General features: G+C 71.4%; 41 protein-coding genes (1 of these 41 cut by a window edge). 18 read left to right on the top strand and 23 right to left on the bottom strand.

The window, feature by feature from the left end; all coding sequences use genetic code 11:
• Positions 1-439 precede the first annotated feature (439 nt).
• Entirely contained in the window at positions 440-1,081 is a 642-nt protein-coding gene (locus ACWCQK_RS14010; protein WP_451155344.1) for a DNA-3-methyladenine glycosylase, read from the bottom strand.
• Between the two features lie 138 nt (positions 1,082-1,219).
• On the opposite strand from ACWCQK_RS14010, the gene ACWCQK_RS14005 reads away from it, so the two are divergent.
• The 3 genes from ACWCQK_RS14005 (at position 1,220) to ACWCQK_RS13995 (ending at position 3,235) form a co-directional block, all read left to right on the top strand.
• On the top strand, positions 1,220-2,002 hold the full coding sequence (locus ACWCQK_RS14005; RefSeq protein ID WP_451155343.1) for a sporulation protein: 783 nt from the start codon (positions 1,220-1,222) through the stop codon (positions 2,000-2,002).
• Positions 2,003-2,043: 41 nt separating this feature from the next.
• Positions 2,044-2,583 (top strand): YbhB/YbcL family Raf kinase inhibitor-like protein, encoded by a 540-nt coding sequence (locus tag ACWCQK_RS14000; RefSeq protein ID WP_451155342.1) that lies wholly within the window; start codon positions 2,044-2,046, stop codon positions 2,581-2,583.
• Between the two features lie 145 nt (positions 2,584-2,728).
• Positions 2,729-3,235 (top strand): HNH endonuclease, encoded by a 507-nt coding sequence (locus tag ACWCQK_RS13995; RefSeq protein WP_451155341.1) that lies wholly within the window; start codon positions 2,729-2,731, stop codon positions 3,233-3,235.
• 80 nt (positions 3,236-3,315) lie between these two features.
• Here the strand turns inward: ACWCQK_RS13995 and ACWCQK_RS13990 are convergent, their stop codons facing one another.
• The 3 genes from ACWCQK_RS13990 to ACWCQK_RS13980 all read right to left on the bottom strand — a co-directional run bounded on the left by ACWCQK_RS13990 (position 3,316) and on the right by ACWCQK_RS13980 (position 5,719).
• The gene (locus ACWCQK_RS13990; RefSeq protein ID WP_451155340.1) at positions 3,316-4,266 is read right to left on the bottom strand and encodes an SPFH domain-containing protein; all 951 of its coding nucleotides are present in this window, start codon (positions 4,264-4,266) and stop codon (positions 3,316-3,318) included.
• Positions 4,267-4,396: 130 nt separating this feature from the next.
• Positions 4,397-4,828 carry an NfeD family protein gene (locus ACWCQK_RS13985; RefSeq protein WP_451155339.1) on the bottom strand — a complete coding sequence of 144 codons (432 nt, stop codon included), beginning with the start codon at positions 4,826-4,828 and terminating at the stop codon, positions 4,397-4,399.
• A 93-nt stretch (positions 4,829-4,921) separates the two neighbouring features.
• On the bottom strand, positions 4,922-5,719 hold the full coding sequence (locus ACWCQK_RS13980) for an ABC transporter ATP-binding protein (protein ID WP_451155338.1): 798 nt from the start codon (positions 5,717-5,719) through the stop codon (positions 4,922-4,924).
• Between the two features lie 138 nt (positions 5,720-5,857).
• Between ACWCQK_RS13980 and ACWCQK_RS13975 the strand changes: the two genes are divergently transcribed.
• A complete protein-coding gene (locus ACWCQK_RS13975) occupies positions 5,858-6,646 on the top strand; it encodes a hypothetical protein (protein ID WP_451155337.1) in 789 nt (262 codons plus the stop codon).
• Positions 6,647-6,847: 201 nt separating this feature from the next.
• Here ACWCQK_RS13975 and ACWCQK_RS13970 read toward each other — a convergent pair whose 3' ends face one another.
• The 3 genes from ACWCQK_RS13970 to ACWCQK_RS13960 all read right to left on the bottom strand — a co-directional run bounded on the left by ACWCQK_RS13970 (position 6,848) and on the right by ACWCQK_RS13960 (position 9,071).
• A complete protein-coding gene (locus ACWCQK_RS13970; protein ID WP_451155336.1) occupies positions 6,848-7,096 on the bottom strand; it encodes a chaplin in 249 nt (82 codons plus the stop codon).
• Between the two features lie 171 nt (positions 7,097-7,267).
• The gene (locus ACWCQK_RS13965) at positions 7,268-7,909 is read right to left on the bottom strand and encodes a response regulator (RefSeq protein WP_451155335.1); all 642 of its coding nucleotides are present in this window, start codon (positions 7,907-7,909) and stop codon (positions 7,268-7,270) included.
• Positions 7,902-9,071: a GAF domain-containing sensor histidine kinase gene (locus tag ACWCQK_RS13960; protein WP_451155334.1), complete on the bottom strand. Its 1,170-nt coding sequence runs from the start codon at positions 9,069-9,071 to the stop codon at positions 7,902-7,904. Before ACWCQK_RS13960 ends, ACWCQK_RS13965 begins: the two co-directional genes overlap by 8 nt.
• 850 nt (positions 9,072-9,921) lie before the next feature.
• Between ACWCQK_RS13960 and ACWCQK_RS13955 the strand changes: the two genes are divergently transcribed.
• Positions 9,922-10,689: a transglycosylase SLT domain-containing protein gene (locus ACWCQK_RS13955; RefSeq protein WP_451155333.1), complete on the top strand. Its 768-nt coding sequence runs from the start codon at positions 9,922-9,924 to the stop codon at positions 10,687-10,689.
• 82 nt (positions 10,690-10,771) lie between these two features.
• On the opposite strand, the gene ACWCQK_RS13950 is transcribed toward ACWCQK_RS13955, so the two are convergent.
• Positions 10,772-13,258, bottom strand: coding sequence for an FHA domain-containing protein (locus ACWCQK_RS13950; protein WP_451155332.1), 2,487 nt, complete (start codon positions 13,256-13,258; stop codon positions 10,772-10,774).
• 238 nt (positions 13,259-13,496) lie between these two features.
• On the opposite strand from ACWCQK_RS13950, the gene ACWCQK_RS13945 reads away from it, so the two are divergent.
• On the top strand, positions 13,497-15,605 hold the full coding sequence (locus ACWCQK_RS13945; RefSeq protein ID WP_451155331.1) for a streptophobe family protein: 2,109 nt from the start codon (positions 13,497-13,499) through the stop codon (positions 15,603-15,605).
• A 245-nt stretch (positions 15,606-15,850) separates the two neighbouring features.
• Positions 15,851-17,065, top strand: coding sequence for a phosphoserine phosphatase SerB (gene serB / locus ACWCQK_RS13940; RefSeq protein WP_451155330.1), 1,215 nt, complete (start codon positions 15,851-15,853; stop codon positions 17,063-17,065).
• Between the two features lie 170 nt (positions 17,066-17,235).
• Here the strand turns inward: serB and ACWCQK_RS13935 are convergent, their stop codons facing one another.
• The 4 genes from ACWCQK_RS13935 to ACWCQK_RS13920 all read right to left on the bottom strand — a co-directional run bounded on the left by ACWCQK_RS13935 (position 17,236) and on the right by ACWCQK_RS13920 (position 19,872).
• Positions 17,236-17,754 carry a SixA phosphatase family protein gene (locus ACWCQK_RS13935; RefSeq protein ID WP_451155329.1) on the bottom strand — a complete coding sequence of 173 codons (519 nt, stop codon included), beginning with the start codon at positions 17,752-17,754 and terminating at the stop codon, positions 17,236-17,238.
• Positions 17,755-17,866: 112 nt separating this feature from the next.
• The gene (locus tag ACWCQK_RS13930) at positions 17,867-18,073 is read right to left on the bottom strand and encodes a hypothetical protein (protein WP_451155328.1); all 207 of its coding nucleotides are present in this window, start codon (positions 18,071-18,073) and stop codon (positions 17,867-17,869) included.
• Between the two features lie 272 nt (positions 18,074-18,345).
• Positions 18,346-18,462 (bottom strand): SGM_5486 family transporter-associated protein, encoded by a 117-nt coding sequence (locus ACWCQK_RS13925; RefSeq protein ID WP_451155327.1) that lies wholly within the window; start codon positions 18,460-18,462, stop codon positions 18,346-18,348.
• Positions 18,463-18,510: 48 nt separating this feature from the next.
• Positions 18,511-19,872: a CynX/NimT family MFS transporter gene (locus ACWCQK_RS13920; RefSeq protein WP_451155326.1), complete on the bottom strand. Its 1,362-nt coding sequence runs from the start codon at positions 19,870-19,872 to the stop codon at positions 18,511-18,513.
• Positions 19,873-19,942: 70 nt separating this feature from the next.
• On the opposite strand from ACWCQK_RS13920, the gene ACWCQK_RS13915 reads away from it, so the two are divergent.
• Positions 19,943-20,632 carry a FadR/GntR family transcriptional regulator gene (locus ACWCQK_RS13915; RefSeq protein WP_451155325.1) on the top strand — a complete coding sequence of 230 codons (690 nt, stop codon included), beginning with the start codon at positions 19,943-19,945 and terminating at the stop codon, positions 20,630-20,632.
• On the opposite strand, the gene ACWCQK_RS13910 is transcribed toward ACWCQK_RS13915, so the two are convergent.
• From ACWCQK_RS13910 to fabG, 3 genes are all read right to left on the bottom strand, one after another.
• Positions 20,613-20,960, bottom strand: coding sequence for a hypothetical protein (locus ACWCQK_RS13910; RefSeq protein WP_451155324.1), 348 nt, complete (start codon positions 20,958-20,960; stop codon positions 20,613-20,615). The two genes, ACWCQK_RS13915 and ACWCQK_RS13910, sit on opposite strands and share 20 nt — an antisense overlap.
• 174 nt (positions 20,961-21,134) lie before the next feature.
• Positions 21,135-21,902: an enoyl-ACP reductase FabI gene (fabI, locus tag ACWCQK_RS13905; protein ID WP_451155323.1), complete on the bottom strand. Its 768-nt coding sequence runs from the start codon at positions 21,900-21,902 to the stop codon at positions 21,135-21,137.
• Between the two features lie 5 nt (positions 21,903-21,907).
• Positions 21,908-22,612, bottom strand: a complete 705-nt coding sequence (gene fabG, locus ACWCQK_RS13900; RefSeq protein WP_451155322.1) for a 3-oxoacyl-[acyl-carrier-protein] reductase — start codon at positions 22,610-22,612, stop codon at positions 21,908-21,910.
• A 267-nt stretch (positions 22,613-22,879) separates the two neighbouring features.
• Here fabG and ACWCQK_RS13895 point away from each other — a divergent pair, with 267 nt between their 5' ends.
• Genes ACWCQK_RS13895 through tyrS form a run of 3 tightly spaced genes read left to right on the top strand, consistent with a single transcriptional unit; the run spans position 22,880 to position 27,129 of the window.
• Positions 22,880-24,403, top strand: a complete 1,524-nt coding sequence (locus tag ACWCQK_RS13895; RefSeq protein WP_451155321.1) for a TldD/PmbA family protein — start codon at positions 22,880-22,882, stop codon at positions 24,401-24,403.
• Positions 24,400-25,803 carry a metallopeptidase TldD-related protein gene (locus ACWCQK_RS13890; protein WP_451155320.1) on the top strand — a complete coding sequence of 468 codons (1,404 nt, stop codon included), beginning with the start codon at positions 24,400-24,402 and terminating at the stop codon, positions 25,801-25,803. Before ACWCQK_RS13895 ends, ACWCQK_RS13890 begins: the two co-directional genes overlap by 4 nt.
• Before the next feature lie 57 nt (positions 25,804-25,860).
• A complete protein-coding gene (gene tyrS, locus ACWCQK_RS13885) occupies positions 25,861-27,129 on the top strand; it encodes a tyrosine--tRNA ligase (RefSeq protein WP_451155319.1) in 1,269 nt (422 codons plus the stop codon).
• 106 nt (positions 27,130-27,235) lie between these two features.
• Here the strand turns inward: tyrS and ACWCQK_RS13880 are convergent, their stop codons facing one another.
• Positions 27,236-27,514 carry a GlsB/YeaQ/YmgE family stress response membrane protein gene (locus ACWCQK_RS13880; protein ID WP_451155318.1) on the bottom strand — a complete coding sequence of 93 codons (279 nt, stop codon included), beginning with the start codon at positions 27,512-27,514 and terminating at the stop codon, positions 27,236-27,238.
• A gap of 234 nt (positions 27,515-27,748) precedes the next feature.
• Between ACWCQK_RS13880 and ACWCQK_RS13875 the strand changes: the two genes are divergently transcribed.
• Complete coding sequence (locus ACWCQK_RS13875) at positions 27,749-28,174, top strand: DUF3099 domain-containing protein (RefSeq protein WP_451155317.1); 426 nt, start codon at positions 27,749-27,751, stop codon at positions 28,172-28,174.
• Between the two features lie 187 nt (positions 28,175-28,361).
• On the top strand, positions 28,362-28,580 hold the full coding sequence (locus tag ACWCQK_RS13870; RefSeq protein WP_451155316.1) for a hypothetical protein: 219 nt from the start codon (positions 28,362-28,364) through the stop codon (positions 28,578-28,580).
• A gap of 25 nt (positions 28,581-28,605) precedes the next feature.
• Here ACWCQK_RS13870 and moaA read toward each other — a convergent pair whose 3' ends face one another.
• The 3 genes from moaA to ACWCQK_RS13855 all read right to left on the bottom strand — a co-directional run bounded on the left by moaA (position 28,606) and on the right by ACWCQK_RS13855 (position 31,730).
• Positions 28,606-29,595, bottom strand: coding sequence for a GTP 3',8-cyclase MoaA (moaA, locus tag ACWCQK_RS13865; protein WP_451155315.1), 990 nt, complete (start codon positions 29,593-29,595; stop codon positions 28,606-28,608).
• Positions 29,596-29,748: 153 nt separating this feature from the next.
• Positions 29,749-31,377: a solute symporter family protein gene (locus ACWCQK_RS13860; protein WP_451155314.1), complete on the bottom strand. Its 1,629-nt coding sequence runs from the start codon at positions 31,375-31,377 to the stop codon at positions 29,749-29,751.
• Positions 31,374-31,730, bottom strand: coding sequence for a DUF485 domain-containing protein (locus ACWCQK_RS13855; protein WP_451155313.1), 357 nt, complete (start codon positions 31,728-31,730; stop codon positions 31,374-31,376). The genes ACWCQK_RS13860 and ACWCQK_RS13855 overlap by 4 nt, the downstream gene beginning before the upstream one ends.
• Positions 31,731-31,993: 263 nt before the next feature.
• Here ACWCQK_RS13855 and ACWCQK_RS13850 point away from each other — a divergent pair, with 263 nt between their 5' ends.
• The 3 genes from ACWCQK_RS13850 (at position 31,994) to ACWCQK_RS13840 (ending at position 36,192) form a co-directional block, all read left to right on the top strand.
• Entirely contained in the window at positions 31,994-33,523 is a 1,530-nt protein-coding gene (locus tag ACWCQK_RS13850) for a S8 family peptidase (RefSeq protein ID WP_451155312.1), read from the top strand.
• 99 nt (positions 33,524-33,622) lie between these two features.
• Entirely contained in the window at positions 33,623-35,005 is a 1,383-nt protein-coding gene (locus ACWCQK_RS13845) for a CoA transferase (protein ID WP_451155311.1), read from the top strand.
• Positions 35,006-35,178: 173 nt separating this feature from the next.
• Positions 35,179-36,192: a CopD family protein gene (locus ACWCQK_RS13840; protein WP_451155310.1), complete on the top strand. Its 1,014-nt coding sequence runs from the start codon at positions 35,179-35,181 to the stop codon at positions 36,190-36,192.
• Positions 36,193-36,351: 159 nt separating this feature from the next.
• Here ACWCQK_RS13840 and ACWCQK_RS13835 read toward each other — a convergent pair whose 3' ends face one another.
• The 4 genes from ACWCQK_RS13835 to ACWCQK_RS13820 form a co-directional block, all read right to left on the bottom strand.
• Positions 36,352-37,398, bottom strand: a complete 1,047-nt coding sequence (locus ACWCQK_RS13835; protein ID WP_451155309.1) for a zinc-dependent alcohol dehydrogenase family protein — start codon at positions 37,396-37,398, stop codon at positions 36,352-36,354.
• A 42-nt stretch (positions 37,399-37,440) separates the two neighbouring features.
• Entirely contained in the window at positions 37,441-38,106 is a 666-nt protein-coding gene (locus ACWCQK_RS13830) for a lysoplasmalogenase (RefSeq protein WP_451155308.1), read from the bottom strand.
• The gene (locus ACWCQK_RS13825; RefSeq protein WP_451155307.1) at positions 38,103-38,975 is read right to left on the bottom strand and encodes a sterol desaturase family protein; all 873 of its coding nucleotides are present in this window, start codon (positions 38,973-38,975) and stop codon (positions 38,103-38,105) included. Before ACWCQK_RS13825 ends, ACWCQK_RS13830 begins: the two co-directional genes overlap by 4 nt.
• 200 nt (positions 38,976-39,175) lie before the next feature.
• Positions 39,176-39,886 carry a VIT1/CCC1 transporter family protein gene (locus ACWCQK_RS13820; RefSeq protein ID WP_451155306.1) on the bottom strand — a complete coding sequence of 237 codons (711 nt, stop codon included), beginning with the start codon at positions 39,884-39,886 and terminating at the stop codon, positions 39,176-39,178.
• A 183-nt stretch (positions 39,887-40,069) separates the two neighbouring features.
• On the opposite strand from ACWCQK_RS13820, the gene ACWCQK_RS13815 reads away from it, so the two are divergent.
• Together ACWCQK_RS13815 and ACWCQK_RS13810 are read left to right on the top strand one after the other, a co-directional pair.
• Positions 40,070-41,062 (top strand): DEDDh family exonuclease, encoded by a 993-nt coding sequence (locus tag ACWCQK_RS13815; RefSeq protein ID WP_451155304.1) that lies wholly within the window; start codon positions 40,070-40,072, stop codon positions 41,060-41,062.
• A 112-nt stretch (positions 41,063-41,174) separates the two neighbouring features.
• Positions 41,175-41,230, top strand: the beginning of a protein-coding gene (locus ACWCQK_RS13810; protein WP_385782605.1) for a hypothetical protein. The gene runs 178 nt beyond the window's last position; 56 of the gene's 234 nt are visible here — the first part of the coding sequence; the start codon lies at positions 41,175-41,177; its stop codon lies beyond the right edge, outside the window.

Here is a 41,230-nt window from a genome sequence, read left to right as displayed (position 1 = left end):
TTCTCAAGGAACGGACGCTTCCTTTGTACTCACCCTCTCGGGCTTTCCTCCGGGCGCTTCCCTTCGGTCTTGCGTTTCCGACTCTATCAGATCTTCTCGACCCGATTTCTTCGGTGCTTTCCAGGTTTCCGCTTCCGCGTTTCCCTTTCCGGCGGTTCCGACTTTATCAGATCATTTTCGTGATCCGATTCCCTGTCGGTGGGTATCGTCTCGGGCCTCTGCGCTTTCGCTCGTCGGCCTTTCGACATTCACTACGTTAACCGATTCCCCCTGGCGACTCATAATCGAGTCCGCGGGTCCCGATTTCGAACATGCGGGCACGTCGAAATCGACCCCGTCAGGGGCTGTCGTAGGTAGTGGGTTGGCCGCTTCCGGCTCCAGGCGATTGCCCTGCCCGGTTCAGCGGCTTGGGCTACATTACGCACCCCGCGGGGGCGAGTCAACTTGAGCGGCGCCGAGGTGTGTGGGCCCGATACGGGCTCACCGTCGGGTCGTTGGCTACCCAGAACCGCCAGGGGTGGACGCCGCCGTCGCCGGACACTCCGGTGCGCGGGCCGTTCCGTACCTGGTCGGGGGGTGCGGGGGTGCCCGTGTGCACGGTCAGGGGTGAGCCCTCGGGGGCACAGGCGTCCGTGCCGTCCAGGGCCCGGTCCACACCCAGAGCGGTGGCCAGGCGCGCGGGGCCTTTGGCCAGTTCCTTGTCATTACGGGCCGAGAGTCGACGTTTGCGGGCGAGCTCCGCGCCCTCGACGATCTCGCCCCCGCGCAGCAGGACTCCGCTCGGCCGGCCCACGGGACCGCAGACGAAGTTCATGCAGAACCACATGCCATAGGTGAAGTAGACGTACACGTGTCCGGGCGGACCGAACATCACTTCGTTGCGGGCCGTGCGTCCGCGATAGGCGTGGGAGCCGGGATCGTTCGGGCCGTCGTAGGCCTCGACCTCTGTCAGGCGCAGGGCGATCGGACCGTCCGGGGTGGTGCGCACGAGGACACGGCCGAGCAGATCGGGGGCGACCTCCAGTACAGGCCGGTCGAAGAAGTCCCTGGGCAGGGGCGTACGGTCGGGGGTCGCGATCATGTCCTCCGAGCGTAGTGCAGACGGGTCGGTACCACGGGGTGGTCAGGCAGCGTCCGCCTTGCCAGGGTGTGGGGCGCGGAACCGGTCACGGTCGGATCGCGTTTGTAGGGATCAAGGGTCACTCGTAGAAGGAGAGTCATGGCGTTCAAGAAGCTGCTCGCGAGTCTCGGGGCCGGCGGAGCTTCGGTCGAGACGGTGCTGACCGAGGTCAACGTCGTTCCGGGCGGCGTCGTCCAGGGTGAGGTGCGGATCCAGGGCGGCTCCGTCAACCAGCAGATCGAAGGGCTGTCCGTCGGACTCCAGGCCAAGGTCGAGGTCGAGAGCGGCGACCAGGAGTACAAGCAGGACATCGAATTCACCAAGGCGCGGCTCGGCGGTGCCTTCGAGCTCCAGGCGGGCGCCGTGCACGCGGTGCCGTTCGGGCTCGAGATCCCGTGGGAGACGCCGATCACGATGATCGACGGTCAGCCGCTGCGTGGGATGAACATCGGTGTGACGACCGAGCTGGAGATCGCGCGCGCCGTGGACTCCGGTGACCTGGACCCGATCAACGTGCACCCGATCCCGGCGCAGAAGGCGATCCTGGACGCGTTCATCCAGCTGGGCTTCCGCTTCAAGCACGCGGACATGGAGCGCGGTCACATCCGGGGTACCCGGCAGCGGCTCCCCTTCTACCAGGAGATCGAGTTCTTCCCGCCGTCGCAGTACCGCGGCCTGAACCAGGTCGAGCTGAGCTTCGTGGCCGACGAGCACGCGATGGACGTCATCCTGGAGATGGACAAGAAGCCGGGGCTCTTCAGTGAGGGCAGTGACACCTTCCGGTCGTTCCAGGTGGGTGTGCACGACTACCAGGGGACCGACTGGGCGGCTTACCTCAACCAGTGGCTGGCCGAGGTCGGCAGCAAGCGCAACTGGTTCTAGGCTCGGAGCGCACTGAAGGAAACCGATCAGGAGGTACCGAGGTGACCGAGCTCAAGCGGCGGCCGCTCCCCCATGACTTCCATCCGCCCGTGCCGTCGTTCACGGTCACGAGCGAGGACGTCCAGGAGGGCGCGACGCTCAAGGACGCTCAGGTCTACGCGGCCGGCAACACCTCGCCGCAGCTGCGGTGGGAGGGCTTCCCGCCCGAGACCAAGAGCTTCGCCGTGACCTGCTACGACCCGGACGCCCCGACGGGCAGCGGGTTCTGGCACTGGAGCCTGTTCGACATCCCGGCTTCGGTGACGGAGCTGCCCGCCGGCGCCGGCAGCGGCAAGTTCGAAGGGCTGCCGGACGGCGCCGTCCAGGTGCGCAACGACTACGGCAGCAAGGACTTCGGCGGTGCCGCGCCGCCGGCCGGGGACGGACCGCACCGGTACGTGTTCACCGTGTACGCGGTGGACGAGGAGAAGCTCGGTCCGGACGCGGACGTGTCGCCCGCGGTCGTGGGTTTCAACCTGCGGTTCCACGCGCTCGCGCGTGCGCAACTGGTCGGTGAGTACGAGGTGCCCGCCAAAGACTGACGTTCATTGAACGTTTGCCCGCCTCTGGTCTTGGAAGTGATCAGGGGCGGGCATTTTTTATTGCGTTGTCCATCTCGGCGTGCCCGGCCAGAGTTGATCCACGCCCGCCAGGAGGTGGGCCCGTGCGCACGGGAGGTGGACTGGAATGCGGGACACGCTGGTACTGAACGCCAGTTTCGAGCCGCTGTCGACGGTGACGTTGAACCGAGCCGTCGTTCTGGTACTCCAGGACAAGGCCGTGGTCGAGCAGGCCCACCCCGAACTGCGCATGCGCGGAGCCGCGGTCGACATACCCGCGCCCCGGGTCATCAGGTTGTGCAGGTATGTTCGGGTGCCCTTCCGAAGACAAGCGCCCTGGTCGAGGCGGGGTGTTCTGGTCCGGGACAGGCACCGGTGCGCGTACTGCGGCAGGCGGGCGACGACCGTCGACCACGTGGTGCCGAGGGCGCAGGGTGGTAGGGACGCCTGGCTCAACACGGTCGCCTCGTGCGCGGAGGACAATCACCGCAAGGCGGACCGGACGCCCGAGCAGGCGGGTATGCCGCTGTTGCGGCAGCCGTTCGAGCCGACGCCCGCGGACGCGATGCTGCTGTCCCTGGGGCACGAGGACTTCGAGGCGCTGCCGGAGTGGCTGGCACAGCCCGCCGCCTAGAGACCGTATGAGACCGGGGCCCACCTCCGTCGGAGGTGGGCCCCGGTCTCATATGCGTGTGCCGGCCGTCGGCCAGTCGGTCAGTCGAGGGACGGCTTCTCGCGGCGTTCTGAGCCGCCCGAGCCGGAGGAGTTGCCGCCGCCCGAACCTCCGCCCAGGCCACCGAAGTTGCCCATGGCTCCGGACAGGCCCTTGAGGGCGTCGCCGATCTCGCTGGGCACGATCCAGAGCTTGTTGGCGTCGCCCTCGGCGATCTTCGGGAGCATCTGGAGGTACTGGTACGAGAGGAGCTTCTGGTCCGGGTCTCCGGCGTGGATGGCCTCGAAGACCGTACGCACGGCCTGGGCCTCACCCTCGGCGCGCAGGGCCGCGGCCTTGGCCTCACCCTCGGCCCGCAGGATCTGGGACTGCTTCTCGCCCTCCGCGGTGAGGATGGCGGCCTGGCGCGTACCTTCGGCGGTGAGGATCGCGGCGCGCTTGTCACGGTCGGCGCGCATCTGCTTCTCCATCGAGTCCTGGATGGAGGTCGGCGGCTCGATCGCCTTGAGCTCGACGCGGTTGACGCGGATGCCCCACTTGCCGGTGGCCTCGTCGAGGACACCGCGCAGGGCCGCGTTGATCTCCTCGCGGGAGGTCAGGGTCCGCTCCAGGTCCATGCCGCCGATGATGTTGCGCAGTGTGGTGACGGTGAGCTGCTCGATGGCCTGGATGTAGCTGGCGACCTCGTAGGTGGCGGCCCGCGCGTCGGTCACCTGGTAGTAGATGACGGTGTCGATGTTGACGACCAGGTTGTCCTGGGTGATCACCGGCTGCGGCGGGAACGGCACGACCTGTTCCCGCAGGTCGATGCGGTTGCGGATGGTGTCGATGAACGGAACGACGATGTTGAGCCCCGCGTTGAGCGTGCGCGTGTAGCGGCCGAACCGCTCCACGATGGCCGCGCTCGCCTGTGGGATGACCTGGATCGTCTTGATCAGGGCGATGAAGACCAACACCACCAGAATGATCAAGACGATGATGACCGGTTCCATCGTGCTCCCCGTGCCCTTCTCCGCCTCGGCGCTTTCGGAAGATCTTATGGTTGTTGAAGATCTTGCTGGTCGAGTCTGACAGACCGTCGTGTGCCCCGTGGTGTGTTCCGGTCACTTGCGTCACGCGAGGTCAGATGACGATCGCCGTGGCTCCCTCGATGTCGACGACATCCACCTCCTGGCCGACTTCGTAGGCGCGGCCGCCGTCGAGCGAGCGGGCCGACCAGACCTCGCCGGCGAGTTTGATGCGGCCGCCCGAGCCGTCGACGCGCTCCAGGACGAGGGCCTGCTTGCCCTTCAAGGCGTCGATGCCCGTGGCGAGTTGGGGCCGCTGGGCGCGGTGCCGGGTCGCGATGGGGCGTACGACGGCGATGAGGGCGACCGAGACCGCGACGAAGACGAGTACCTGGACGACGACGTCGAAGCCGAGGCCGGCCATCACGGCGGCGGCGACGGCACCCACCGCGAGCATGCCGAACTCCGGCATCGCGGTCACCACGAGCGGGATTCCGAGCGCTGCCGCGCCGACGAGCCACCACACCCACGCATCGATGTCGTCCACACGGCCATGGTAGGTCCGCACGTCCTGTCGCCGACAGGGTGCCCGCAGGTTGGAAGGGCGCCTACCGGTGTGTTCGCGGGGACTTCACGGCTCTCAGGCCATCGGCAGGCCCTGCGCGGTCCAGCGCTCGCCGACCTGTTCGACGACGAGCGGGAGGCCGAAGCAGAGGGAGAGGTTGCGGGAGGTGAGTTCGAGCTCCAGCGGGCCCGCGGCGAGGACCTTGCCCTGCCGGATCATGAGGACGTGGGTGAAGCCCGGGGCGATCTCCTCGACGTGGTGCGTGACCATGATCATGGAGGGGGCGATCGGGTCGCGGGCCAGCCGGCCGAGGCGGCGGACCAGGTCCTCGCGACCGCCTAGGTCGAGGCCGGCCGCGGGCTCGTCGAGCAGGAGCAGCTCGGGGTCGGTCATCAGGGCGCGGGCGATGAGGGTGCGCTTACGCTCGCCCTCGGAGAGGGTGCCGAACTTCCGGTCGAGGTACTCGCTCATGCCGAGGCGGTCGAGGAAGGCGAGGGCGCGCTGCTCGTCGACCTCCTCGTACTCCTCCTGCCAGCCGGCCGTCATGCCGTACGCGGCGGTCAGCACGGTCTGCAGGACGGTCTGGCGCTTGGGGAGCTTGTCGGCCAGGGCGATGCCGGCCATGCCGACGCGCGGGCGCAGCTCGAAGACGTCGGTGCCCGGCTTGCCGAGGGGTTCGCCGAGCACGGAGACGGTGCCTGAGCTGGGGAAGAGGTAGGTGGAGGCGATGTTCAGGAGGGTCGTCTTGCCGGCGCCGTTCGGGCCGAGGATGACCCAGCGCTCGCCCTCCTTCACCGACCAGGAGACCTGGTCCACGAGAGCCCGGCCCTCGCGGACCACGGATACGTCCTGAAGCTCCAGAACATCGCTCATGAGCGCGTTGTCTCCCCTTGCAGTGTGGCCGGTCTCGGCGTCTCGGCTGTCGCGTGCGCCGGTGGGCGCAGCCCTCAAGGAAATCTACGCCACGAGTCCCCCGGTCCATTCCATCGGTCCGGTCCTTAGGCTGGTCGCATGCTCTCGGAACCGCGCTCTGGACGCCTTGCCGCTTGGGGAAATGCCCTTTTGGCCGGACTTGTCTCCCCTGATGACGCCGTGCTCGCCATCGTCGGCGAGGACGCCGTGCACCGGGTGGAGGGGCTGCCCGGCGAGACGGCTCCCGTCGGGCTCACGCTCGCCCTGGGGCGGCTGCGGAGGCTGGGCGCGACCGGGCTGCGGATCGCTTTGCCCGCCCCGGGGCATCCGCTGGGGCTGAGCGGGCCGCCGGAGTTCAACGCGCGGGCGCTGGCGGCCGAGGAGGCGGTGGTCTGCCACGGGGCCGCGCTGGGGCTGGTGCCCGAGGTGTACGAGGCCGGGCCCGCTGGTGATGTGCATGTCGAGGTGGTCTGGCACTGCCTGCCGGTGCGGGAGGCTCCGCCCGCGGACGTGCCGTCGCTGGGCGAGGCCGAGCGGGAGCTCGCGGAGGCTCTGCGGGAGGCGACGGAGGTGCTGTCCCGGCTGGACGTGGCCGGTTCGGGGCCGGTCGCCGCGGCGGCGCTGGACGCGTACCGGGCGCGGGCCGAGCGGGGGCGGGAGGTGCTGGCACCCGGGTACCCGCCGCGGGCGGTGCGGGTGCTGGAGCTGGCGCAGCGGGTGGGGCTGCTGGTCTCCCTGGCGTACGAGAACGGGCACGGGGGCGCGGTGAGCGCGTCCGAGATGGGGGCGCGGGCTCAGGCGCTGCGGCCGGTGGAGCGGACGGGGCGGCGGGCGCAGGTCGCCGCGTACAACTCCGTTGTGGAGGAGCGGGAGCGGGGGGTGCGGTGAGCGTCTCCCTGGGGGCTCTGCCCCCAGACCCCCTGTCGGCCTGGACGGCCTCGTCCTCAAACGCCGGACGGGCTGAGATTGAGCGGACGTCTCCCTGAACGCTCAGCCCTCCAGACCCCTGACTGCCACGACACGACGGCGACCCCCTCCGCTGTCCCCGGTGGGCCGGGAGGGCGGAGGGGGGCGCCGGGTGGGGCGAGGTCAGTGGTTGAGGCCGAGGTTGCCGAACGCCGGGTTCAGCAGACCGATGACGTTCACGCTGTTGCCCACCGCGTTCACGGGGACGTGCACCGGGACCTGGATGACGTTGCCCGAGACGACGCCGGGCGAGTGCTTGGCCTCGCCGCTGGCCCACGCCCCACCGTCGGTGGCGGAGGCCATCCCGGCTCCGGCGGCGATCAGCCCGCCGGCCACCATCGTCACGGCCGCTGCCTTCTTCAGGTTCTTCACTTCTTCAACCCCTCCTAGCGATCGCCGCGGCAGTCGCCGCAGCACGCACTGGAGAACGGCGGAGATCCACGAAGGATGCGCCATCCGGGGGACATTCCCACGACGGTATGAATCTCAGACTGGAGTGGAACCTTCCGCGACACCGCGGTGAGCGTCGCGCCGCGGCTCGTTTCAGGTGGTCACGCCATGGCGTACGGCCCACAGCGCGGCCTGCGTGCGGTCGGAGAGGTCGAGTTTCATCAGGATGTTCGAGACGTGTGTCTTGACCGTCTTCTCCGAGAGGACCAGCGCCCGGGCGATCTCGCGGTTGGACCGGCCGTCCGCTATCAGCCCCAGTACCTCGCGCTCCCGGTCGGTCAGCGACCCGCCCCTCCCCTGGGACGTGTGGGTCTCCTCCTGCGACAGCAGAACGAGCGCAACCTCGGGCTGGAGCAGGACGTGGCCGGCGTGCACGGAGCGGATGGCGGCGGCGAGGGCGTCGGGATCCACGTCCTTGTAGACGTACCCGGCGGCGCCCGCGCGCAGGGCCGGGACCACCGTGCGCTGTTCGGTGAAGCTGGTGACGATCAGCACACGCGCGGGGTTGTCCAGTTCGCGGAGCCTGCGCAGCGCCTCCACGCCGTCCATGCCGGGCATCTTGACGTCCATCAGGACGATGTCGGGCTTCAGCTCCTCGGCGCGGGCGACCCCTTCGGCGCCGTCCGCGGCCTCGCCCACGACCTCGATGTCGTCCTGGACCTCCAGGAAGGTGCGCAGGCCCCGCCGCACGACCTGGTGGTCGTCGACGAGCAGCACTCTGATTGCGTCAGCCACCGGGGACCTCCAGCTCGATCGTGGTGCCCTTGCCGGGCGCCGACTCCACCGCCAGCGTGCCGCCGACCCCGCCGGCCCGGTCCCGCATGGAGACCAAGCCCAGGTGGCGTCCCGCCCGCCGTACCGTGTGCGGTTCAAAACCGCTGCCGTCGTCCGTGACCCGCAGGACCGCGCCGCGGCCCTGCCGGTGCACGGTCACCTCCACGTGCTGCGCCCCTGAGTGCCGCAGGGCGTTGTGCAGGGCCTCCTGGGCGACCCGCAGCACCGCCTCCTCCTGGGCGGCCGGCAGCGCGCGGAACTTGTGGGCCGAGAAGGTCACGCGCGCGCTGTGGGCGCGGTCCAGGACCTGGATCTGGGTGCCGAGCGTGGCGATCAGCCCGTCCTCGTCCAGTGCCGCGGGACGCAGCTCGACCACCGCCGCGCGCAGTTCGTCGGCGGCCTCCGCCGCGAGGACGGCCACCTGCTGCAGCTCGCCCTTGGCGCGGGCGGGGTCGCGGTCGACGAGGGCGGCCGCGGCCTGCGCCGTCAGACGCAGCGAGAACAGCTTCTGGCTGACCGCGTCGTGCAGCTCGTGCGCGAGGCGGGAGCGCTCCTCGGCGATGGTGAGTTCGCGGCTGCGTTCGTAGAGGCGGGCGTTGGTGAGGGCGATGGCCGCGTGCTGGGCGAGGAGGGCGAGCAGTTCCTCGTCCTCCCGCGTGAAGCCGCAGCCGCCTTCGGACGCGGGGCTCTCGGGGTGTCCCCCCGCGGGGCGCACCTTGTTGGCGAGGAAGAGCGCGCCGATGACCTCGTCGCCGTCACGGATCGGCAGGCCCAGGAAGTCCGACATGTCGGGGTGCGCGGAGGGCCAGCCCTCGAAGCGGGGGTCCTCGCGCACGTCGGCGAGACGCTCGGGGCGGGCCTCGTGGAGCATCGCGGCGAGGATGCCGTGCTGGCGCGGGAGCGGGCCGATGGCCTTCCACTGTTCGTCGCTGACGCCGTCGACGACGAACTGGGCGAAGCCCCCGTGGTCGTCCGGGACGCCCAGCGCCGCGTACTGCGCGTCGAGCAGCTCGCGGGCCGAGGCGACGATCGTCTTGAGGACGTCGCGCACCTCCAGGTGCCTGCTCATGGCCAGCAGCGCGGTGCTCACCGCGGCGAGGCCGGACCGGGGGCCTTGACTCATGACCTCACGGTACCGGCGGGGTACGACAGCGCGGATCGGTCCTGTGGCGTGGCCGCCTGGGCCTGTGGACCTAGGTCACGGGTCCTGGGAACGACGGCCCAGGGCGAAGGACCCCTCTGCCGCCCGCCCCGCGTACGGACGGGGGCGGTGATCGCGGTCGGCACGAAGGGAGGCCGGGCCGTGGAGCGGCCGCCAGGCCATACGCGGTGGTGTGAGCGCCGGGCCCGACGCGGTGATGCGGGCGGCGGAGGGCCGGACGGATCCGGTGGCAGCACGCCCGGGCGCCGGGTACGGGCGGGCTGCCCGCCGGGCCGCACGAGCCGGGGCTGCCGTGTCGGCCACCGTGCCGGCGGGTGGGCTCTGGTCCGGCGCTCCCTGGCGCCCCACCTCGCCTCTGCCGACGCCGGCGGCCGTCGCGGGGCGGACGGCGGTCGCCCCGGGGTACGAGGAGGCGCCGCGCGGGCTCCGTCCCGGCGGGGGATCGGGGATGTGCGCCTCGGTCTTCCGACCGAGGCCGCTCACGTAGAGCGTTGCTTCAGCAACTGCCGGTGAGACGGGGGTGGTGGCGGTGTGAGCCCGCGCATAGGGCCCGCATCACGTACGAAGGTACATAGGAGACATAGGTATCCCCCATGAACGGGACAGACGGCCCAGTCTGTCCCGTTTTGCCCTTCCTGCGTCCACTATCGGGGATCGTACGTCACACCTTTGCCACAGGATTTTGCGGCCGCTAAGAATTGCTCTCGTCGCTCAGCGCCGCGGATTCTTCCCAAGGCGTTCGTAACCGAAACACCGGTGTCCCCCGTCGGACGGAAGAGCGACCTCCGCGCTATCCGAAGAGGTCATCTGCATGCCCAAGATCAACCGCACTCCTGGTCACAGTCGCACCCTGGCCAAGTCTCACAAGATCGCCATCGCCGGTGTCGCCACTCTCGGCGCCGCCGCCGTCGCCTTCTCCGCGGTTCCGAGCAACGCACAGACGACCACGACCACGGTCGACGCCGCCACCGCGGCGAACGTGGCCTACAGCACCGCGCCGATCAAGGACGTCAAGGCCGACGTCACCGATCAGCTCGCCGGTGCCAGCGTGAAGGTCGAGACCATCTCGGCGCAGAAGAAGGCCGCGGCCCAGGCCGTCGCCAAGCAGCAGGCCGTCAAGACCGCCGCCAAGGCCGCCGCCAAGCAGCAGGCCCACAAGGCCGCCGCGCAGCAGGCCTCCAAGGCGCGCCAGGCGAAGGCCGCCGCGAGCCGGTCCGCGGAGCGTCCTGAGATGGAGCTCGTCGCCGCCAAGACGTACGCCAACAACCTGGACGGCTGGATCCGGCAGTCCCTGGACATCATGAAGAGCCGCGGCATCCCGGGCAGCTACAACGGTCTGCACCGCAACATCATGCGGGAGTCCTCCGGCAACCCGATGGCCATGAACGGCTGGGACGTCAACGCCGTCAACGGTGTCCCGTCCAAGGGACTGCTCCAGGTCATCCAGCCGACCTTCAACGCCTACCACGTGCCCGGCACCTCGTGGAACATCTACGACCCGGTCGCCAACATCACCGCCGCCGCCAACTACGCGGCGCACCGGTACGGCTCGATGGACAACGTCAACAGCGCCTACTGAGGCCGACGCGCGCCTCTGCTCGCATACGCCGAAGGGCGGCACCCGACCGGGTGCCGCCCTTCGGCGTCGTACGGGCGCGCCGCTACTTGCGCATGACCTCGGGCTCGTGGCGGCGCAGGAAGCGGGACACGAAGAAGCCGCAGATCACGCCGAGGGCGATCAGGGCGGCCATGTCCAGGCCCCAGGCGCCGGCCGTGTGGTCCCACAGCGGGTCCGTGCTCCCGCCGTCCGTCGGCGGGCTGATCTTGTTGAAGTCCAGCGTGGCGCCGGCCGCGGCCACCGCCCAGCGCGACGGCATCAGGTACGAGAACTCGTTCACGCCGATCGAGCCGTGCAGGGTGAACAGACAGCCGGTGAAGACGACCTGGATGATCGCGAACATCACCAGCAGCGGCATGGTCTTCTCGGCGGTCTTCACCAGTGCCGAGATGATCAGGCCGAACATCATCGAGGTGAAGCCCAGCGCCATGATCGGCACCGAGAGTTCGAGGATGATCGCGCCGCCGAGGACCAGGCCCTTGTCCGGGATCTCGCGGCTGAAGAAGCCGATGGTCCCGACCAGGGCGCCCTGGAACACGGTGATCGCGCCGAGCACGAACACCTTGGACATCAGGTACGCCGAGCGGGACAGGCCGGTGGCGCGCTCCCGCTCGTAGATGACCCGTTCCTTGATCAGCTCGCGGACGGAGTTGGCGGCGCCGGCGAAGCAGGCGCCGACCGCGAGGATCAGCAGGACCGTGGTGGCCGTGCCGTTGGGGATGATCCGCCCCTGGGCGTTGGCCGGGTTGGGCAGCAGGCCCTTGTCCGCGTCGATGAGCAGGCTGACCGCGCCGAGCACGGCCGGCAGGATCACCATCAGCGCCAGGAAGCCCTTGTCCGAGACGATGACCGTGCTGTAGCGGCGCACCAGCGTGACGAACTGGGACATCCAGCCCTGCGGCTTGGGCGGCTTCATCGCCTGCATCGGCGCCATCTGCACGGACTGCGGCGCGACCGCGTCGATGTCCGCGGCGTACATCTGGTAGTGCTGCGAGCCCTTCCAGCGGCCCGCCCAGTCGTAGTCGCGGTAGTTCTCGAAGGCGGAGAAGACGTCGGCCCAGGTCTCGTAGCCGAAGAAGTTCAGCGCCTCCTCCGGCGGACCGAAGTAGGCGACGCTGCCGCCCGGCGCCATGACCAGGAGCTTGTCGCAGATCGCGAGCTCGGCGACGGAGTGGGTGACGACGAGGACCGTACGGCCGTCGTCGGCGAGGCCGCGCAGCAACTGCATGACGTCACGGTCCATGCCCGGGTCGAGGCCGGAGGTCGGCTCGTCCAGGAAGATCAGCGACGGCTTGGTGAGCAGTTCCAGGGCCACGGAGACACGCTTGCGCTGGCCGCCGGAGAGGGAGGTGACCTTCTTCTCCTTGTGGATGTCCAGCTTCAGCTCGCGCAGCACCTCGTCGATGCGGGCGTCGCGCTCGGCGCCCGTGGTGTCGGCCGGGAACCGCAGCTTGGCCGCGTACTTGAGGGCCTTCTTGACGGTCAGCTCCTTGTGCAGGATGTCGTCCTGCGGGACCAGACCGATGCGCTGGCGCAGCTCGGCGAACTGCTTGTAGAGATTGCGGTTGTCGTAGAGGACCTCGCCCTGGTCGGCGGGCCGGTAACCGGTGAGCGCCTTCAGGAGCGTCGACTTGCCGGAGCCCGACGGCCCGATGACCGCGATCAGCGACTTCTCCGGGACGCCGAAGGAGACGTCCTTGAGGATCTGCTTGCCGCCCTCGACGGTGACGGTCAGGTGGCGCGCGGAGAAGGACACCTCACCGGTGTCGACGAACTCCTCGAGCCGGTCGCCGACGATCCGGAACGTCGAGTGGCCCACGCCGACGATGTCGGTGGGGCCGAGCAGTTGTGTGCCGCCCTTGCCGATCGGCTGACCGTTGACGTACGTGCCGTTGTGCGAGCCCAGGTCGCGGATCTCCATGCGGCCGTCGGGCGTCGAGTGGAACTCCGCGTGGTTGCGGGAGACCTGGAGGTCCGAGACGACCAGGTCGTTCTCCAGGGCGCGGCCGATGCGCATCACACGGCCCAGGGCGAACTGGTGGAACGTGGTCGGACTGCGGTCGCCGTAGACCGGCGGTGCCCCCGCGCCGCCACCGGGCCCCTGCTGCTGCGGGATCGACGGCCCCTGGTGCGCGGCCTGTTGGTTCCAGCCCGCCTCCGGCTGGCCGGCCTGCGGAGCCCAGCCGGGGTTCGCGCCCTGCGCCGCGTACGGCTGCTGCTGGGGCTGTGCGACCGCCGCGGTGCCCGAGAGGGTCACGCGCGGTCCGTCGGTGGCGTTGCCCAGATGCAGCGCCGAGCCGGGGCCGATCTCCAGCTGGTGGATCCGCTGTCCCTGTACGAACGTGCCGTTGGTGCTGCCGTGGTCCTCGATCACCCAACTCCGGCCGTTGTGGCTGACCGTGGCGTGGCGCCAGGAGACCCTGGCGTCGTCGAGCACGATGTCCCCCTGCGGATCGCGTCCGAGGGTGTATGGCCTGGACGGGTCGAGCGTCCAGGTGCGTCCGTTCAATTCCAGTACGAGTTCCGGCACTCCAGCCCCACTGAGTTGTCCCCCGAGTTACCCCCATCACAGGGAGTCTAGGGATGTCGAACATCGGGGGGAACTATTTCAGGAGCGGCCCCCCGACCGAAAGCCTGGCCCTGTGAAGACGGTGTACGCGCGCTTCGGCAGTTCCCGTTGACGGGGTTGAAACCGGACCGGAGAGTGGTAATCCCCCGCGAGGGGGACACGCGTGGCGGCCGCCGCGCAGCGGATCGGGGGGTCTGCCATGAGTGCTGGCACGGGCGTCGGGACCGTCGAGGGCGTCACACGGGGCAGGAACGTGCCCTGGGGAGACGTCCTGTTGTCCGCGATCGCCTCGGTGAGCTGGGCGTTGATCGGAATGGCGGGTACGGCGGCGCTCGGGCTGCATCTGCTGGCGGCCGACACGGCGGGTTCGCTGGGCCCGATGACCGCGGCGGTCGTGGCACTGGGGGCCGGTGGTTCCGTCTCGCCGTCCGGAGACGTGTCCGCCTTCGGCCTGAGCGACGCCGAGGCCACCACGGCCATCGAGATCACGCCGCTGGGTGTGGGCCTGGTCGGAGCACTGCTGATGTCGTGGTTCTTCCTACGGTCCCTGCGCACGGCCGGAGTTGTGGTCTCGCCCGCCGAACTCCTCGCCCGCGCCGGGTCGGTGGCCGCCGTGTTCGTGGCGATGCTGGGCGGACTGGCCTGGGCGGGGCACGACGTCATCACCATCGACGGGGGTTCGCTGGGCCTCGACGACCTGACCGGCGGGGGCGGCGGCGGGGGCGGCGGCGGGATCGGCATCCCGGGGCTGGGCGACATCGGGGACATCGGGGGGCTGCTGCCGGACCGGCTCGGCGATCTGGTCGACGCGAAGGCGGCGGTCGGGTTCACCGTCGACACGGCGCCCACCCTGCTGGGCGGTCTGGTCTGGGTGGCCGGTGTCCTGCTGATCGCCCTGCTGGCCTCGCGCCGCACTCCCCTGCCGCCCGGCTGGGCGGCCGTGCACCGGGTGGTGCGGCCGGCCGTGTCCGCGCTCGTCGCGGTGCTGCTGGTGGCGGTGGCGGCGGGTCTCGCGGCGGCCGGCTACGCGGCGATCGGTGACGACCACCCCGGGCGGATCGCGGGAGCGGCGCTGCTCGGCGCGCCGAACGGGGTGTGGCTGGGCATCCCGGTCGGCCTGTTCGTGCCGTGGGACGGCCGGGCGACCGGCGCGCTGGCGACCCTGCTGCCCGACCCGCTGGACGACCTCCTCAGCGTGTCGTCCGACCAGCCCGTGACGCTGGGGCGGCTCGCGGACCTGGACGGGCGGGTGTGGCTGCTGGGCGTCGCGGCGGCGCTGATGATGCTGTTCGCCGGAGTGCTGACGGCGGTACGGACCCCGGTGGGAACGGTGGTGGAGGGGCCCGCGGCAGGCGGCGTAGGCGGTACGGGGGCCGGTGCGGTAGGAGGGTGGCCGGCCGGTGGCGTAGGTGGTGCTGGGACCGGAGCTGTAGGGGCCGTCGGCGCCGGTGCCGTACGGGACCCGGGCGCGCTCGCGTTCGCCGGGCGGTGTGCGCTGCGGCTGGGCATCGTGACCGCGCTGGCGCTGCCGCTGCTGACGTGGCTGACCGAGGTGTCCGTGGACGCCTCGCTGTCGGTGCTGGGCTTCGACGCGTTCGGCGCCGGGATCCAGCTCCACGGCCGGCCGGGCATGGCGCTGCTGCTCGGCGCGGTGTGGGGCGCGGGGGCGGGAGCCGTGGGCGCACTGCTGGCGTACGCGTGCGGGGCGGCGGGACGACGGGCGGCACCGCTGGCACTGGGTGACGCGGTGGGGGGTGGGACCGCGGGGAGCCCGGGGCCGGCGGGAGCCGCGTGGCCGACGGGGGCTCCGGGTGCCGGTACGGCGGCGGGACCCGGGGGGCCGGGCCGGCATGGGGCGCCGTCGGGGCCGTACGCGCCCGGTGCGCCCTATCGGCCGCCCAACCCCGTCACCAACCCCTACCTCCGGGTGCCGGACGAGCTGCGGGAACCGCAGGACAGGCGGCCGGAACAGGCCGGACCTGCGGGCCGGGGCCCGGACGGCGGGACCCGGTCGCCCGGTGGGCCGTCGGGCCGACGGCCCACCGGGGACGCGTCCGGAGGACAGGCTGCCGAGGAGTCGCCCGGGGACCGGCCGCGATCGCCGGGAGAGTCCTCCGGTGGGGGGGCGCCCGGTGAGCCGTCGGCGCGCGACGACGTGTACGGCGCTCCCACCATGGCCCGGCCGATCGATCCGCCCCCGCGACGGCCGCCCGGCGCACGTCCCGGCACGCGGCCGCCGACGCCACGGGAGGACGGGCCGCCTCCGCCGCCTCCCCCGCCGTCGGCACCGCCCAGGCGCCCCCGGTGAGCCGCCCGGCCCAGGCCTGACGGCGGGCGGTGACCTGTGATCGGGTCGTGCGGCGGACCCGCTCCCGGCGGGTGGCGGGCCTGTCGCGGCCGTGCCGTCACGGGTCCGCCCGGCTCGCCGCCCGGGTCCTGGCGTCGTAGCCTGCCCGTAAGATCCACGCTGTCTGTAGGACACACAGTGTTCCGTGTCCGTCAGGCGGACCTCAGGCGCGGAAGGCACTGGGTGCCGGATACGGTGGGAACACCATGAGCGCTTCGCAGACCTCGGCCCCTGACGTGCCCACTCTCCTCGTCAAGATCTTCGGCAAGGACAGGCCGGGCATCACGGCCGGCCTCTTCGACACCCTCGCCGCCTTCTCCGTCGACGTGGTCGACATCGAGCAGGTCGTCACGCGTGGCCGGATGGTGCTGTGCGCGCTCGTGACCGAGCCCTCGCAGGGGCTGGAGGGAGATCTGCGCTCCACCGTCCACAGCTGGGCGGAGTCGATGAGGATGCAGGCGGAGATCATCTCCGGCCTCGGTGACAACCGGCCGCGCGGCCTCGGCCGCTCCCTCGTCACCGTGCTCGGCCACCCGCTCACCGCGGAGTCGACCGCCGCCGTCGCCGCCCGGATCACCAAGACCGGCGGGAACATCGACCGTATCTTCCGGCTCGCCAAGTACCCGGTGACCGCGGTCGAGTTCGCGGTGTCCGGGGTGGAGACCGCGCCCCTGCGCACCGCGCTGGTGACGGACGCGGCCGCGCTCGGCGTGGACATCGCGGTCGTGGCGGCGGGCCTGCACCGGCGCGCCCAGCGGCTGGTCGTCATGGACGTGGACTCCACGCTCATCCAGGACGAGGTGATCGAGCTCTTCGCCGCGCACGCCGGCTGCGAGGACAAGGTCGCCGAGGTGACGGCGGCCGCGATGCGCGGCGAACTGGACTTCGAACAGTCGCTGCACGCGCGGGTCGCCCTGCTGGAGGGGCTGGACGCGTCCGTGGTGGAGAAGGTGCGCAGCGAGGTACGGCTCACGCCGGGCGCGCGCACCCTGATCCGCACGCTGAAGCGGCTCGGTTACCAAGTCGGCGTCGTCTCCGGCGGGTTCACCCAGGTCACCGACGACCTCAAGGAGCGGCTCGGGCTGGACTTCGCCCAGGCCAACACCCTGGAGATCGTCGACGGGAAGCTGACCGGCAAGGTCACGGGCGAGATCGTGGACCGGGCGGGCAAGGCGCGGCTGCTGCGCAGGTTCGCCGCCGAGGCGGGCGTACCGCTCGTCCAGACCGTGGCGATCGGCGACGGCGCCAATGACCTGGACATGCTCAACGCGGCGGGGCTCGGGGTCGCCTTCAACGCCAAGCCGGTGGTGCGCCAGGCGGCACACACCGCGGTGAACGTGCCGTTCCTGGACACGGTCCTGTACCTGCTGGGTGTCACCCGCGAAGAGGTCGAGGCGGCGGACACCCACGTCGACCACTGAGCGACGGCTGCGCGACCGCCGAGAAGGCGACTGAGCGGGCCGCCGAGAAGGCCACCGGTGCGTACGACGGCTGGACGGTCGTTCGAAGGGCGTCCGGCGTCCGTGCGCCACGACGAGGGGTCCGGCACCGATGCGCGGTGCCGGACCCCTCGTGCACGGTGGGTGTGCGGTCAGTCGCTCGGCGCCCAGTAGTCGACCAGCGTGGCCACGCCGGGCTCCAGAGCCTTCCAGGTGCCGTCGAAGGACAGTACGACGAAGGCGGCGGCCGGGAAACCGCGGGCGCTCTTGCGCTCCCCAGCGTCCCCCTCGGCCGCACCGGCCAGGACGTCGGCGAGGCCCTGCACTCCCGGGTTGTGGCCGATCAGGACGAGGTTGCGCACGTCGTCCGGGGTCTCGTTGAGCAGCGCGACCAGCTCTCCGGGCGAGGCATCGTAGATCCGCTCCTCGTAGACTGTTTTCGGCCGATGCGGGAACTCCGAGACCGCGATCTTCCAGGTCTCGCGGGTCCGGACCGCGGTGGAGCACAGGGCCAGGTCGAAGGAGATCGCGGAGTCGGCGAGCTTGAGTCCGGCGACTGCGGCGTCCTTGCGGCCCCGGTCAGCGAGCGGTCGCTCATGATCGGTCACCTGTGGCCAGTCGGCTTTCGCATGCCGGAAGAGGACAATCCTACGGAGTTCTGCGACGCTCATGGAACCCAGCTTCGCATGAAACACGCCATGGGGCGCAGGGAGTTGACATGCGGTTTCACCGGTGGCTTCGGGGGGCAGGGGGGCGTCCGGGGCGGGTCCGGCCGGACCCTGCCTAACGTGCGAACAACTCCTGTACGCGTTCCAGGAGATGGGTGATCGCCGGGTCTCCGGTGGCCGCCTGGGCGTCGGACGGGTTCCCTATCAGCGCCAGCAGGGCGACGAAGGCGAGTGCCGGGAGGGCGAGGGCCCACCAGGGCAGCCGGATGTCGGCACGGCCCGTGGTCGCCGGGTGCGGGCGGGGGTGCGTAGGGGCCGACATGGATGCCTCCGCTGGTCTGCGAGTGGTCCGTGGCCGGCGCCTCGCGGCCACATCTCGAAACTACGGAGTCCGGGGCCCCCAACCCATCCGGTGACCCACCCACTTGACCCTGACCCTCACCCCCTAGGGGATAGGGGGGCTAGCACCACCATCGGGTCCGGCCGAGGGGCGGCCCTGGACGGCAGGGGTGACGGCGGACCTGACGGCAGCCGTGACCGCGGCCATGTCGGCGGAGGTGACAGCGGAGACGTCGGCGGGGAGTGACGCGGCCGTCACGGAGAGGCGATCGTCGCGATGACGGCGATGATCACGAAGATGGCGAGGAACGAGCCGAAGATGATCAGCATCCTCTTCTGGCCGTTCGGCGGGTTCGGGTCGAGCACTGGCATACCGCAAGTTTCGCACCTCCCGCCCTCGCCGGGGCCGCCGGGGTGCGGTCAGCGAGCCGCCTCGTCCTCGACCGTGCGGTCGCGCCCGGCCAGCACGCCCACGACCATCTGCGGCACCATCAGGGCGGCCATGAGGGCGATCGGCAGCCCCCAGCCGCCGCTGTGCTGGTAGAGCACGCCCACCAGCAGCGGGCCGGGGATCGAGATCAGATAGCCGGTGCTCTGCGCGAACGCCGACAGCTGGGCCACGCCCGCGCCGGTCCTGGCCCGCATCCCGACCATCGTCAGGGCCAGCGGGAAGGCGCAGTTGGAGACACCGAGCAGGACGGCCCAGGCCCAGGCGCCGCCGGCCGGCGCGACGTACAGACCCGCGTATCCGGCGAGGCCGCAGACGCCGAGGGCGAGCACGATCGGGCCCTGCCGGGGCAGCCGGGTGGCCAGGCGCGGGATGACGAAGGCGAGCGGCACGCCCATCACCATGGTGACGGCCAGCAGCAGCCCGGCGGTGCCCGCGGGCACTCCGGCGTCGCGGAAGATCTGCGCCATCCAGCCCATGGTGATGTAGGCGGCGGTGGCCTGGAGTCCGAAGAACACGGCCAGCGCCCAGGCGGTACGGCTGCGGGTGATCCGCAGCGCGGGCCGGTGCCGCTCCCCGCGCGCGGGCTCCTGCGGGGCCGCCGCTCCCCGGCCCCGCACCAGTGGGATCCACGGCAGTACGGCCACCGCGGCCAGGCCCGCCCAGACCGCGAGCCCGGTCTGCCAACTGCCGCCCAGCGACTTGGTCATGGGCACGGTCACCGCGGCCGCGGCGGAGGTGCCCAGGGCGAGGGCCATGGAGTACAGGCCGGTCATGGAGCCGACCCGGTCGGGGAACCAGCGCTTGACGATGACCGGCATCAGGACGTTGCTGACCGCGATACCCATGAGCGCGAGCGCGCTGGCCGCGACGAAGCCGGCCGTGCTCCCCGCGTACGGCCGTATGAGCAGGCCCGCGGCGATGGCGGCCATGCCCGCGCAGACCACCGCGCCCGGCCCGAAGCGGCGGGCGAGCCGGGGGGCCATGACGCCGAAGACGGCGAAACAGAGCGGCGGCACCGAGGTCAGCACGCCGGCCAGGGTGCCGCTCATGCCGAGCCCGTCACGGACCTCTTCGAGGAGGGCGCCGAGGCTGGTGATGGCGGGCCGGAGGTTGAGCGCGGACAGCACGATGGCGACGACGACCAGGCGCGTCGCCCACGCGCGCGGGGCGCCGGGCACGGCCCCGGCCGGGGCCGCCGCCGCGGACGCCTCACGTGTCGCCGCCGGCGCCGTCGTCGCTCGTGCCGTCGTGGTCGTGGTCGTGGTCATCCTGGTGGGTGATTTCGCGGATGTCGTCGTCCGGGTTTCCTCGCTCGCCATGAGGTCCATCATAGAATCATGGGATGATTGGTTGTCCATCCCCGGGCGCCTCACTCCCGCCCGCCGCGTGCGAAGGTGTGCCATGCCCCTGAGCCATCCCCGCCGCTCGGCGCTGTCCGAGCAGGTCATCGCCGAGCTGCGCAACCAGATCACCTCGGGCGAATGGCCGGTCGGCTCCCGCATCCCGACCGAGCCCGAGCTCGTGGAACAGCTGGGGGTCGCCCGCAACACGGTCCGCGAGGCCGTCAGGGCGCTGGCGCACAACGGTCTGCTCGACATCCGCCAGGGGTCCGGCACGTACGTCGTGGCGACCAGTGAGCTGGCGGGCGTGATGCACCGCCGCTTCTCCGGCGCCGACCCCCGGCACATCGCAGAACTGCGTTCCGCGCTGGAGTCGGCGGCGGCGCGGCTGGCGGCCGAGCGGCGCACCGAGAAGGACCTCAAGCAACTCGACACGCTGCTGCTGCGCCGCCACGAGGCCTGGGCCTCGGGTGACGCGGAGACGTTCGTGACGGCCGACGCGACCTTCCATCTGGCGGTGGTCTCCGCCTCGCACAACGACGTCATGATCTCGATGTACGCGGACCTGGGCGAAGTGCTGCGGGACTGGCTGCGCGACGACGTCGGCGAGGATCTGGCGCGGGAGACGCCCATGGACCACACCCGGCTGGTCGACGCGATCCGCACGGGCGACGCGGAGGCGGCGGGCGCGGAGGCGGCCGGCTATCCGTTCCTGTGCCGTCCGGGCCTGTTCAGACCTTCTGGTGGCTGATCCAGACCGAGCGCACTTCCTTCCAGCACCGGCCGGTCAGCCGTACGGTCACCGCGGGGCCGGTGTCGACAGGGGCGCCGTCGGTGTCCAGGTCCCACCAACGGTCGCACTCGACGTGCAGAGTGACCCGGTCGGCGTCGGCATAGGGGTTGTGGCAGTAGGCGACGACATGCGAGCCGCTGACGGTCGTCCGGCAGTCGGCTCCGAACTGCTGCGCCGGGGCCGGTTCCCCCGTCTTCACGCGCGTGTGCGGCATCGCCTCGTACGGCAGGGACAGCACGAGAGCGACGGCCACGGTCACTGAGGCCAGGCTCCGGGACAGGCGCACAAGGGGGACCTCCTCGGCCGTGCTGGGGAGGATCTCGCGTGGGTACGCGCTCTTCCAGCGTGCGCAGTCACGGCCCTCCCCCGCCCGGCCGGATAGGCCGAACGGGTGACGCCCCGCTCTCCGCGCGCTGCGGGGAACGGGGCGCCCACGCCGTACGGGACGGCGTACGGAAGATCACGCACCGATGGCGTGCAGACCGCCGTCCACGTGGACGATCTCGCCCGTGGTCTTCGGGAACCAGTCGCTCAGCAGCGCGACGACGCCCTTGCCGGCCGGCTCCGGGTCCTTGAGGTCCCACTCCAGCGGCGAGCGGTTGTCCCACACCGCGGCCAGCTCGCCGAAGCCCGGGATGGACTTGGCGGCCATGGAGGCGAGCGGGCCCGCCGAGACGAGGTTGCAGCGGATGTTCTGCTTGCCCAGGTCACGGGCGAGGTAGCGGCTGGTGGCCTCCAGGGCGGCCTTGGCCGGGCCCATCCAGTCGTACTGCGGCCAGGCGAACGAGGCGTCGAAGGTGAGACCGACGACCGAGCCGCCGTTCTGCATCAGCGGCAGGCAGGCCATGGTCAGCGACTTCAGGGAGAACGCCGAGACGTGCATGGCGGTGGCGACCGACTCGAACGGCGTGTTCAGGAAGTTGCCGCCGAGCGCGTCCTGCGGGGCGAAGCCGATGGAGTGCACGACGCCGTCCAGGCCGCCGAGCTCCTCGCCGACGATGTCCGCCAGCCGGCCGAGGTGCTCCTCGTTCGTGACGTCGAGCTCGATGACCTTGGTGGGCTTCGGCAGCTTCTTGGCGATGCGCTCGGTCAGCGTCGGCCGCGGGAACGCGGTCAGGATGATCTCGGCGCCCTGCTCCTGCGCCAGCTTGGCGGTGTGGAAGGCGATGGAGGACTCCATCAGCACACCGGTGATCAGGACGCGCTTGCCCTCGAGGATTCCACTCATGGTGATCAGTGACCCATTCCCAGTCCGCCGTCAACAGGGATGACGGCTCCAGTGATGTACGAGGCGTCGTCCGAGGCGAGGAACCGCACCGTCGCGGCGATCTCCTCCGGCTGCGCGTACCGGCCCAGCGGCACCTGCGACACGATGCCCGCACGCTGCTCGTCGTTGAGCGCCTGGGTCATGTCGGTGTCGACGAAGCCGGGCGCGACGACGTTGAAGGTGATGTTGCGCGAGCCCAGCTCACGAGCCAGGGAGCGCGCGAAGCCGATCAGGCCGGCCTTGGAGGCGGCGTAGTTCGCCTGCCCCGCGGAGCCCAGCAGCCCGACGACCGAGGAGACGAGGACGACGCGGCCCTTCTTGGCGCGCAGCATGCCGCGGTTGGCCCGCTTGACGACGCGGAAGGCACCGGTGAGGTTGGTGTCGACGACCGAGGTGAAGTCCTCCTCGGACATGCGCATCAGGAGCTGGTCCTTGGTGACGCCTGCGTTGGCGACCAGGACCTCGACGGTTCCGTGCTCCGCCTCGATCTCCTTGTAGGCCTGCTCCACCTGCTCGGTGTCGGTGATGTCGCACTTGACGGCCAGGAAGCCGGCCGGCGGCTCACCCGAGCGGTACGTGATGGCGACCTTGTCGCCGGCGTCGGCGAACGCGCGGGCGATGGCGAGGCCGATGCCCCGGTTGCCTCCGGTGACGAGAACCGAGCGGCTCAACGGATCACCCTTTCCGTAGGGGTCTGACACACCCGCCCGATCTTCTGGATGGCAGGCGGCTTCCCCGAAAACCTATCGGTCCGGCCACGTCGGAGGACATTCGGGCACCGACAGTGGGAGACGGCCGGTCCTGTGGGATCCCTACAGGCCGACACCGCGAAACGGCTGGGGCCGCGCGTCGCGGTGAAGCATCATTGCACCTCGGTACCCCTGCCCAGCGTGGCCGGAGTGCCTGTCGCATCGGGGTCGAAGAGGAGGAGGGCCATCGTGCCCCACGAGATCGACGAGTCATTCCTCGCACTGCCACTGCGCGCCCTCGCCGACGCCGCGCTGGCACGCGCGCGTGCGCTCGGCGCGGAGCACGCGGACTTCCGGTTCGAGCGGGTGCGCAGCGCCTCCTGGCGGCTGCGGGACGCCAAGCCGTCCGGGTCGTCGGACACCACCGACCTCGGGTACGCGGTGCGCGTGGTGCACGGCGGTACCTGGGGGTTCGCGTCGGGGGTGGACCTGACGATGGACGCCGCCGCCAAGGTCGCCTCCCAGGCGGTGGCGATGGCCAAGCTCTCCGCCCGGGTGATCGAGGCGGCCGGTTCGCAGGAGCGGGTGGAGCTCGTCCACGAGCCCGTGCACGCGGACAGGACGTGGGTCTCGTCGTACGAGATCGATCCGTTCACCGTGCCCGACGAGGAGAAGGCCGGGCTGCTGGCGCAGTGGAGCACGCGGCTGCTGGCCGCCCCCGGCGTCAACCACGTCGATGCCTCGCTGCTCACGGTGCACGAGAACAAGTTCTACGCCGACACCGCCGGGACCGTCACCACGCAGCAGCGGGTGCGGCTGCATCCGCAGCTGACCGCGGTGTCGGTGGACGAGTCGAGCGGTGAGTTCGACTCGATGCGGACGATCGCGCCGCCGGCCGGGCGCGGCTGGGAGTACCTCACCGGCACCGGCTGGGACTGGGAGGGCGAGCTGGCGCGGATGCCGGAGCTGCTCGCCGAGAAGATGCGGGCGCCGAGCGTCGAGCCGGGGCTGTACGACCTGGTGGTCGACCCGTCCAACCTGTGGCTGACCATCCACGAGTCCATCGGGCACGCGACCGAGCTGGACCGCGCGCTCGGTTACGAGGCCGCCTACGCCGGTACGTCGTTCGCGACCTTCGACCAGCTCGGCACACTGCGCTACGGCTCGCGGCAGATGAACGTCACCGGCGACCGCACCGCCGAACACGGACTGGCGACCGTCGGGTACGACGACGAGGGCGTGCAGGCGCAGTCCTGGGACCTGGTGAAGGACGGCACACTGGTCGGTTACCAGCTGGACCGGCGCATCGCGCGGCTGACCGGGTTCGAGCGCTCCAACGGGTGCGCGTTCGCCGACTCCCCCGGGCACGTGCCCGTGCAGCGCATGGCCAACGTCTCGCTCCGGCCCGATCCGGCGGGGATGTCGACGGAGGACCTCATCGGGGGTGTCGACCGGGGCATCTACGTCGTCGGCGACCGGTCCTGGTCCATCGACATGCAGCGCTACAACTTCCAGTTCACCGGGCAGCGGTTCTTCAGGATCGAGAACGGGCGGATCACCGGTCAGCTGCGGGACGTCGCCTACCAGGCCACGACCACCGACTTCTGGGGGTCCATGGCGGCCGTCGGCGGCCCGCAGACCTATGTCCTCGGCGGTGCCTTCAACTGCGGCAAGGCCCAGCCCGGTCAGGTCGCGGCCGTCTCCCACGGCTGCCCCTCCGCCCTCTTCCAGGGCGTCAACATCCTCAACACGACGCAGGAGGCCGGTCGATGAGCGCGCGTACCGACAAGCCGGGCAAGCCGCACGAGGTGGTCGAGCGGGCCCTCGCGCTGTCCCGGGCGGACGGGTGTGTCGTCATCGCCGACGAGCACTCCACCGCCAACCTGCGCTGGGCGGGCAACGCGCTCACCACGAACGGTGTCACGCGCGGGCGCACGCTGACCGTGATCGCGACCGTGGATGGCAAGGAGGGCACCGCCTCCGGAGTCGTGTCGCGGTCCGCCGTGACCGCGGCGGAGCTGGAGCCGCTGGTGCGGGCCGCGGAGGCCGCCGCGCGGGGCGCCGCCTCGGCCGAGGACGCGCAGCCGCTGGTCACGGGCGTGGCTCCGTCGGCGGACTTCACGGAGGCGCCCGTGGAGACCTCCTCCGCGGTGTTCGCCGACTTCGCGCCGGCGCTCGGGGAGTCGTTCGCACGCGCGCGTGCGGGCGGCCGCGAGCTGTACGGCTTCGCCAACCACGAGCTGGTGTCGACGTACCTCGGCACGTCGACGGGGCTGCGGCTGCGGCACGACCAGCCCAACGGGACGCTGGAGCTCAACGCCAAGTCGCCGGACCGTACGCGCTCGGCCTGGGCCGGGCGCTCGACGCGGGACTTCAAGGACGTCGACCCGGCGGCGCTGGACGCGGAGCTGGCCGTCCGGCTGGGCTGGGCGCAGCGCCGGGTGGAGCTGCCCGCGGGCCGCTACGAGACGCTGCTGCCGCCGACCGCCGTCGCCGACCTGCTGATCTACCAGATGTGGTCGGCGTCGGGCCGGGACGCGACCGAGGGCCGGACGGTGTTCTCCGAGCCGGGCGGCGGCACCCGCCTCGGGGAGCGGCTGACCGAGCTGCCGCTGACCCTGCGCAGCGACCCGGACGAGCCGGGCCTGGAGTCCGCCCCCTTCGTGATCGCCCACTCCTCGGGCGGCGACCGGTCGGTGTTCGACAACGGGCTGCCGATCCGGGCCACCGAGTGGGTCGGGGCGGGCGAGCTCAAGCACCTCACCACCACCCGCCACAGCGCCGGTCTGACCGGGCTGCCGGTGGCCCCCGGAATCGACAACCTGATCCTGGACGGGGGCGAGGACCGCTCCCTGGCGGAGATGGTCGCCGCCACCGAGCGGGGGCTGTTGCTGACCTGCCTGTGGTACATCCGCGAGGTCGATCCGGCGACCCTGCTGCTCACCGGCCTGACCCGGGACGGCGTCTACCTCGTCGAGAACGGCGAGGTGACCGGCGAGGTCAACAACTTCCGGTTCAACGAGTCGCCGGTCGGTCTGCTGGGGCGGGCCACCGAGGCCGGGCGCACGGAAAAGACGCTGCCGCGGGAGTGGAGCGACTGGTTCACTAGGGCCGCGATGCCCACCCTGCGGGTGCCGGACTTCAATATGAGCTCTGTCAGCCAGGGCGTATAACCTCGTAGCCAGTGGTCGCTCGACCGCCCGAAGATCATTCAAGGAGATACGAGAACCGTGACGGACATCGTCGACGAACTGAAGTGGCGGGGCCTCGTCGCCCTCTCCACTGACGAGGACGCATTGCGCAAGGCGTTCGCGGACGGTCCCGTCACGTTCTATTGCGGTTTCGACCCGACCGCGCCCAGCCTGCACCTGGGCAACCTCGTGCAGATCCTGACGATGCGCCGGATCCAGCGGGCGGGCAACCGTCCGCTGGGTCTGGTCGGCGGTGCAACAGGCCTGATCGGCGACCCGAAGCCGAACTCGGAGCGCACGCTCAACGCCCCCGAGGTCGTCGCCCAGTGGGTCGAGCGGCTGCGCGCCCAGATCGCCCCGCTGCTGGACTTCGAGGGGCCGAACGCGGCGGTCATGGTCAACAACCTGGACTGGACCCAGGGCATGTCGGCCATCGAGTTCCTGCGCGACATGGGCAAGCACTTCCGGGTCAACAAGATGATCGCGAAGGAGGCCGTCGCCCGGCGGCTCAACTCCGACGCGGGCATCAGCTACACCGAGTTCAGCTACCAGATCCTCCAGGGCATGGACTTCCTGGAGCTGTACCGGAGGTACGGCTGCACGCTCCAGACCGGCGGCAGCGACCAGTGGGGCAACCTCACCTCCGGTACGGACCTGATCCACCGGGTCGAGCCGGACGCCGTGGTGCACGCGCTGGGCACACCGCTGATCACCAAGGCCGACGGCACCAAGTTCGGCAAGACGGAGTCCGGCACCATCTGGCTCGACCCCGAGATGACCACGCCGTACGCCTTCTACCAGTTCTGGCTGAACGCGGACGACCGGGACGTCTCCAAGTTCCTGCGCATCTTCAGCTTCCGGTCCCATGACGAGATCGAGGAGCTGGAGAAGCAGACCGAGGAGCGTCCGCAGGCGCGCGCCGCGCAGCGGGCGCTGGCCGAGGAGCTGACGACGATGGTGCACGGCGCCGGCCAGACGGCCGCCGTGGTCGCCGCGTCCAAGGCCCTCTTCGGCCAGGGCGAGCTGACGGACCTCGACGACCGGACGCTGGCCGCGGCCCTGTCCGAGGTGCCGCACATCCGGGTCGCCGAGCTCCGGCCGGTCGTGGACCTGTTCGCCGAGGTGGGCCTGGTCGCCAGCAAGTCGGCGGCCCGCCGCACGGTGAAGGAGGGCGGCGCCTACGTGAACAACGTGAAGGTCGCCGCCGAGGACGCGGTCCCCGCTCAGGAGGACCTGATCCACGGCCGCTGGCTGGTGCTGCGCCGGGGCAAGAAGAACCTGGCGGCGGTCGAGGTCGCGGCCGGCTGAGCCGGTACGGGCGGAGCGAAGGGGTGGCTTCCCGTGTGGGAGGCCACCCCTTCGTCGTACGCGGTGACGTCCCACGCGGGAGGCCACCTGTTCGTCGTACGCGGTCTCAGGCGCGCTGTCTCCTGTTGCCCCGCAGTGCCATGTACGCCATGTCGCCGAGGGCGACGATGATGATCGCGGCCACCAGCTGGAACAGGTGCCGGCTCCAGTCGATGCCCCGGGTCTCGGCCACGCCGAGGGCACGGGCGATGGCGTTGCCGGCGATGGCGCCCAGGATGCCGAAGATGGTGGTCAGCCAGAGCGGGCTGTGCTGCTTGCCCGGGATGATCGCCTTGGCGATCAGGCCCAGCACGAATCCCACGATGATGGCCCACAACCAGCCCATGGCTGCCTCCTCGTACGGCTTGACGTGAGCAGTACGGACAGTTTCCGCCCGCCCCAGGTACGGCGCATGTCGGGTGCGGCCGTACGTGCGACGGCGCAGGGCGTTCGCCCAGGCGGGAGGTGCCCCGGTCTCGAAGGCGGCGCAGCCGCGGCGTAACGTGGAACACGTGCGGGCCAGGTGTTCCGGCCGGGTGCCGGCCGGGGGAAGTCCGACGCGGGCGGATGGTGGGATCTGATGCGGAAGCAGCGCGGTGGCGGCAACGTCCAGGTGTTCCGGATCACCGGCGCCCGGCAGAGTCTGGAGGACGACGTGCGGGGCCGGCAGCGCCGGTACGTCATCTCGATGGCGGTCCGTACGCTGGCGGTGATCCTCGCGGCCACCCTGTGGGGCGTGGAACGGCACGTCGCGATCGTGGCCCTCGTTCTGGGTGCTCTTCTCCCCTATGTCGCGGTGGTCGTCGCCAACGCCGGGCGGGAGAACGCGCCCTCGCTCCCGACGACGTTCGTGACGACGCCGACGCCTCCGATGATCGGACCCGCGCGGGCCGAGGAGGCCGCTGGAAGGGCCGCCTCGGAGTCCTCTACGGAGCCCTCTACGGAGTCCGCCGCGGGGTCCGTTCGCGATGACTCCGCGGGTGAGCGGGCCGAGTATCGGCCGTGAACCGGCTGTGCGCCAAGCTCAAGAAATGCTCAGATCAATCCTGTTGTTCCGGCTCCCGGCGGCTGGTTACCCGTGACATACTTCGTACGCGCTCCGCATCCCCCGTCGGAGCGACAGACCGACGCCGGGCAGCTCCCCCCGTGGCTGCTCGGCGTCGCCTTGTTGTGCGCACCTGTGAGATGAATCCGTGAGTGACGAGACACCTGTCTGTTCCGCCAAGGGCTGCCGCCTCGACGCGGTATGGGTGCTGGCGTGGAACAACCCGAAGATCCATACGCCGGAGCGGCGCAAGACGTGGCTCGCGTGCGACGAACACCGCGAGCATCTCTCGCAGTTCCTCGGGGTGCGGGGTTTCCTCAAGGACGTGGTGAAGCTCTCCGAGTGGGAAGCGGCCGAGCGCGGCTGACCCCACGCCGGGCCGCCGCTCCGCCTCACCCGCCGATCGAGGACATCGGGCGGTCCGGCTGGAGGAACGACGGGTCGTCCAGGCCCGAGCCGGCCTTCTTGCCCCACATCGCCAGCCGCCAGATCCGGGCGATCTCCTCGTCGGTGGCACCGCCGCGCAGCGCGGCGCGCAGGTCGGTCTCCTCGCTCGCGAACAGACAGGTGCGGATCTGACCGTCGGCGGTGAGGCGGGTGCGGTCGCAGGCTCCGCAGAACGGGCGGGTGACGGAGGCGATGACGCCGACGCGGTGCGGTCCGCCGTCGACGATCCAGCGCTCGGCCGGGGCCGAACCGCGCTCCTCGGATCCCTCGGCGGTCAGCTCGAAACGGGTACGCAGGGAGGCGAGGATGTCACCCGCGGTGACCATGCCCTCGCGCTTCCAGCCGTGCTGGGCGTCCAGCGGCATCTGCTCGATGAAGCGCAGTTCGTAGCCGTGCTCGACCGCCCAGGCCAGCAGGTCCGGGGCCTCGTCGTCGTTCAGGCCGGGCATCAGGACCGCGTTCACCTTGACCGGCGTCAGGCCCGCCTCGTGGGCGGCTTCGAGACCCGCGACGACGTCCCGGTGACGGTCCCGGCGGGTGAGCGTCTTGAAGACGTCCGGGCGGAGGGTGTCCAGCGAGACGTTCACCCGGTCCAGGCCCGCGGCCTTCAGCGCCTCGGCCGTGCGCCTCAGGCCGATGCCGTTGGTGGTGAGGGACATCCGGGGCCGGGGCGTCAGGGCCGCCACCCGCTCGACGATGCCGACCAGACCGGGGCGCAGCAGGGGCTCGCCGCCGGTGAAGCGGACCTCCTCGATCCCGAGGGAGGTGACCGCCGTGCCGATCAGACGGACGATCTCGTCGTCGGTGAGCAGGTCGGGCTTGCCCAGCCACTGCAGGCCCTCCTCGGGCATGCAGTAGGTGCAGCGGAGATTGCAGCGGTCGGTCAGCGAGACCCGCAGGTCGGTGGCCACCCGGCCGTAGGTGTCGATGAGCACGTGGGCCCCCTCCCCTCGTACCGGATCCGACGTTCCTGTCACCTGCGAGCCTACGTGACGGGACGGACAGCGACAGTTGCCGATCACACGAGGTACGACGCGGCCGCGTCGTAGGACCCTACGATCCCTGACGCGGCCGCGGAAGTAGGACGCTCAGTGTGCTCCGCTCCCGGTGAGTGACCGGACCTCGAGTTCGGCGTACTTGGCGGAGTCGGGGCCCTCCTTGGACAGGTAGGTGCCGACGACACCCAGCAGGAAGCCGACCGGGATCGAGATGATGCCCGGGTTCTCCAGCGGGAACCAGTGGAAGTCGACGTCCGGGAACATCGAGGTGGGCTTGCCGGAGACGACCGGCGAGAACAGCACCAGGCCGACCGCCGTGACCAGACCGCCGTAGATCGACCACAGGGCGCCGGAGGTGGTGAACCGCTTCCAGAAGAGGCTGTAGAGGATGGTCGGCAGGTTGGCGGAGGCGGCGACCGCGAACGCCAGGGCGACCAGGCCGGCCACGTTCAGGTCGCGGGCGAGGGCGCCGAGCACGATGGAGACGGCGCCGATGCCGACGGTCGCCCAGCGGGCCGCGCCGATCTCCTGCTTCTCGGTGGCGGTGCCCTTCTTGATGACGTTGGCGTAGATGTCGTGGGCGAAGGACGAGGACGAGGCCAGCGTCAGGCCCGCGACGACCGCGAGGATCGTGGCGAAGGCGACCGCCGAGATGGTGGCCAGCAGGATCGCGCCCCAGCTGGAGTCGACGCCGCCGAGATGGAGCGCCAGCAGCGGCGCGGCCGTGTTGCCCGCCTTGTTGGAGGCGACGATCTCGTCCGACTTGATGAGCGCGGCGGCACCGAAGCCGAGGGCGAGCGTCATCAGGTAGAAGGCGCCGATCAGGCCGATCGCCCAGATCACCGACTTACGGGCGGCCTTGGCGGTGGGCACCGTGTAGAAGCGGATCAGGATGTGCGGCAGACCCGCGGTGCCGAGGACCAGCGCGATGCCCAGCGAGATGAAGTCCAGCTTGGTGGTGCCCGTCGCGCCGTACTTCAGGCCGGGCTCCAGGAAGGCGGCGCCCTTGCCGCTGTTGTCGGCGGCCGAGCCGAGCAGGTCCGAGACGTTGAAGTCGAACTTGAGCAGGACCAGGAAGGTCAGCAGCAGGGCGCCCGCGATGAGCAGGACCGCCTTGACCATCTGGACCCAGGTGGTGCCCTTCATCCCGCCGATGGTGACGTACACGATCATCAGGACGCCGACCAGGGCGACGATGCCGATCTTGCCGCCGTCGCTGGTGATGCCGAGCAGCAGGGACACCAGGACGCCGGCGCCGGCCATCTGCGCCAGCAGGTAGAAGATCGACACGACGATCGTGGAGGTGCCGGCCGCGGTGCGGACCGGGCGCTGGCGCATGCGGTACGCCAGCACGTCGCCCATCGTGTAGCGCCCGGAGTTGCGCAGCGGCTCCGCGACCAGGAGCAGGGCGACCAGCCAGGCCACCAGGAAGCCGATGGAGTAGAGGAAGCCGTCGTAGCCGAAGAGGGCGATCGCACCCGCGATGCCGAGGAAGGACGCGGCGGACATGTAGTCGCCGGAGACGGCGAGTCCGTTCTGGAAGGCGGTGAACTGCCGTCCGCCGGCGTAGAAGTCCGCGGCGTCCTTGGTCTGGCGGCCCGCCCAGACGGTGATGACGAGGGTCGCGGCGACGAACACCGCGAACAGCGTGATGATCAGCGGGCGGTGCTCGCTCGCCTCTCCCGCGGCGAACTGCACATGGGTGATCGCGGGGCTCATGCGCCGCCCTCCATCCGGGACTTGATGGCGTCCGCCTTGGGGTCGAGCTGCGTGGCGGCGTGCCGCGCGGTCCACCAGGCGATGAGGAACGTGGTGAGGAACTGGGCGAGACCCAGGACGAGAGCCACGTTGATGTTGCCGAACAGCTTGGTGCCCATGAAGTCGCCCGCGTAGCTCGACAGCAGGACGAACAGCAGGTACCAGGCGATGAAGCCGACGGTCAGCGGGAAGGCGAAGGAGCGGTAGGAACGGCGCAGTTCAACGAACTCGGCGCTCTCCTGGACCGCGACGAACTCCTCCGTGGAGGGCAGTCGATGTTCGGCTTTCGAAGGGGGCGGTGCGTCGGTGGCCACGGAGTCTCCTCGCGGTGCGGATGCGGTGACGACGGTGAACGAGGCGGGCGGTCGGGCAGTCACCCTCCCGTTCCCTGTCCAAGGTCACGGCGCCCGATGAGGCGCGGTTCAACTCGGTTCGCGTCTTTCGGAAGTCGTCTCCATAAGTCATTGCTGGCCACGGAGTTCGGAAGATAGCTTCGCCCTGCACCACCCGTCATGTACCTGCCCGAGCACAACCTGTGTCTCGGGCCGGTTTTGTTTCCGGATGATGTGGAGACCCCATGGCTCATCTGCCTTCCAGGCGCCGACTCGCCCTCGCCGTGCCCGTCGTGCTGTCCCTGACCGCGTCGCTCGGATTCCTGCCGGCCGCGGCCTCGGCCGCGCCGCGCGCGGAGTCCGCGGCGCGGACGGCCGACGCGGGGACCTACGCCTACGTCGTCAACACGAGACTCGACCACCGCACGATCAAGTCGGTCGAGCGGGCGGTCGTCGCGGCCGGCGGCAGCGTCGTGGTGACGTACGACAGGATCGGCGTGATCGTCGCCCACTCCGCGAACCCGGGCTTCGCCGCCCGGATACGCACGGTGCGCGGGGTGCAGTCGGCCGGTGCCACGCGTACCTCCGCGGTCACCGCGGCGGGCACGACGGACGAGGGCGCGGTCCAGTACCTGTCCCCGGCCCAGGCCGCCAAGGTCGCGGCGGGCGGCGGGACTTCGGGTGCGGAGCCGCTGGAGGCCGACCAGTGGGACCTGCGCGCGATAGGCGCCGACAAGGCCGCGAGGATCGACCCGGGCAGCAGGAAGGTGACCGTCGCCGTCATCGACACCGGCGTCGACGACACCCACCCCGACATCGCCCCGAACTTCTCCGCCGCGCAGTCCGCGAACTGCGTGAGCGGCAAGCCGGACACGACGTACGGCGCCTGGCGGCCGGTCGACGCCGACCACTACCACGGCACCCACGTGGCGGGTGAGATAGCCGCGGCCCGCAACGGCATCGGCGTCGCGGGGGTCGCCCCCGGGGTGAAGGTCGCCGGGATCACGGTCGCCCAGCCGGACGCGAACAGCCTGTTCTTCCCGGAGAGCGTGGTGTGCGCCTTCGTCTTCGCCGCCGATCACGGCGTGGAGATCACCAACAACAGCTATTACGTGGACCCGTGGCTGTACAACTGCACGGACGACCCCGACCAGAAAGCGATCGTCGACGCGGTCAACAGGGCGCAGCTGTACGCCCAGAAGAAGGGCACCCTCAACGTCGCCTCGGCGGGCAACTCCAACGACGACCTCGACTCGGACGCCCTCGCCGACGACTCCAGCCCCGACGACTCGACCCCGGTGCCCCGGACGGTCGACCCGCACAAGTGCTTCGACATCCCGACCCAGTTGTCGGGTGTCGTCACCGTGAGCGCCACCGGCGTCAAGGGTGCCAAGTCGTACTACTCCAGCTACGGCAAGGGCGTCGTCGACGTCGCGGGTCCGGGCGGCGACCGCTACCAGATCCCCGACACGCCGTCGCAGAACGGCCGCATCCTGTCGACGCTGCCGAACAACCAGTACGGCTACCTCCAGGGGACCTCGATGGCCTCCCCGCACGTCGCCGGAGTGGCCGCGCTGCTGAAGTCGACCCACCCCCGCGCGACTCCGGCCCAGCTCCAGGCGCTGCTCAAGGCGCAGGCGGACAACCCGGGCTGCCCGACCGCCCCATACGACGGCAACGGCGACGGGATCGTGGACGCGACCTGCGTGGGCGGCAAGCGCGTCAACGGCTTCTACGGCTTCGGCGTCGTCAACGCGCTGCGCGCGGTGAAGTAGCCCCTGGGGAACGCGCCGAGAGCGTGCGCGGTCGGGCCGGGCGGGTGATCCGCCCGGCCCTTCCTCGTGTTGACGGCGTACCTGGCGCATAGTGCGGTCATGACTGCGATCACGTTCGCCTGGTCCGCGCTGGGCGGCGACCCCGCCCTCCTCGCGCGCGGTTCGACCGTCGTACGGCAGGGAGCGCTCGCGGCGCGGCTCGGCGTACGGGAGTTGGCGCGGGTGTGCGTGGGCACGTGCGCGCTGGCCGCCGCCGAGCTCGGCGCGCGGCGGGCCGGGCTGCCGGAGGTGCCGGCGGTGCGGGTGGACGACGGGGCCGTGGCCACCGCGTTCGTCAGCGAACGGCACCTGCTGGTCGACGGGCGGGCTCCCGTCGCCTTCGCACCGCTGTCACGGTTCTGGCGGACCGCCGACGGATGGGTGCGCACGCACGCCAACTACCCGCACCACCGGGCGCGGTTGCTGGAGGCGCTGGGACTCGGGGACGACGCGACGGTGGACGACATGGCCGGTGTGCTCGCCGAGCGGTCCGCCCTCGCGGTGGAGGAGACGGTGTACGGCGCGGGCGGCCTCGCGGTCGCCCTGCGCACGGCGTCGCGGTGGGCGGCGCATCCGCAGGCCGTCGCGCTCGCCGGGCGGCCGCTGGTGGAGCGCGGGCGGCTGGACTCCGCTCCCGTGCGGGTGCTCGCGCCGGTCGGCGTCCGTCCGCTGCTGCCCGCCGCCGGGCTGCGGGTCCTCGACCTCACCCGGGTGACCGCCGGACCGGTCGCGACCCGCACACTCGCCCTGCTGGGCGCGGACGTGCTGCGCCTCGATCCCCCCGGGATGCCCGAACTCCCCGACGCGCACGCGGACACGGGCTTCGGAAAGCGGTCGGCGGCACTGGACCTGGTGGCCGACCGGCGTCGCTTCGAGGAGCTGCTCGCGACGGCGGACGTCGTCGTCACCGGGTACCGGCCGGGCGCCCTGGACCGGTTCGGGCTAGGTGCCGAGGCGCTGGCCGAGCGCAGGCCCGGGGTGGTGGTGGCGCAACTGTCGGCGTGGGGCGCCTGCGGGCCGTGGGGCGGGCGGCGCGGCTTCGACAGTCTGGTGCAGGCCGCCACCGGCATCGCGGCCGTCGAGGGGTCGTCGGAGCGGCCCGGCGCGCTGCCCGCGCAGGCCCTCGACCACGGCACGGGCTATCTGCTGGCCGCCGCGGTGCTGCGGGCGCTGACCGAGCAGTCGTACGAGGGCGGCAGCCGGTTCGTCCGGGCGGCGCTGGCGCGGACGGCGTCCTGGCTGACGGACGGGGTCACGCGCGGGGTGCCGGGCACCGAGCCGTACGACGGGCGGTACGACGGGCCGGAGCCCTGGCTGGCCGAGACCGACAGCGGGCTCGGGCGGCTGCGGTACGCGCGCTCGCCGCTGTCCTTCGCGGGCGGGCCGGCCGACTGGGCGCGGCCTCCGGGACCGTGGGGCGGCGACGCGGCGCGCTGGGTCTGAGACCTGGCGGGACCTGGCGGGACCTGACGGAACCTGACGGGACCTTCCAGAACGTTCCCGGATGTTCCTGAAGGTTCCTGGATGTTGCAGGTCGTGGCGACGGGCGGAATGACGTTCTCCCAGTTCTTTCCCCGCAGTTGCCCTGTTCTGTGCCGGATGGCGACCATCCTGGGGTGACCCTGATACGACCGGCCGCCGAGACTCCCGGGACGGACGGCCCCGAGCGACGGCGTCCCGGTGCGGGCCGGGCCGTCGCCGTCCTGGTGCTGGTGACGCTCGGCGCGCTGACGCCCCTGCTCGGGCCGTCCGCCGCGCTGCACGGCACGGGTGAGGCGGCCGCGCCGGGCGCCGGAGGCATCGCGCTGCTGCGTACCGTGCTGTTCGCGGCGTTGTGCGTCCCGGTGGGCGAACTCTTCGTCGACCGTCTGGCCGGCCGGGTCCCCGGCGCTCCCGCCGAGGCGCCGCGCCGATGGGCCCCGTACGCGGCGGCCGCCGGATTCCTCGCGGCGCTGGGGCTCGCCTGCGTCGTCGCCACCGGCAACCTGGTGCCGCGCTCCCTCGCCGAGGTCGACGTCGGCGGCCTGTACCGCTCGTACGAGGGCAGGCTCGCGCTGCTGGAGGTCGACGCCTTCGCGGTGGCGGGCCTGTGCGCGCTGTCGCGCCGGCCGGGCACCCAGGTGTGGCCCCTGGCCGCCGTGGTCGTCGCGGAGGCGCTGCGCGCGCATCCTCCGGCCGAGCACGGGGCGTCGACCGGCGCCGCCCTCACGCTCGTGCACCTGCTGTGCGCGGCGCTGTGGGCGGGCGGTCTGCTGCGCGTGCTGCGCACGCTGGGGCGGTGGCGCGACGGCGCGGCGGGCACGGCCCTGTTGGGCCGCTACGCGCGCGTGGCGGCCGTACTGCTGGCCGCGATCACCGCGTCGGGGGTGTGGAGCGCGCTGCGCCGGATGCCCGCGGACACGGTCCTGGACCAGCTGACGACGACGGCGTACGGGCGCGCCCTGCTCGCCAAGGTGCTCCTGGTGGCCGTCGTCGTCGTGCTGGCCCTGTGCGCGCGGATCCGGCTGCGCCGCGCGGCCGACCCGCTGGCCGCCTGCTCCCCCGCGCGGGCGGAGGTGGTGGCGCTGGGGGCGGCGGTCGCGGTGTCGGGCGTACTGACGGCGCTGCCGCTGCCGATCCGTTGGGGCTGATCGGTCGTTGCGGCTGAGGGAGCCGTCGTAGCTGATCAGCCGTTGCGGCTGACGAATCCGTCGTAGCTGATCGGTCGTTGGCGCTGAGAGAGCCGTCGGAGCTGAAGAAGCCGATGGGGCTGATGAAGCCGATGGGGCTGATGAAGCCGATGGGGCTGATCAGTCGTTGGTGACGAGCACCTTGAGGGCGGTGCGCTCGTCCATGGCCTTGTAGCCGTCGGGGACGCCCTCGATGCCGACGGTCATGTCGAAGACGGGCGACGGGTCGATCGTGCCGTCGAGGACGTCGGGCAGCAGGTCGGGGATGTAGGCGCGGACCGGTGCGACGCCGCCGCGCAGGGCGATGTTCCGGTCGAACATGACGCCGAGGTCGAGGCCGGTGCCGCTGCCGTGGGGTACACCGACGAAGCCGATGGCGCCTCCGTCGCGGGTGACGCTCACGGCGGTCCACATCGACTGCTCCGTGCCGACCGCCTCGACGACGCAGTGCGCGCCCTGGCCGCGGGTGAGCGCGCGGACGGCCTCGACGGCCGCCTCCCCGCGCTCGGCGACGACGTCGGTGGCGCCGAAGCGGCGCGCGATGTCGGTGCGGACCTCGTGCCGGCCCAGGGCGATGACGCGCTCGGCGCCGAGCCGCTTGGCGGCCAGGACCGCGCACAGGCCGACGGCTCCGTCGCCGACGACGGCGACCGTGGCACCCGGGCGGACGCCCGCGCCGAGGGCGGCGTGGTGGCCGGTGCCGAGGACGTCCGAGAGGGTCAGCAGGGCGGTCAGCAGGTGGTCGTCGGAGGCCGCCTCCTTGGGCAGTCGCACGAGCGTGCCGTCGGCGAAGGGGACGCGCACGGCCTCGCCCTGGCCGCCGTCGTGTCCGACGGCACCCCAGAAGCCGCCGTGCTCGCAGGACGTCGTCAGGCCTTCCCGGCAGTAGTCGCAGACGCCGTCGGACCACATGAACGGCGCGACGACGAGGTCACCGCGCCGGACACCGGTGACGTCGCCGCCGGTGTCCTCGACCAGGCCGAGGAACTCGTGCCCGATCCGCTGGCCCGGCTGCCGGGCCGCCTCGCCGCGGTAGGCCCACAGGTCACTGCCGCAGATACAGGCGCGCAGCACCCGGACCACGGCGTCGGTGGGCAACTGCACGACGGGCTCGGGCACGTCCTCCACGCGCATGTCGTAGGGGGCGTGGATGGTGGTGGCGCGCATGTCGAGGGTCCTTCTCGTGCGGTCGGTGCGGGGCGGGTGCGCTCAGGGGGTGGTCGAGCGCACTTCACCGTACGCCGCGGTCGGCGCCCGCCGCTCGTCGAGGGTGCCCCGGACCAGCAGGAACTGTGCGGCGGCGTAGGTGAGCATGATCCAGAAGGCGGACCCGGGCAGGTCCGATCGGCCGTCGAGGCCGGTCGCGATGAGGGTGTCCGAGGCCATGAACAGCGCGCCGCCGAGTCCGGCGACGAGGCCGAGCCGGGCGCCCGCCGTGTACGCCATGGCCGTGAGCAGGGTGCTGTAGACGGCCACGGGAACGCGCAGGTCCGCGGGCAGGTCCGGCCAGAGCAGGGCGAGGGTGGCCAGGAGCGCGACGGCGTAGCCGGGCAGCAGGAGTCCGCCACGCGCGCGTGCGGTGCCGGCCGCGCGGAACAGGGCGAGGTAGCAGACGTGTCCGGCGGCGAAGCAGGCCATCCCGGCCAGGAAGGCGGGGTCGGCGTCGGACAGGAGCAGGGTGTCGCCGCCCCAGCCGAAGAGCAGGGCGGCGACGAGGAGCCGGGGTGCGCCGCGCAGCGCCGCGTGGCCGGCGAGGAGCGGCATCAGCAACGGCTTGGCGACCGTGTGCCCGGTGTCCGAACCGGCCAGGAGGAAGCCCAGGTCGGCGATGGTGGCGAGGGCGAAGGCGGCGAGGAGGACGCGTGACGCTCTCACGCGGCGGTGGTCTCCTGGACGGGCGCGACGGCCGCGCGAGGCGCCGGCTGCCAGCCCGGCCCCCGGAACACCCGGCCGGCGCGTTCGCGCCAACTGCTCGCCGCTTTCAGGTCCTTGGCGATGGCGACGTACTCGTGGGTGGCGACCTTCAGCGGGTTGAACGTGCCGATGTTCTTGGTCAGCCCGTACACCGGGCGCTCGGTCTCCGCCGCGAACGACCCGAACAGCCGGTCCCAGACGATCAGGATGCCGCCGAAGTTGCGGTCGAGGTAACCACCCTGGGACGCGTGGTGCACCCGGTGGTGGGAGGGCGTGTTGAGGACGGACTCGAACCAGCGGGGCATCCGGTCGATCCGCTCGGTGTGGATCCAGAACTGGTAGACGAGGTTCACGGAGGAGCAGAACGCGAGCGCGGCCGGGTGCACACCGGCGGCGACGAGGGGGACGTAGAACGGCCAGGCGGTCAGCGAGGTCCAGGGCTGGCGCAGGGCCGTGGTGAGGTTGAACTTCCTGCTGGAGTGGTGGACGACGTGACACGCCCACAGGATGCGGATGACGTGGTGCCCGCGGTGGGACCAGTAGTAGAAGAAGTCCTGCGCGAGCAGCATCAGCGGGATCGTCCACCACAGAAGCGGTACGCGCAGCGGTGTCAGCGCGTAGACGGCCGTGTAGAGGGCGACGATCGGGATCTTCCAGACGAAGTCGAAGACGAGGCTCCCGAGCCCCATGCCGACGCTGGTCGCGGCGTCCTTGGTCTCGTATCCGGCCGTGTCCTCGTCGGGATGGAGGCGGACGCTGATCATTTCGACCACGGAGAGCAGCACGAAGGCGGGTATGGACCACAGCACGACATCGGGCAGGTTCGGCATGCAGGCACCGTAGAACCGCTGGTCGTCCAGGGGCTAGAGGTGGTTACCGACAAGTATCGCCGTCGGTGCCGCGCCGGTTCGTCGGCGATCTTCCGCCCGGGCCGCCCAGCCGCCCGCCGCACAGCCCGCCCGCTCGGGTTCTCGTCGCCTTCCCGCTGCTCCTCCACCTGTCGCGCCGGTTCGACCGGGGTCGCGCCGCCTCACACTCCGGCGGCACCCAGCAGGGTCCCGACCGCGTACGTGACGCCCATGGCCAACGCTCCGCCCGCCACGTTCCGCAGCACCGCGCGCCCGGCCGGCGCGGCGCCCAGCCGGGCGCTGCTCCAGCCGGTGAGGACGAGGGCGGCCAGGACGGAGCCCACGGTGACCGGCAGCCGCCAGCCCACCGGGGGCAGGACGATGGCGAGCAGCGGCAGCAGCGCGCCCACCGTGAACGCCGCGAAGCTCGCCCACGCCGCGTGCCACGGCTCGGCGAGCTCGTCGGGGTCGATGCCGAGTTCCACGCGCGCGTGGGCCCGCAGCGCGTCCCGCCGCGACAGCTGCCGGGCCGCCTCCCGGGCCACCTCCCGGGACAGCCCGCGCGCCTGGAGCAGCCCGGCCAGTTCCGCGAGCTCGGCCTCCGGACGGTCCCTCAGCTCGCGGCTCTCCATGGCCAGCGCCGCCTTCTCGGAGTCCCGTTGCGTCGACACCGACACGTACTCCCCCGCCGCCATCGACAGCGACCCGGCGAGCAGCCCGGCCAGACCCGCCGTCAGGAGCGCCGAGCGGTCGTGTGTCGCGCCGGCCACGCCGACGACGAGCCCCGCGGTGGACACGATGCCGTCGTTGGCCCCGAGGACCGCGGCGCGCAGCCAGTTGAGCCGCGCGCCCAGCGCGCCGCCGTGGGCCTCGTCGTGCGTCGGTCCCGTCACCCGGCGAGGATCCCATCCGGGCCGCCACCGGAGCCGTACCGACGCTCCCCCGCGCGCGTGGCGTGCGCCCCGCGGAACTCGCCCCGGGCGCCGCCTCCTTCACGCCCGGCGCTCCCCGTACCGCGCGTGGGCGCCGGGGCATGTGCGCCGCGCTGTCGGTGCGGGCCCGTATCCTCAGTGACCATGCTCGAAGACCGCACGACCGCAGCGTCGTTCCCCACATCGTGGCCGGCCGCGTATCCCCAGGGATACGCGGTCGTCGACGTGGAGACCACGGGCCTGGCCCGGGACGACCGGATAATCTCCGCGGCCGTGTACCGGCTGGACGCGCGCGGCGAGGTCGAGGACCACTGGTACACGCTGGTCAATCCGGAGCGGGACCCGGGCCCGGTGTGGATCCACGGTCTGACGAGCGAGGTGCTCGAAGGGGCTCCGCTCTTCCCGGACATCGCCGAGGAGTTCGCGGCCCGCCTGGCGGACCGGGTGCTCGTCGCGCACAACGCCGTCTTCGACTGGCAGATGATCGCCCGTGAGTACGCGCGCGCGCAGCGCGAGGCGCCGGTGCGCCATCGGCTGTGCACCATCGCGCTCTCCAAGGAGCTGGGCCTGCCGCTGCCCAACCACAAGCTGGAGTCGCTGGCGGCCCACTTCGGCGTCGTACAGCAGCGGGCGCACCACGCACTGGACGACGCGCGCGTGCTGGCGGAGGCGTTCCGGCCCAGTCTGCGGGCCGCGGCCGCGGGCGGCGTACGGCTGCCGCTGCACGAGTGCCGGCCGCTGACCGAGTGGCAGGACCGCCCCGCGCCCCGGATCGGCCGGCAGGCGGGCGGCGGGTACGGCGGCTACGCGCAGGGCAGTTGGCGCCCGTCCCGCAAAAGGCCCGCATGCCCCTATCCCAACCCGGGGCGGTACGAAGACGGCAAACCGCTCAAGCAGGGCATGCGGATCGCCTTCTCGGGTGACACGTCGACCGACCGCGAGCTGCTGGAGGACCGCGCGACGGACGCCGGGCTCCATGTCGCCACCAGCCTGTCCCGGCTGACCAGTCTGCTGGTGACCAACGACCCCGACTCGGGCACGTCGAAGGCGGTCAAGGCGCGGCAGTACGGCACGCCGGTCGTCGACGAGGCCGCGTTCGGTCAGCTGCTGCGCGATGTGGAGCCCGCCGGAGGGTGACCGCCCGCGAGAGGGAAACCGCCGCGGGCCGACCCGTACGGACGGGTGATTGCCGCACGACTCGCCCGCGTCCGCCCACCCGGCCGGGCGGCGACGGCTCACCCTGTGCCGCATGGCGAATTGTGAAGTTTGCGGCAATGACTACGGCATGACCTTCGAGGTGCACGC

Source organism: Streptomyces sp. NPDC002306 (genome assembly GCF_053593435.1).
This window is presented reverse-complemented; position numbering and strand designations above follow the sequence as displayed.

What these genes read in the sequence shown, in the direction of transcription:
- ACWCQK_RS13915 (WP_451155325.1), top strand. Translation starts at nt 19,943, where the DNA reads ATGCCCCTGAGCCATCCCCGCCGCTCGGCGCTGTCCGAGCAGGTCATC.
- ACWCQK_RS13880 (WP_451155318.1), bottom strand. Translation starts at nt 27,514, where the DNA reads ATGGGCTGGTTGTGGGCCATCATCGTGGGATTCGTGCTGGGCCTGATC.
- ACWCQK_RS14010 (WP_451155344.1), bottom strand. Translation starts at nt 1,081, where the DNA reads ATGATCGCGACCCCCGACCGTACGCCCCTGCCCAGGGACTTCTTCGAC.
- ACWCQK_RS13850 (WP_451155312.1), top strand. Translation starts at nt 31,994, where the DNA reads ATGGCTCATCTGCCTTCCAGGCGCCGACTCGCCCTCGCCGTGCCCGTC.
- ACWCQK_RS13995 (WP_451155341.1), top strand. Translation starts at nt 2,729, where the DNA reads ATGCGGGACACGCTGGTACTGAACGCCAGTTTCGAGCCGCTGTCGACG.
- ACWCQK_RS13975 (WP_451155337.1), top strand. Translation starts at nt 5,858, where the DNA reads ATGCTCTCGGAACCGCGCTCTGGACGCCTTGCCGCTTGGGGAAATGCC.
- ACWCQK_RS13925 (WP_451155327.1), bottom strand. Translation starts at nt 18,462, where the DNA reads ATGCCAGTGCTCGACCCGAACCCGCCGAACGGCCAGAAGAGGATGCTG.
- ACWCQK_RS13980 (WP_451155338.1), bottom strand. Translation starts at nt 5,719, where the DNA reads ATGAGCGATGTTCTGGAGCTTCAGGACGTATCCGTGGTCCGCGAGGGC.
- ACWCQK_RS13920 (WP_451155326.1), bottom strand. Translation starts at nt 19,872, where the DNA reads ATGATGGACCTCATGGCGAGCGAGGAAACCCGGACGACGACATCCGCG.
- ACWCQK_RS13955 (WP_451155333.1), top strand. Translation starts at nt 9,922, where the DNA reads ATGCCCAAGATCAACCGCACTCCTGGTCACAGTCGCACCCTGGCCAAG.
- ACWCQK_RS13815 (WP_451155304.1), top strand. Translation starts at nt 40,070, where the DNA reads ATGCTCGAAGACCGCACGACCGCAGCGTCGTTCCCCACATCGTGGCCG.
- ACWCQK_RS13875 (WP_451155317.1), top strand. Translation starts at nt 27,749, where the DNA reads ATGCGGAAGCAGCGCGGTGGCGGCAACGTCCAGGTGTTCCGGATCACC.
- ACWCQK_RS13890 (WP_451155320.1), top strand. Translation starts at nt 24,400, where the DNA reads ATGAGCGCGCGTACCGACAAGCCGGGCAAGCCGCACGAGGTGGTCGAG.
- fabI (WP_451155323.1), bottom strand. Translation starts at nt 21,902, where the DNA reads ATGAGTGGAATCCTCGAGGGCAAGCGCGTCCTGATCACCGGTGTGCTG.
- ACWCQK_RS13835 (WP_451155309.1), bottom strand. Translation starts at nt 37,398, where the DNA reads ATGCGCGCCACCACCATCCACGCCCCCTACGACATGCGCGTGGAGGAC.
- ACWCQK_RS13990 (WP_451155340.1), bottom strand. Translation starts at nt 4,266, where the DNA reads ATGGAACCGGTCATCATCGTCTTGATCATTCTGGTGGTGTTGGTCTTC.
- ACWCQK_RS13825 (WP_451155307.1), bottom strand. Translation starts at nt 38,975, where the DNA reads ATGCCGAACCTGCCCGATGTCGTGCTGTGGTCCATACCCGCCTTCGTG.
- ACWCQK_RS13935 (WP_451155329.1), bottom strand. Translation starts at nt 17,754, where the DNA reads ATGAGCGTCGCAGAACTCCGTAGGATTGTCCTCTTCCGGCATGCGAAA.
- serB (WP_451155330.1), top strand. Translation starts at nt 15,851, where the DNA reads ATGAGCGCTTCGCAGACCTCGGCCCCTGACGTGCCCACTCTCCTCGTC.
- ACWCQK_RS13860 (WP_451155314.1), bottom strand. Translation starts at nt 31,377, where the DNA reads ATGAGCCCCGCGATCACCCATGTGCAGTTCGCCGCGGGAGAGGCGAGC.
- ACWCQK_RS14005 (WP_451155343.1), top strand. Translation starts at nt 1,220, where the DNA reads ATGGCGTTCAAGAAGCTGCTCGCGAGTCTCGGGGCCGGCGGAGCTTCG.
- ACWCQK_RS13945 (WP_451155331.1), top strand. Translation starts at nt 13,497, where the DNA reads ATGAGTGCTGGCACGGGCGTCGGGACCGTCGAGGGCGTCACACGGGGC.
- ACWCQK_RS13930 (WP_451155328.1), bottom strand. Translation starts at nt 18,073, where the DNA reads ATGTCGGCCCCTACGCACCCCCGCCCGCACCCGGCGACCACGGGCCGT.
- ACWCQK_RS13960 (WP_451155334.1), bottom strand. Translation starts at nt 9,071, where the DNA reads ATGAGTCAAGGCCCCCGGTCCGGCCTCGCCGCGGTGAGCACCGCGCTG.
- ACWCQK_RS13845 (WP_451155311.1), top strand. Translation starts at nt 33,623, where the DNA reads ATGACTGCGATCACGTTCGCCTGGTCCGCGCTGGGCGGCGACCCCGCC.